The 54744-nt window shown below is 68.6% G+C and carries 62 protein-coding genes and 1 tRNA gene (1 of these 63 running past the window's edge); 39 read left to right on the top strand and 24 right to left on the bottom strand.

The annotated features are described in order from the left end of the window. The 4 genes from dhaL to ACZ54P_RS11385 all read left to right on the top strand — a co-directional run. Nucleotides 1–295: the 3' end of a dihydroxyacetone kinase subunit DhaL gene (dhaL, locus tag ACZ54P_RS11400; protein ID WP_465461396.1), read on the top strand. It extends 347 nt beyond the left edge of the window; 295 of the gene's 642 nt are visible here — the last part of the coding sequence; its start codon lies off the left edge, out of view; it ends in the stop codon at nt 293–295. Beyond that, nucleotides 292–966, top strand: a complete 675-nt coding sequence (gene dhaM / locus ACZ54P_RS11395; RefSeq protein WP_465461395.1) for a dihydroxyacetone kinase phosphoryl donor subunit DhaM — start codon at nt 292–294, stop codon at nt 964–966. Before dhaL ends, dhaM begins: the two co-directional genes overlap by 4 nt. A gap of 271 nt (nt 967–1237) precedes the next feature. Next, nucleotides 1238–3013, top strand: a complete 1776-nt coding sequence (locus ACZ54P_RS11390; RefSeq protein ID WP_465461394.1) for a 3-hydroxyacyl-CoA dehydrogenase family protein — start codon at nt 1238–1240, stop codon at nt 3011–3013. Nucleotides 3014–3089: 76 nt separating this feature from the next. Next, on the top strand, nt 3090–3923 hold the full coding sequence (locus ACZ54P_RS11385; RefSeq protein WP_465461393.1) for a YwqG family protein: 834 nt from the start codon (nt 3090–3092) through the stop codon (nt 3921–3923). A gap of 14 nt (nt 3924–3937) precedes the next feature. Here the strand turns inward: ACZ54P_RS11385 and ACZ54P_RS11380 are convergent, their stop codons facing one another. Beyond that, entirely contained in the window at nt 3938–4411 is a 474-nt protein-coding gene (locus ACZ54P_RS11380; RefSeq protein WP_061982398.1) for an Lrp/AsnC family transcriptional regulator, read from the bottom strand. A 59-nt stretch (nt 4412–4470) separates the two neighbouring features. Between ACZ54P_RS11380 and ACZ54P_RS11375 the strand changes: the two genes are divergently transcribed. Together ACZ54P_RS11375 and ACZ54P_RS11370 are read left to right on the top strand one after the other, a co-directional pair. Then, the gene (locus ACZ54P_RS11375) at nt 4471–5589 is read left to right on the top strand and encodes a trans-sulfuration enzyme family protein (RefSeq protein ID WP_465461392.1); all 1119 of its coding nucleotides are present in this window, start codon (nt 4471–4473) and stop codon (nt 5587–5589) included. A gap of 57 nt (nt 5590–5646) precedes the next feature. Then, nucleotides 5647–6030: a DUF6401 family natural product biosynthesis protein gene (locus ACZ54P_RS11370; RefSeq protein ID WP_465461391.1), complete on the top strand. Its 384-nt coding sequence runs from the start codon at nt 5647–5649 to the stop codon at nt 6028–6030. 36 nt (nt 6031–6066) lie between these two features. Here the strand turns inward: ACZ54P_RS11370 and ACZ54P_RS11365 are convergent, their stop codons facing one another. Together ACZ54P_RS11365 and ACZ54P_RS11360 are read right to left on the bottom strand one after the other, a co-directional pair. Further along, nucleotides 6067–7020, bottom strand: coding sequence for a mechanosensitive ion channel family protein (locus tag ACZ54P_RS11365; protein WP_465461390.1), 954 nt, complete (start codon nt 7018–7020; stop codon nt 6067–6069). Between the two features lie 97 nt (nt 7021–7117). Next, complete coding sequence (locus ACZ54P_RS11360) at nt 7118–7333, bottom strand: FmdB family zinc ribbon protein (protein ID WP_465461389.1); 216 nt, start codon at nt 7331–7333, stop codon at nt 7118–7120. A gap of 51 nt (nt 7334–7384) precedes the next feature. On the opposite strand from ACZ54P_RS11360, the gene ACZ54P_RS11355 reads away from it, so the two are divergent. Beyond that, the gene (locus tag ACZ54P_RS11355; protein WP_465461388.1) at nt 7385–8509 is read left to right on the top strand and encodes an alkaline phosphatase family protein; all 1125 of its coding nucleotides are present in this window, start codon (nt 7385–7387) and stop codon (nt 8507–8509) included. Nucleotides 8510–8577: 68 nt separating this feature from the next. On the opposite strand, the gene ACZ54P_RS11350 is transcribed toward ACZ54P_RS11355, so the two are convergent. Then, a complete protein-coding gene (locus tag ACZ54P_RS11350; protein WP_465461461.1) occupies nt 8578–9141 on the bottom strand; it encodes a class I SAM-dependent methyltransferase in 564 nt (187 codons plus the stop codon). 51 nt (nt 9142–9192) lie between these two features. Between ACZ54P_RS11350 and ACZ54P_RS11345 the strand changes: the two genes are divergently transcribed. Beyond that, on the top strand, nt 9193–9945 hold the full coding sequence (locus ACZ54P_RS11345) for an AraC family transcriptional regulator (protein WP_465461387.1): 753 nt from the start codon (nt 9193–9195) through the stop codon (nt 9943–9945). A gap of 26 nt (nt 9946–9971) precedes the next feature. Beyond that, nucleotides 9972–10259 carry a hypothetical protein gene (locus tag ACZ54P_RS11340; protein ID WP_465461386.1) on the top strand — a complete coding sequence of 96 codons (288 nt, stop codon included), beginning with the start codon at nt 9972–9974 and terminating at the stop codon, nt 10257–10259. Between the two features lie 77 nt (nt 10260–10336). Here the strand turns inward: ACZ54P_RS11340 and ACZ54P_RS11335 are convergent, their stop codons facing one another. After that, on the bottom strand, nt 10337–10837 hold the full coding sequence (locus ACZ54P_RS11335; RefSeq protein ID WP_465461385.1) for a GNAT family N-acetyltransferase: 501 nt from the start codon (nt 10835–10837) through the stop codon (nt 10337–10339). Between the two features lie 40 nt (nt 10838–10877). On the opposite strand from ACZ54P_RS11335, the gene ACZ54P_RS11330 reads away from it, so the two are divergent. Continuing rightward, the gene (locus tag ACZ54P_RS11330; protein WP_465461384.1) at nt 10878–11624 is read left to right on the top strand and encodes an alpha/beta fold hydrolase; all 747 of its coding nucleotides are present in this window, start codon (nt 10878–10880) and stop codon (nt 11622–11624) included. Between the two features lie 467 nt (nt 11625–12091). Here the strand turns inward: ACZ54P_RS11330 and ACZ54P_RS11325 are convergent, their stop codons facing one another. Further along, nucleotides 12092–12928 carry a phosphotransferase gene (locus tag ACZ54P_RS11325; protein WP_465461383.1) on the bottom strand — a complete coding sequence of 279 codons (837 nt, stop codon included), beginning with the start codon at nt 12926–12928 and terminating at the stop codon, nt 12092–12094. Nucleotides 12929–13064: 136 nt separating this feature from the next. Between ACZ54P_RS11325 and ctaD the strand changes: the two genes are divergently transcribed. The 5 genes from ctaD to ACZ54P_RS11300 all read left to right on the top strand — a co-directional run bounded on the left by ctaD (nt 13065) and on the right by ACZ54P_RS11300 (nt 19120). Beyond that, entirely contained in the window at nt 13065–14843 is a 1779-nt protein-coding gene (ctaD, locus tag ACZ54P_RS11320) for an aa3-type cytochrome oxidase subunit I (RefSeq protein ID WP_465461382.1), read from the top strand. An 87-nt stretch (nt 14844–14930) separates the two neighbouring features. Beyond that, nucleotides 14931–16160, top strand: a complete 1230-nt coding sequence (gene serB, locus ACZ54P_RS11315; protein ID WP_465461381.1) for a phosphoserine phosphatase SerB — start codon at nt 14931–14933, stop codon at nt 16158–16160. Next, nucleotides 16157–16915 (top strand): peptidyl-tRNA hydrolase, encoded by a 759-nt coding sequence (locus ACZ54P_RS11310; RefSeq protein ID WP_465461380.1) that lies wholly within the window; start codon nt 16157–16159, stop codon nt 16913–16915. The genes serB and ACZ54P_RS11310 overlap by 4 nt, the downstream gene beginning before the upstream one ends. Nucleotides 16916–16934: 19 nt before the next feature. Then, complete coding sequence (locus ACZ54P_RS11305) at nt 16935–18704, top strand: plasmid pRiA4b ORF-3 family protein (RefSeq protein WP_465461379.1); 1770 nt, start codon at nt 16935–16937, stop codon at nt 18702–18704. 11 nt (nt 18705–18715) lie between these two features. After that, on the top strand, nt 18716–19120 hold the full coding sequence (locus tag ACZ54P_RS11300; protein ID WP_465461378.1) for an OsmC family protein: 405 nt from the start codon (nt 18716–18718) through the stop codon (nt 19118–19120). A gap of 523 nt (nt 19121–19643) precedes the next feature. Here ACZ54P_RS11300 and ACZ54P_RS11295 read toward each other — a convergent pair. The 3 genes from ACZ54P_RS11295 to ACZ54P_RS11285 all read right to left on the bottom strand — a co-directional run bounded on the left by ACZ54P_RS11295 (nt 19644) and on the right by ACZ54P_RS11285 (nt 22828). After that, nucleotides 19644–19997 carry a hypothetical protein gene (locus tag ACZ54P_RS11295; RefSeq protein WP_465461377.1) on the bottom strand — a complete coding sequence of 118 codons (354 nt, stop codon included), beginning with the start codon at nt 19995–19997 and terminating at the stop codon, nt 19644–19646. 57 nt (nt 19998–20054) lie between these two features. Continuing rightward, on the bottom strand, nt 20055–22112 hold the full coding sequence (locus tag ACZ54P_RS11290) for an ATP-dependent DNA helicase (protein WP_465461376.1): 2058 nt from the start codon (nt 22110–22112) through the stop codon (nt 20055–20057). Nucleotides 22113–22237: 125 nt separating this feature from the next. Continuing rightward, complete coding sequence (locus tag ACZ54P_RS11285) at nt 22238–22828, bottom strand: biotin transporter BioY (RefSeq protein ID WP_465461375.1); 591 nt, start codon at nt 22826–22828, stop codon at nt 22238–22240. Between the two features lie 153 nt (nt 22829–22981). On the opposite strand from ACZ54P_RS11285, the gene ACZ54P_RS11280 reads away from it, so the two are divergent. Then, on the top strand, nt 22982–23653 hold the full coding sequence (locus ACZ54P_RS11280) for a hypothetical protein (RefSeq protein ID WP_465461374.1): 672 nt from the start codon (nt 22982–22984) through the stop codon (nt 23651–23653). Between the two features lie 18 nt (nt 23654–23671). Here ACZ54P_RS11280 and ACZ54P_RS11275 read toward each other — a convergent pair whose 3' ends face one another. From ACZ54P_RS11275 to ACZ54P_RS11265, 3 genes are read right to left on the bottom strand one after another with little or no spacing between them, the layout of a single operon-like run. Then, nucleotides 23672–24325, bottom strand: coding sequence for a bifunctional 4-hydroxy-2-oxoglutarate aldolase/2-dehydro-3-deoxy-phosphogluconate aldolase (locus tag ACZ54P_RS11275; protein ID WP_465461373.1), 654 nt, complete (start codon nt 24323–24325; stop codon nt 23672–23674). Then, a complete protein-coding gene (locus tag ACZ54P_RS11270; RefSeq protein ID WP_465461372.1) occupies nt 24322–24897 on the bottom strand; it encodes a nicotinamidase in 576 nt (191 codons plus the stop codon). Before ACZ54P_RS11270 ends, ACZ54P_RS11275 begins: the two co-directional genes overlap by 4 nt. A gap of 19 nt (nt 24898–24916) precedes the next feature. Continuing rightward, on the bottom strand, nt 24917–26221 hold the full coding sequence (locus ACZ54P_RS11265; protein ID WP_465461371.1) for a nicotinate phosphoribosyltransferase: 1305 nt from the start codon (nt 26219–26221) through the stop codon (nt 24917–24919). A gap of 74 nt (nt 26222–26295) precedes the next feature. Here ACZ54P_RS11265 and clpS point away from each other — a divergent pair, with 74 nt between their 5' ends. The 7 genes from clpS (at nt 26296) to ACZ54P_RS11230 (ending at nt 30806) form a co-directional block, all read left to right on the top strand. Next, on the top strand, nt 26296–26595 hold the full coding sequence (clpS, locus tag ACZ54P_RS11260; RefSeq protein WP_005165655.1) for an ATP-dependent Clp protease adapter ClpS: 300 nt from the start codon (nt 26296–26298) through the stop codon (nt 26593–26595). Then, complete coding sequence (locus ACZ54P_RS11255) at nt 26592–27149, top strand: DUF2017 domain-containing protein (RefSeq protein ID WP_007028265.1); 558 nt, start codon at nt 26592–26594, stop codon at nt 27147–27149. The genes clpS and ACZ54P_RS11255 overlap by 4 nt, the downstream gene beginning before the upstream one ends. Then, entirely contained in the window at nt 27146–28138 is a 993-nt protein-coding gene (locus ACZ54P_RS11250) for a P1 family peptidase (RefSeq protein ID WP_465461370.1), read from the top strand. The genes ACZ54P_RS11255 and ACZ54P_RS11250 overlap by 4 nt, the downstream gene beginning before the upstream one ends. A gap of 131 nt (nt 28139–28269) precedes the next feature. Beyond that, nucleotides 28270–28677, top strand: a complete 408-nt coding sequence (locus ACZ54P_RS11245; protein ID WP_465461369.1) for a M67 family metallopeptidase — start codon at nt 28270–28272, stop codon at nt 28675–28677. Between the two features lie 71 nt (nt 28678–28748). Beyond that, nucleotides 28749–29021 (top strand): MoaD/ThiS family protein, encoded by a 273-nt coding sequence (locus ACZ54P_RS11240; protein ID WP_465461368.1) that lies wholly within the window; start codon nt 28749–28751, stop codon nt 29019–29021. Between the two features lie 3 nt (nt 29022–29024). Beyond that, nucleotides 29025–29975, top strand: a complete 951-nt coding sequence (locus ACZ54P_RS11235) for a PLP-dependent cysteine synthase family protein (RefSeq protein WP_465461367.1) — start codon at nt 29025–29027, stop codon at nt 29973–29975. A 111-nt stretch (nt 29976–30086) separates the two neighbouring features. Further along, nucleotides 30087–30806, top strand: coding sequence for an aspartate/glutamate racemase family protein (locus ACZ54P_RS11230; protein WP_465461366.1), 720 nt, complete (start codon nt 30087–30089; stop codon nt 30804–30806). On the opposite strand, the gene ACZ54P_RS11225 is transcribed toward ACZ54P_RS11230, so the two are convergent. Beyond that, nucleotides 30761–31639: an arylamine N-acetyltransferase family protein gene (locus ACZ54P_RS11225; RefSeq protein WP_465461365.1), complete on the bottom strand. Its 879-nt coding sequence runs from the start codon at nt 31637–31639 to the stop codon at nt 30761–30763. The two genes, ACZ54P_RS11230 and ACZ54P_RS11225, sit on opposite strands and share 46 nt — an antisense overlap. A 91-nt stretch (nt 31640–31730) precedes the next feature. Here ACZ54P_RS11225 and ACZ54P_RS11220 point away from each other — a divergent pair, with 91 nt between their 5' ends. Genes ACZ54P_RS11220 through rdgB form a run of 5 tightly spaced genes read left to right on the top strand, consistent with a single transcriptional unit; the run spans nt 31731 to nt 35390 of the window. Beyond that, on the top strand, nt 31731–32387 hold the full coding sequence (locus tag ACZ54P_RS11220; RefSeq protein ID WP_465461460.1) for a rhomboid family intramembrane serine protease: 657 nt from the start codon (nt 31731–31733) through the stop codon (nt 32385–32387). Beyond that, entirely contained in the window at nt 32384–33190 is an 807-nt protein-coding gene (gene murI / locus ACZ54P_RS11215) for a glutamate racemase (protein ID WP_465461364.1), read from the top strand. Before ACZ54P_RS11220 ends, murI begins: the two co-directional genes overlap by 4 nt. Before the next feature lie 30 nt (nt 33191–33220). After that, nucleotides 33221–33988: an MBL fold metallo-hydrolase gene (locus ACZ54P_RS11210; RefSeq protein WP_465461363.1), complete on the top strand. Its 768-nt coding sequence runs from the start codon at nt 33221–33223 to the stop codon at nt 33986–33988. A gap of 23 nt (nt 33989–34011) precedes the next feature. Beyond that, nucleotides 34012–34788 (top strand): ribonuclease PH, encoded by a 777-nt coding sequence (gene rph / locus ACZ54P_RS11205; RefSeq protein WP_465461362.1) that lies wholly within the window; start codon nt 34012–34014, stop codon nt 34786–34788. After that, nucleotides 34785–35390, top strand: a complete 606-nt coding sequence (gene rdgB / locus ACZ54P_RS11200) for an RdgB/HAM1 family non-canonical purine NTP pyrophosphatase (protein ID WP_465461361.1) — start codon at nt 34785–34787, stop codon at nt 35388–35390. The genes rph and rdgB overlap by 4 nt, the downstream gene beginning before the upstream one ends. Nucleotides 35391–35457: 67 nt before the next feature. Here the strand turns inward: rdgB and bcp are convergent, their stop codons facing one another. The 3 genes from bcp to ACZ54P_RS11185 all read right to left on the bottom strand — a co-directional run bounded on the left by bcp (nt 35458) and on the right by ACZ54P_RS11185 (nt 36889). Continuing rightward, nucleotides 35458–35934, bottom strand: coding sequence for a thioredoxin-dependent thiol peroxidase (bcp, locus tag ACZ54P_RS11195; RefSeq protein WP_465461360.1), 477 nt, complete (start codon nt 35932–35934; stop codon nt 35458–35460). Between the two features lie 27 nt (nt 35935–35961). Further along, the gene (locus ACZ54P_RS11190) at nt 35962–36507 is read right to left on the bottom strand and encodes a hypothetical protein (protein ID WP_465461359.1); all 546 of its coding nucleotides are present in this window, start codon (nt 36505–36507) and stop codon (nt 35962–35964) included. Nucleotides 36508–36706: 199 nt separating this feature from the next. Continuing rightward, on the bottom strand, nt 36707–36889 hold the full coding sequence (locus tag ACZ54P_RS11185) for a hypothetical protein (protein WP_034308775.1): 183 nt from the start codon (nt 36887–36889) through the stop codon (nt 36707–36709). Nucleotides 36890–37019: 130 nt separating this feature from the next. Between ACZ54P_RS11185 and ACZ54P_RS11180 the strand changes: the two genes are divergently transcribed. Further along, entirely contained in the window at nt 37020–37982 is a 963-nt protein-coding gene (locus ACZ54P_RS11180; RefSeq protein WP_465461358.1) for a glycoside hydrolase family 25 protein, read from the top strand. 68 nt (nt 37983–38050) lie between these two features. Here the strand turns inward: ACZ54P_RS11180 and ACZ54P_RS11175 are convergent, their stop codons facing one another. The 4 genes from ACZ54P_RS11175 to ACZ54P_RS11160 form a co-directional block, all read right to left on the bottom strand. Then, entirely contained in the window at nt 38051–38515 is a 465-nt protein-coding gene (locus tag ACZ54P_RS11175) for a (2Fe-2S)-binding protein (protein ID WP_465461357.1), read from the bottom strand. Next, a complete protein-coding gene (locus ACZ54P_RS11170; protein ID WP_465461356.1) occupies nt 38512–39363 on the bottom strand; it encodes an FAD binding domain-containing protein in 852 nt (283 codons plus the stop codon). Before ACZ54P_RS11170 ends, ACZ54P_RS11175 begins: the two co-directional genes overlap by 4 nt. Further along, a complete protein-coding gene (locus tag ACZ54P_RS11165) occupies nt 39360–41696 on the bottom strand; it encodes a xanthine dehydrogenase family protein molybdopterin-binding subunit (RefSeq protein WP_465461355.1) in 2337 nt (778 codons plus the stop codon). The genes ACZ54P_RS11170 and ACZ54P_RS11165 overlap by 4 nt, the downstream gene beginning before the upstream one ends. 79 nt (nt 41697–41775) lie before the next feature. Further along, nucleotides 41776–42705, bottom strand: a complete 930-nt coding sequence (locus ACZ54P_RS11160; RefSeq protein WP_465461354.1) for a LysR family transcriptional regulator — start codon at nt 42703–42705, stop codon at nt 41776–41778. Nucleotides 42706–42826: 121 nt separating this feature from the next. Here ACZ54P_RS11160 and dnaE point away from each other — a divergent pair, with 121 nt between their 5' ends. Continuing rightward, on the top strand, nt 42827–46333 hold the full coding sequence (gene dnaE / locus ACZ54P_RS11155) for a DNA polymerase III subunit alpha (protein ID WP_465461353.1): 3507 nt from the start codon (nt 42827–42829) through the stop codon (nt 46331–46333). Here the strand turns inward: dnaE and ACZ54P_RS11150 are convergent. Next, nucleotides 46320–46841 carry a DinB family protein gene (locus ACZ54P_RS11150; protein ID WP_465461352.1) on the bottom strand — a complete coding sequence of 174 codons (522 nt, stop codon included), beginning with the start codon at nt 46839–46841 and terminating at the stop codon, nt 46320–46322. The genes dnaE and ACZ54P_RS11150 overlap by 14 nt on opposite strands. Before the next feature lie 56 nt (nt 46842–46897). On the opposite strand from ACZ54P_RS11150, the gene ACZ54P_RS11145 reads away from it, so the two are divergent. From ACZ54P_RS11145 to ACZ54P_RS11115, 7 genes are all read left to right on the top strand, one after another. After that, entirely contained in the window at nt 46898–47491 is a 594-nt protein-coding gene (locus ACZ54P_RS11145) for an SDR family oxidoreductase (RefSeq protein WP_465461351.1), read from the top strand. A 47-nt stretch (nt 47492–47538) separates the two neighbouring features. Further along, nucleotides 47539–48546, top strand: a complete 1008-nt coding sequence (locus tag ACZ54P_RS11140) for a methyltransferase (RefSeq protein WP_465461350.1) — start codon at nt 47539–47541, stop codon at nt 48544–48546. Nucleotides 48547–48579: 33 nt separating this feature from the next. Next, nucleotides 48580–49383, top strand: a complete 804-nt coding sequence (locus ACZ54P_RS11135) for a metalloregulator ArsR/SmtB family transcription factor (RefSeq protein WP_465461349.1) — start codon at nt 48580–48582, stop codon at nt 49381–49383. 5 nt (nt 49384–49388) lie between these two features. Further along, nucleotides 49389–49988, top strand: coding sequence for a dihydrofolate reductase family protein (locus tag ACZ54P_RS11130; protein WP_465461348.1), 600 nt, complete (start codon nt 49389–49391; stop codon nt 49986–49988). Nucleotides 49989–50309: 321 nt separating this feature from the next. Further along, nucleotides 50310–50933 (top strand): nucleotidyltransferase domain-containing protein, encoded by a 624-nt coding sequence (locus ACZ54P_RS11125; RefSeq protein WP_465461347.1) that lies wholly within the window; start codon nt 50310–50312, stop codon nt 50931–50933. A gap of 22 nt (nt 50934–50955) precedes the next feature. After that, a complete protein-coding gene (locus tag ACZ54P_RS11120; RefSeq protein WP_465461346.1) occupies nt 50956–51099 on the top strand; it encodes a hypothetical protein in 144 nt (47 codons plus the stop codon). Nucleotides 51100–51118: 19 nt separating this feature from the next. Beyond that, nucleotides 51119–51334, top strand: coding sequence for a hypothetical protein (locus ACZ54P_RS11115; protein WP_465461345.1), 216 nt, complete (start codon nt 51119–51121; stop codon nt 51332–51334). 56 nt (nt 51335–51390) lie between these two features. On the opposite strand, the gene ACZ54P_RS11110 is transcribed toward ACZ54P_RS11115, so the two are convergent. Then, a tRNA-Leu gene (locus ACZ54P_RS11110) sits at nt 51391–51464 on the bottom strand. A gap of 124 nt (nt 51465–51588) precedes the next feature. Between ACZ54P_RS11110 and ACZ54P_RS11105 the strand changes: the two genes are divergently transcribed. Then, complete coding sequence (locus ACZ54P_RS11105; protein WP_465461344.1) at nt 51589–51810, top strand: DUF3618 domain-containing protein; 222 nt, start codon at nt 51589–51591, stop codon at nt 51808–51810. A gap of 3 nt (nt 51811–51813) precedes the next feature. Here ACZ54P_RS11105 and ACZ54P_RS11100 read toward each other — a convergent pair whose 3' ends face one another. Then, nucleotides 51814–52215, bottom strand: a complete 402-nt coding sequence (locus ACZ54P_RS11100; RefSeq protein ID WP_465461343.1) for a hypothetical protein — start codon at nt 52213–52215, stop codon at nt 51814–51816. A gap of 235 nt (nt 52216–52450) precedes the next feature. Continuing rightward, nucleotides 52451–53008, bottom strand: coding sequence for a TetR/AcrR family transcriptional regulator (locus ACZ54P_RS11095; RefSeq protein ID WP_465461459.1), 558 nt, complete (start codon nt 53006–53008; stop codon nt 52451–52453). Nucleotides 53009–53130: 122 nt separating this feature from the next. Here ACZ54P_RS11095 and ACZ54P_RS11090 point away from each other — a divergent pair, with 122 nt between their 5' ends. After that, nucleotides 53131–54591, top strand: a complete 1461-nt coding sequence (locus ACZ54P_RS11090) for a flavin-containing monooxygenase (RefSeq protein WP_465461342.1) — start codon at nt 53131–53133, stop codon at nt 54589–54591. The last annotated feature ends 153 nt before the right edge of the window (nt 54592–54744 follow it).

The following is a 54744-nucleotide window of genomic DNA, read 5'->3' as shown; positions in this document are numbered from 1 at the left end:
ACGCGCGGCGCTCGAAGGGGTGCAGGCGCGTGGCAAGGCCGTCGGAGGAGACGCGACCATGGTCGACGCGCTGATCCCCGCCGTGTCCGCCGCCGAGGAGGCCGTCGATTCGGCTGTCGCGGACATCCTGACCGCGGCGGCCGACGCCGCCGACAAGGGCGCCGAGTCCACTGTGGACCTCGTGCCGCGCAAGGGGCGCGCGTCCTACCTCGGCGAGCGCGCGAAGGGGCACATGGATCCCGGCGCCCGTTCGACGGCGCTGCTGCTGCGCGCGTTCGCGGAGGCCGCCAAGTGAGCGTCGGAATCGTGTTGGTCTCCCACAGCGCCAAACTCGCCGAAGGGCTCGCCGAACTCGCCGCGCAGATGGCACCGGACGTCACCATCGCGGCGGCGGGCGGTTTGGCCGAAGGCGGGATCGGAACGGATTACGACGAGGTCGTCGCGGCGACGCAGCGTGCCGACGCCGGCGCGGGTGTCGTCCTGCTGTACGACCTCGGCAGTGCGCAGATGACCGCGGAACTGGCGGTCGAATCGCTCGCCGACCCCTCGGCCGCGGTCGTCGTGGACGCGCCGCTCGTCGAGGGCGCGATCGCCGCCGCTGTCGCCGCGCAGGGCGGTGCGGACCGCAAGGCCGTCGCCGAAGCCGCCGCGTTGGCGGGCGCCCCGCCGGATCTGGCGCTCGACAGTGGCGTGCAGGACGGTGAGAGCAGTGTCGAACTCACGCTGCGGAACGACGTCGGGCTGCACGCGCGGCCCGCCGCGGTCCTGGTCCGGAGCATCGCGGGGCTGGACGCCGAGGTCACCGTGCGGCTCGGCGAGGAGACCGCGGACGCCAACAGCGTGCTCGCGTTGATGGCCCTCGGCGCCCGTCAGGGCGACCGGATCGAGGTTCGCGCGCGGGGAGCGCAGGCCGAAGAAGCGCTCACCAAGGTCAAAGACCTCGTCGACCAGAACTTCGGCGAGTGAGCTGAGGGTCTCGTGCGGCGGGGGACTCCGCCTCACCGCCCGACGCCAGGAAAGGCTCTTTCCTTGCGAAATTTGCCAGGAAAGAGCCTTTCCTCGCACGGGCGGCCATGAAAGGCCCCTTCCTCCGCGTCGCATGCAGGTGGAAAAGTCCCCGCTGGTCCTCGTCCGCGAGTGACACTTACTCGATTAGGAGGGTGACAGCCGCTGCTTTCCACGCCCCGGCATGGCACGATCGGAGAAACTACCAGCGAGTAACCTCCGGAGGCCGGTTGTGGCGCGGGAAATCTCGAGTGTGGGAGTCATCGGTCTCGGCACCATGGGTGCCGGGATCGCCGAGGTGCTCGCGCGAAGCGGTGTGTCCGTGGTCGCGGTGGAGATCGACGACGACGGGGTGAACCGGGGCCGGGGCCATCTGGAGCATTCGACCGAACGGGCGGTGTCCGGCGGCAAGCTCGACGCCGAGGGCCGGAGCGCGCTGCTGGACCGGGTCCGGTACACGACGTCGCTGGCCGAACTGTCCGATGTGGACTTGGTGATCGAGGCGATCCCGGAGAACCTCGAAGCCAAAACCGACGTGTTCGCGGCGCTGGACAAGATCACCGGCCCGGACACGATCTTCGTGTCCAACACCTCCTCGCTGTCGATCACCGAGATCGGGGTGCACACCGCGCGGCCGGGCAAGGTCGTCGGGATGCACTTCTTCAACCCGGCGCCGATCCTCAAACTGGTCGAGATCGTCCGCACCGTGGTCACCGAGCCCGACGTCGTCACCGACGTCGTCGCGTTCGCCGAACGGCTCGGCAAAACGCCGGTGGTGATCGGCGACCGCGCCGGGTTCATCGCGAACGCCCTGCTCTTCGGGTATCTCAACCACGCCGTGCGGATGTGCGAACAGCGCTACGCCACGCGTGAGGATCTCGACGCCGCGATGCGGTTCGGTTGCGGATATCCCATGGGCCCCTTGGCCTTGCTCGATCTCATCGGGCTGGACACCGCGTACGAGATCCTGGACACGATGTACCACCAGTCGCGCAACCGGCTCCACGCGCCGGCGCCCCTGCTGAAGCAGATGATCACCGCCGGACTGCTCGGACGCAAGACCGGACAGGGTTTCTACACCTACGACGAACCCGATTCGCCGACGGTGACCGACGCGGTTCCGACGTCCACAAAGGACACTGTGGCGCCGCGAGAAGTGCGCAAGGTCGGCGTCGTCGGAACCGGGACGATGGCGACAGGCATCGTCGAGGTGTTCGCGAAACGCGGTTACGACGTCATCCTGCGGGCGCGAAGCGCGGAGAAGGCCGCGGCGTCGGTCGCGCGGGTGAAGAAGTCTCTGGACAAGGCCGTCGTCAAGGGCAAACTGTCCGAAAAGGACGCCGCCGCCGCGCTCGGCCGGATCTCGCCCGCGGTGGACTTCGACGAATTGGCCGACGTCGACCTCGTCGTCGAGGCGGTGGCCGAGGATCTGGCCGTCAAGCAGGCCGTCTTCGCCGCGCTCGACGACGTCGTGAAGCCGGGCGCGGTTTTGGCGACGACCACGTCGTCGTTGCCCGTGATCGAATGCGCAGCCGCCACCTCGCGGCCCTCGGACGTGGTCGGCGTGCACTTCTTCAACCCGGCCCCGGTGATGAAACTCGTCGAGGTCGTCTCGACGATCGCCACCGCGCCGGACGTCGTCGCGACCGTGGACGCCGTTTGCGCGGCGGTGGGCAAACACCCCGTGCACTGCGGCGACCGGGCCGGTTTCATCGTCAACGCGCTGCTGTTCCCGTACCTCAACGACGCGGTGAAGATGCTCGAGGCGCATTACGCCGTGGCCGACGACATCGACACCGCGATGAAGGTGGGCTGCGGGCTGCCGATGGGCCCGTTCGAGCTGCTCGACGTCGTCGGACTGGACGTTTCGCTGGCGATCCAGCGGACCCTGTTCAACGAGTTCCGGGAAGAGGGCTTCGCGCCCGCGCCGCTGCTGGAGCACCTCGTGACCGCGGGGCGGCTCGGCCGTAAGACGGGGAAGGGTTTCAAGGACTACTCGGCCAGGTAGATCCTCGTGAGTGGTGATGACGGTTAGAACCGTCATTACCACTCACGAGGAGTGCCGGACCTCTAAGCTCCCCGGGGTGCGTCAGCTGACTTACGACGGGATGCCCATCCCCGGCCTGAACGACCTGGTCCGGACCGCGATCCGCCTGCACCCCGCGCCGGGTGAGCCCGGTCCGGACGAGAGCCACCTCGGCGGCCCGTTGCTCTGGCCGTCGGACGAGCCGTGGCCGGAGTGCCCGGTGACCTGGCCGCCCGATCCGGACGCGTCCGACGACGCCTGGAAGGGCGGGCATCCGCTCGACGGCCCGGTCCCGGTGATGGTCAGCGCGGCGCAGCTCTTCCGCGACGACTTCCCGGAGCTGCACTTCCCGGAGGGTGCCGACGTCCTGCAGATCCTGTTCTGCCCGCTGGAACACGACAGTCCGTACCACCACGGGCCCGCGGTCCGGCTGGTCTGGCGCGATTCCGGCGAGGTGGGGGACATCGCGGATCCGCCACCGACCCCCGGAGGCGCCGAGGCCGAATTCCTGCCACAGCCCTGTGTGTTCGAGCCGTGCTCGATCGACGAGCTGCCCCGGCTCTGCGACTTCCCGGCGGAGACCCGTGCCGCGCTCGGCATCCCCGAAGGCGCGGGCGACGACCCGGACGGCTGGCCGGAGCTGGGGCAGTACTCGAAGATCGGCGGCTGGACGGCCTGGTCCGCGACCGATCGCGCCGACCTGGGCTGCCGCGAGTGCGGCGCGGACCTGCGGCAGACGATCGCGCTGGCCACGGAGGAACACGAGGTCGGCTGCGGCTGCGAGGTCGCCGAGGACGGACCGGCAGGCTGGTCGTTCGGCGCGCGGGGGGCGCTGAACGTCTTCACCTGCCCGGCCGACGTCACGCATCCGTTCAAGGTCCGCATCGACTGACCTCCGCGGTCCGCTCAGCCGGGCGGGAGCAAAGGTCCCCCGCTCCAGTGCTGGAAGACCAGGTTCGTGTGCACCCGGGCGACTTCGTCGCGGGCGGTCAGCTCGTCGAGCACCAGTCGCTGCAGTTCGGTCGCGGAAGCGGTGGCGACGTGCGCGAGGAAGTCGTCCGGTCCGGTCAGGTGGTAGACGGCGCGGACCTCGGGCAGGGCGAGCAGATGCTCGACGAACGAGTCCACCAGTGCCCGCCGGTGCGGGCGGACCTGGACGAACAGGAGCGCTTCGAGCGGCCGGCCGAGTTTGGCGGCGTCCACCTCGGCGCGCTGGCCGATGATCACCCCGGTCTCGCGAAGCCGGTTGACGCGGTCGAGACAGGTCGAGGGCGCGATGCCGACCGCGGCGGCCAGATCCTTGTTCGAGATCCGGGCGTCGTTCTGCAACAGCCGCAGAATCCGCAGGTCTACCGTGCTCAGTTCGACAGAATCCGACATCGGCGAATGATATCCGAAGATATTGCTTCTGATCCGGATAAAACCGCACCATCTGGAGTATGACCGCAACGCTGCGCACCCGAGCCGTCCACGCCGGCCGTGACGATCTCACGGACCTCGGCGTCCACGCCGCCCCGCTCGATCTGTCCACGACCTACCCGTCGCGCGACAGCGTCGAAGAGGCAGGCCGCATCGACGAGTTCGCCTCCACGGGCGCTCTGTCTGGCCCGCCGGTCTACGGGCGGCTCAGCAACCCGACCGTCGAACGGTTCGAGAAGGCCTTGGCCGAACTCGAAGGTTTCGACGACGCCGTCGCGTTCGCCACCGGCATGGCCGCGGTGTCGGCTTCGCTGCTCGCGGCCGTCGCGCGGGGGAAGCGGCACATCGTCGCCGTCCGCCCGGTCTACGGCTGTACCGATCACATGCTCACGTCCGGTCTGCTCGGCACCGAGGTGACCTGGGCAGATCCGGAAGATGTCGCTTCGGCGCTGCGTCCCGACACCGGTCTGGTGCTGCTCGAAACACCCGCGAACCCGACCCTGCGCGAGGTCGACGTCGCGGAGATCGTGCGTGCCGCGGGCGAGGTTCCAGTGCTGGTCGACAACACCTTCGCGACTCCCGTGCTCCAGCGCCCGGGGCGGCACGGCGCTCGGTTCGTCCTGCACAGCGCGACCAAGTTCCTCGGCGGCCACGGCGACGTCATGGGTGGCGTGATCGCGTGCGGCGCCGAAGACGCCGGGATGTTGCGGCAGATCCGCTTCGCCACCGGCGGCGTGTTGCACCCGCTGGCCGGGTACATGCTGCTTCGCGGCCTTTCGACCCTTCCGCTGCGGGTCAACGCCGCGTCCGCGACGGCCGCCGAACTCGTGGAGCGGCTGCGCGGGCACGCGAACGTCGGCGCGGTGCACTACCCGAGCCTTGGCGGTCCGCTGATCGCGTTCGAGGTCGACGGCGATCCGCACGCGCTCATCGGCGCTGTCCGGTTGATCACCCCGGCCGTCAGTCTCGGCAGCGTGGATTCGCTCATCCAGCATCCCGCGTCGATCAGCCACCGGATCGTCGCCGCGGACGACCGGCGCGGCGCGGGCGTCACCGATCGGCTCATCCGGATGTCGGTGGGGCTGGAGGACGTCGAGGACCTGTGGCACGACCTCGACCAGGCGCTGAAAGCCTGCTGAGCGAGATCGTCATCACGAGGATGTCGACAAATCGTCCCGCGTGGCTAACCTGGTCGGGTGAAAGATCTGGTTTCGTCCTGGGTGGAATCTTCGGCTCGTAGCACGCTTTCGCGGCTCCACGAGCAGATCGGCGTCGCCGGACTCGCCGCGGCGGCGGCCCTTCCCGGGCTGTCGGCCGTCTTCGATCAGCACTCCGCCGCGGTGCGGGACATCCTCGCGGCGGGGGTCGAAGGTTCGGCGGCTGTCGCCGGGGTGGTGCTTCTCGCGGGGTACACGCGAGGCCTGCTCGACGAGGCCAGGACCAAGGGCTGGACGTTTCGCGCCCCGGCCGATCTGACGGCCTGGCACACCAGCGACTGGCTGACCGCTCGGCTGGTCGGCGTGTGCTCGCTGGCCGCCACGATGGACGACCGGCGACCGCAGCCGACCGGGAACGGATAGGGCGGCCGGACACCCTATCCATTCCCGGTCTCTAGGTCAGCGGAACTCCGGCGGAGGGGGCATTGACCCACCGGAGGGCCGCTGGCCGGGATCCTGGTGCGGAGGCATCTGACCCTGGCTCGAGGGGAACTGCTGCTGCGGCGCGCCGCCGGTCTGCATACCGCCACCGGTCTGCTGCGTCCTGCTCGGAGCGGCGGCGTGGTGCCCGGCGGACACCGGCTGCTGGGCGGTCGTCTGCTCGGTCGGCACGTCGCCCGAACGGCGGGCGTCCTCCCGGCCCCGCTGGTAGGCCTCGGCCTGCGCCTTCGCGGCGGGGATCTCCGACTCGGCCCGGCCGAGCCAGTTCTCCCAGCGCTGCTGCATCGGCTTGATCAGGCCACCGCCGACACCGACGACGGCGATCCCGCCGATCGTGGCGAGCACGGTGATCAGCACCGGCAGCGTGACCGCGGTGGCCACCCCGATCTGGTTCAGCGCGGCGATCACACCGAGGCCCCAGATGAACACCGAGGCGATGGTCGCGAGCACCTTGCCGTAGGAAACGCCGCTCAGCGCGTTGCCGACCAGGTCCTTGACCGCCTTGGCGATCGCGCCGGCGATCACCACGATGATGATCGCGACGATGGCGCGCGGCAGCCAGGCGACGATCTCGTTGAGCAGTGAGCTCACCGGGTTCGGACCGAACACGCCGAACGCGAACTGCAGCGCGATCAGCAGGATCGCGTAGTAGACGATCTTGCTGATGATGTTCGACGCGTCGAACTGGCTCCGGGCCATCATCTGTTTGAAGCCGCCTCGGTCGATGAGGCGGTTGAAACCGACCTTTTCGAGCACCATGCTCACGGCTTTGGCGAGCGCCTTGGCGATCAGCCAGCCGATGAACAGGATGACCAGGAACGCGAGCAGTTTGGGGACGAAGGTGGCGACCGAATTCCAGGCGCTGGACACGCCTTGACCGAAATCGACGGCCGCCAGTGCTGATGTGGCCACTGGACTTGCTCCCTTCCACCACTGGAGGTTCCAGACTGGTGGAGGGGAAGTACCCGGTGATTACTTCGTCACACGTGTACCCACCCGTTCGGGTGGTTCAGCCGCAACAGCCTCCGCCACAGCAGCCGCCGCCACCACCTGCGGGAACAGGAGCCGGACCGGACGCCGATCCGGTCAGCGCGACGGTCGTCAGCAGTTTGACGGTGTCCTCGTGACCCTCCGGGCACGGCGCGGGCGCGCCGGACTCGCTCATCGGCCGCAGCAGTTCGAAGGTCCCGGCGCATTCGCGGCAGCGGTAGGCGTAAGTCGGCATACCCGGCATTATCCCATCTCCGTTCGTCCGCCGGGATGGCAAGCTGTCCGGGTGGAACTGCCTGTCGCGGCGCAAGTGCCGCACCTCGGCCAAGTCGTCCCGTCCGTCCTTTCCGCCCTCGGCGCCGCCGAGTTCGCCAACTCGCTGAGCCTCGCCGAGGCGTCCAGCGCGTGTGTCCTGCTCATCGATGGTCTCGGCTGGGAACTGCTCGCCGAGCACGCGGCCGACGCGCCCGTGCTCACGCAGCTGGCGAAGTCACCTCTGCGGGTCGGTTTCCCGTCGACGACCGCCGCCGGGCTCGGCGCGATCGGCACCGGGCTGGCTTCGGGGGAGCACGGGCTGATCGGCTACAGCTTCGAGGTCCCGGGCGCGGGCGTCCTGAACGCGTTGCGCTGGACCAGCCACGAGGACGGCGGTGACCTCCGGGGGAAGCTGCCACCGCGCGAGGTACAGCCCCTGCCGACGACGTTCGAGCGCGCGGCGGCCGCGGGCATCACCACCAGCGTGGTCTCCTCGGCGAAGTTCGCCGACACCGCGCTCACCCGCGCGACCCAGTCCGGAGCCCGGTACGTCGGCGTCCACGCGCTCGGCGACCTGGCCGCGTGCGTTCTGCGGTGTCTCCAGACGCGGCCGGCGTTCTGCTGGGGCTATCACAGCGAACTCGACATGCTCGGCCACGTCTACGGGCCGGGGTCTTCGCCGTGGCGGATGCAGCTGCGGCACGTCGACAGGCTGGTCGAGTCGATCGTGGACGGTTTGCCGTCCGGCGCGCTCCTCGCGGTCGTGGCCGATCACGGCATGGTGACCGTCGAGGACGCGCTCGACATCGACGACACTCCAGCGCTGCTCGGTGGCGTCCGGGCCATCGGGGGCGAGGTCCGGGCACGGCACGTCTACAGCGAACCGGGCGCCGAGGCCGACGTGCTCGCGGCCTGGCGCGAGGTGATCGGCGACCGGGCGTGGGTGCTCTCGCGCGACGAGGCCGTCGAGGCGGGCTGGTTCGGACCGGTCTCCGACCGCGTCCGGCCGCGGATCGGCGACGTCGTCGCCGCGTCGAAGGGGCGCTTCGGGCTCGTGCGGGAACTGGCCGAGGCCGTCGAGTCCTCTTTGGTCGGTCAGCACGGCTCGCTGACCCCGGCCGAACAGCTCGTCCCCCTGGTGCTCGCGCGCGGCTGAACCCCGCGTTTCGTCCTCTGAATGCGTTCCTTGCGCCTGCAACTACCGCGTTTAGAGGACGAAACGCGTCACGTCGGCTTCCGGGCGGAGAACTGCACGCTCCGTTTCGGGACGTGGTCGACCTCGATGTCGGTGAAGCCGGCGCCGGTGAGCCGGGGCCAGATCGAAACCGGGTCGAGCGCGTTCATGGTGTCGCCGAGGTGGAGTAGCCGGAACGGCGCGTTCGCGAGGCTGTCGATCGCACGCAGGACGCCGCCGGGGCGAAGGACACGGAACGCTTCGGCGAAGATCGCGTCCTGCGCCGCGGTCGTCGGCACGTGATGCAGCATCGTGAAGCACACGACGGCCGAGAACTCGCCGTCCTCGAAGGGCATCGCGGCGCCGTCGCCCTGGACGATCCGCACGCGGCCCTCGAACTCCCGTTTGAGCAGTTCCGCCGACGTCTCGTCGATTTCGATGGCGGTGAGCCGGGGGACGAGCCGGGCGAGCGCCCGGGTGGTCGCGCCGTAGCCGGGGCCGATTTCGAGTACCGAATCGCCGAGGTCGAAGCCGGCGATGTTGCCCGGCATCTCGGCGGCGACGGCTTTCGCCCACAACGCGGAACTGCAGAGTTTGCGGTGCACCAGGTTCATCGGCATGAATCCGAAGCTAGCCGTGACCGATAGGCGATAGGCTGCCAACCGATGTCGAGAATCGGACTTCTGCCACCGATGCCGACGGCGATGGTGCTGGGCGAGATGGACCTGCCCGCCGGCACCTGGTTCCCGTGGCACGAGCACGACGGCCATCAACTCGCCTGGGCGGCGCGGGGGATCCTGAGCGTGAACGTCGGCGAGCAGTACTGGGTCCTGCCGCCGACCAGGGCGTTGTGGATCCCGGCCGGAGTCCGTCACCGCACCGGCGCCACCGCTCGCACGGTGTTGCGCGGTGTCTACGCCGCGCCGGAGCGGTGCCCGGTGCGCTGGCCGTCGCCGACCCTCGTCGCCGTCCGGCCGCTGCTGCGCGAACTGCTGGAACACCTCGGTTCGGCCGACCTCGGCGACGACGCGCGCCGCCGGGCCGAAGCCGTCGCGTTCGACCTGCTCGAATCGGTGGACGTCGTGCCGATCAGCGTGCCGATGCCGTCCGACGAGCGTGCGCTGACCGTCGCGCGGGCGGTGATCGCCGATCCGGCCGACCGGCGCGGCCTGACGGAGCTCGCCCGCGACGCGGGCGCGAGTGAACGCACGCTCGCGCGGCTGTTCCTCACCGAGTGCCGGACGACGTTCGGCGCCTGGCGGGTACAGGCCAGGCTGCGCGCCTCACTGCCGCTGCTGGCCGAGGGCATGCCACTGACCGCGGTCTCCCGCCGGATCGGGTACTCCTCGCCGAGCGCGTTCGTCGTCGCCTTCCGACGGGCTGTCGGTGTGACGCCGGGCGCCTACTTCGGCGGCTGAACCGGAACTCCGGATACCGTTTCGGCGTGCCCCGACGTAACCGGCCCGATCGCGGTGGACGCCCAGACCTCGGCGCGTCGACCGGCTGGGCGCGCTCCGAGTCGGCCCAGGACGGCGAGTGGCTGGTCCGGACCGTGCCCGGCGCGCAAGCCACCAAGGACTACCGCTGCCCCGGCTGCGACCACGAGATCCGGCCGAGGACGCCGCATCTGGTCGTCTGGCCCGCCGACGACACCGGCGGGGTCGCCGACCGCCGCCATTGGCACAAGCCCTGCTGGGACGCGCGGGCCCGGCGCCGCCCTGGTCGCTGGTGATCCCGCCTGCCGACGGAGCTGAAGACGTACTCGGAAAGCACCAGACGTGTGACCCCCCCCGGCCGAAGGCCCCGCTATCAGCGCCGTAAGTGCAGTGACGGTGCTCCCTCGAATTCCTCCTCCGTGTGGACCTTGAAGCCGAGCCGCTCGGCGACCCGGATCGACGGCTGGTTGGACACCATGATGTTGGCGATCACCGGCACCTCCGGGATCTCGCGTTCCGCCCATTCGACGACGGCGGCCGCCATCTCCGTCGCGTAGCCCTTGCCCCAGGCGAACGGCCAGAAGCGGTACGCGAGGTTCAGTACGCGCTCGCCGTTCCATTCGTGATACCGGACGCCGCCGAAGCCGACGAGCACCTCCGGATCGTCCAAAGCGGACACCGCGAGATACCCGAACCCGTGCTCGTCCCATTGCCGCATCCAGGCGTCGTACAGTTCCCGCGCGCCCTCGACGGTATGCGGCACGACGTTGAACTTGTTCGTCTCCGGATCGGCCTGCAGCGCGACGATGTTCTCGCGGTCCGCCTCGCGCAGCCGCCGCAGCAGCAGCCTCTCCGTTTTGATCTCTGTCAGCACACCTCCGAAGGTAGCGCCGGGGTGCGACAGAATTATCGCCATGACGGATCTCCCACTGGTACTGCTGCACGCCTTCCCGGTCGACGCCCGCATGTGGGACGCGGTGCGCGCGCCGCTCTCGGAGCGCCTCCGACTGATCACCCCCGACCAGCGCGGCCTCGGCCGCAGTCCGTTGCCGGAGACCGATCGGGAACCCAGCCTGGACGACGCCGCCCGCGACGTCGTGGCGCTGCTCGATCGGCTCGGACTCGACAAGGTCGTGCTCGGCGGCTGCTCGATGGGCGGCTATCTGACGATGGCGGTGCTGCGTGCCGCGCCGGAACGTGTCGGCGGGCTCGTGTTCATCGACACGAAGGCGACCGCGGACACTCCCGAGGCCGCGCAGGCCCGGCACGACCTCGCGGCCCGGGTCGAGGCGGAAGGTGCTGCCTGGCTGCCCGAAACGGTCACGCCGGGACTGCTCGCCGAGAAGACCCGCGCGGACCGGCCGGAAGTCGCGGCGCGGCTTGGTGAACTGATCGCCGCGCAGCCGCCGTCGGGGATCGCGTGGGCGGCACGCGCGATGGCGGCGCGGCCCGATTCGGTCGAAGCACTGCGGTCGGCGGACGTGCCGGCGCTGGTCGTGGTCGGCGAAGAGGACGGCCTGACCCCGCTGGACGCGGCGAACACCCTGGTGGAGACGCTGCCGAACGCGACACTGGTCGTCTTGCCGGAGGCGGGACATCTGACGCCGCTGGAGGATCCGGCCGGAGTCGTCGAAGCGATTTTGGGCTGGTACCCCGCTTAAAAGAAAGCCCTCATTCCTTCGCCGGATGGGCGACGTGCGATGGCCGAGGCCATGGTGGTGAACCAGTTCGAGACCCTGCCGGAGGCGGCCGAGGGCTGTGGCGCCGTCGTCGCGGAATGGCTTTGAACATCGCCACCCATTCGGTGGCCGAATGGAAAGGGATTCACTGGGGCGGGGTGCTCAACGCGCGCCGGAAAAGATCGCAAAGGCGGTGATCGGCGCCGCGAGCGCGTCCGTGATCTCGGGATCGGGACTTCGATCACCGGGGAGCTGAGCGCGGAGTCGCTGAGCCTCGCGCTCTCCGAGGTACTGCGGCCGGAGGTGGCCGAGCGAGCGCGTCAGGTCGGTGGTGAGGTGCGGACGGACGGGGCCGACGTGGCGGCGAAGCTCCTGATGGAGGTCCTCTAACCCCGCGTTTAGTCCTCTAAGTGCGGTGGTTGGTCGTGCGAACTACCGCATTTAGAGGACTAATCGCGTAGGAAGTAGCGCTCTAGAGCTGCCTCTGCCTCACCCAGCCGCTCGGGGAAGCGCTGGGCGATCACGAACCGCCAGGGAACCTCGAACAACCGACGCAACGCGAGAAACGGCTCAAGCGACGAAGGTGCGACATCGGTCGGGTACGCGGAGAGAGCCGAAGCGCCAAGATCCGCGTAGAGGACGGCGAGGTCCCAGCCGAGCGGTCCGCGCCAGGTGTCCTCGAAGTCGAGCCAGCACGGTCCGGCCGCCGTCGCGATCACGTTCCCCCGATGGGCGTCGCCGTGCAGTGGCCGGGGTTCGTCCGTCGGAAGGGCCACCGCGACCCGTTCGAGTTCTTCGCGCAGCCGGGGTGCCGCACCGCCCATCGCGTGACCATGCCGGTCGAGCAGGACCCGGAGGTCGTGGACCGGCCCGAGTTCGGGCAGCGCACCGGAGTAGTCGGCGAGCGCGGTGTGCACCCGGGCGAGCGACATCGCCACCTCTCGTGGCGACAGGGTGTCTCCCGGCTCATGGGGCGTGTAATCCCAGAGAGTGACCGGAAGGCCGTTGGCGAAATGGGGTCCGGCCGGGGGATCCGTGGTCGGTGAGACGACGAGCACATCACGTTCCGTGAGGTGTTTCGACAGTGCGACGTCCCGCGCCAGCCACTCCGCCGGATCCGGCCGCGCGAAGCGGGTCGTGCCCGGCACCCTCGCCACCACCGGACCCAGTCTCACCAGCACGTTCGACTTGAAATGCAGGACGCCGGGATCGCCGGTCGGCAGGCCGAATCGGTCACCCACCGCGATCGCGGCGGCCACCCCCGCCCGCGTGTGTTCGTCGGCCACGGCGCGATCTTGCCAGCCGGTGCGCGCGACTGTCGGTAGTGAGGGCTACGATCCCCCTTAGCCGCCGGAATGGGTCGGAGAACCCGGCCGACGGCAGAACATTGACCACCACAAGGTTTGAGTGTTGGAGGCAGGAGTGACGGCCGTAGCCCCCAAGCCGATCGCCACGCGCCCGTATCCCGCGCGGGAGTCGGTTAAGGGTTCGTACCTGCTGCGGTTGTTCCGCACGACGGACCACAAGCAAATCGGCATCATGTACCTGGTCACGTCGTTCGCCTTCTTCATGGTGGGCGGCGCGATGGCGATGCTGATCCGCTCCGAGCTGGCACGTCCCGGGCAGCAGTTCCTTTCGCAGGAGCAGTACAACCAGCTGTTCACGATGCACGGCACGATCATGCTGTTGCTGTACGCGACGCCGATCCTGTTCGGCTTCGCGAACTTCATCCTGCCGCTGCAGATCGGTTCGCCCGACGTCGCCTTCCCGCGGCTGAACGCGTTCTCGTACTGGCTGTACCTCTTCGGCGGCCTGATCGTGATGTCCGGCTTCCTGACCCCGGGTGGCGCCGCCGACTTCGGCTGGTTCGCCTACACCCCGCTGTCGGACGCCATCCACTCGCCCGGCGTCGGCGCCGACCTGTGGATCTCCGGTCTGGTCGTGTCCGGTCTCGGCACCATCCTCGGTGGCGTCAACATGATCACCACGGTGGTCTGCCTGCGCGCCCCCGGTATGACGATGTACCGGATGCCGATCTTCACCTGGAACATCCTGGTCACCAGCATCCTGATCCTGCTGGCGTTCCCGATCCTGACCGCGGCCCTGATGGGCCTGCTGGCGGACCGGCATCTCGGGGCGCATGTGTTCGACCCCGCGAACGGCGGCGTGATCCTCTGGCAACACCTGTTCTGGTTCTTCGGCCATCCAGAGGTCTATATCGTCGCCCTACCGTTCTTCGGGATCGTGTCGGAGATCTTCCCGGTCTTCAGTCGCAAGCCGATCTTCGGTTACAAGGGCCTGGTCTGGGCGACGCTGGCGATCGCCGCGCTGTCGGTGGCGGTGTGGGCGCACCACATGTACGCGACCGGTGCCGTGCTGCTGCCGTTCTTCTCCTTCATGACCTTCCTGATCGCGGTCCCGACCGGCGTGAAGTTCTTCAACTGGATCGGCACGATGTGGAAGGGCCAACTGTCCTTCGAGACGCCGATGATCTTCTCGATGGGCTTCATCGTCACGTTCCTCTTCGGCGGTCTGACCGGCATCATGCTGGCCGCGCCGGCGATCGACTTCCACGTGTCCGACAGCTACTTCGTCGTCGCGCACTTCCACTACGTGCTCTACGGCACGATCGTGTTCGCCACCTTCGCCGGGATCTACTTCTGGTTCCCGAAGATCACCGGCCGCATGATGGACGAGAAGCTCGGCAAGTGGCACTTCTGGACCACGTTCATCGGCTTCCACGCCACGTTCCTGGTGCAGCACTGGCTGGGCGCCGAAGGCATGCCGCGGCGGTACGCGGACTACCTGCAGTCCGACGGCTTCACCACGCTGAACACGATCTCCACGATCGGCGCGTACATTCTCGGCGCCTCGACGCTGCCGTTCATCTGGAACGTCTTCAAGAGCTACCGGTACGGCGAGATCGTCACGGTGGACGACCCGTGGGGCTACGGCAACTCGCTCGAATGGGCGACGTCCTGCCCGCCGCCGCGGCACAACTTCACCGAGCTGCCGAGGATCCGTTCCGAGCGCCCGGCGTTCGAGCTGCACTACCCGCATATGGTGGAGCGCATGCACAAGGAGGGTGAGATCGGCTTCTTCGGACAGCAGAAGGTCAACACCCACCGCGCGCCGTCCCAGGTGCTCACCGAGGCTGCCATCCCGGGTGACCACTCCAAGGACAACGCCAGCGAGCGATGACCCGATAAGCGGAAACGGCGCGTGCCTTGCCTCACACAGGGGCAAGGCACGCGCCTTTTTCATACCCGGCTGAGAGAGACTGAGCCCGTGACGCAGACCCCAGTTCTCATCACCACGACCGGCCCCGACAAGCCGGGGGTGTCCTCGGTCCTGTTCGCCGTGCTGTCCCGGCACGACGTCGACATCCTCGACGTCGAGCAGGTGGTCATCCGCGGTCAGCTGGTGCTCGGCGTGCTCGCCGGGGTGTACCGCGACCCCGAAGGCCTGCAGGAATACGTCGAGCAGGCGATGGCGTCGGTCGGGATGCAGGTCGAGGTGAAGATCGGCTCGGCCATCGGCGCCGACCCGTTCGCCAGCGGTCAGAAGGACTCGACGCATGTCCTGCTGATGCTCGGCCGTCCGGTCACCGCGCGGGCGTTCTCCGACGTCGCGCGCCGTCTCGCCGCGCTGGACGTGAACATCGACTCGATCCGCAGCATCGCCGACTACCCGGTCACCGGGCTGGAGCTCTACGCTTCGCTCGCCCAGGACACGCCGGAAGCCGACGCGGCCTTGCGGACCGCGCTGGCCGACGCCGCCGTGGAGGCCGGGATCGACATCTCGGTCGAGCGGGCCGGGCTCGCCCGCCGGGCCAAGCGGCTGGTCGTCTTCGACGTCGATTCCACGCTCATCCAGGGCGAGGTCATCGAGATGCTCGGCGCGCACGCCGGCGTCGAGCCCCAGGTTCGCGAGATCACCGAAGCCGCGATGCGCGGCGAGCTGAACTTCGCGGAGTCGCTGGAGCGCCGGGTCGCGCTGCTGGCAGGTCTCCCGGAGACGGTGCTCGACGAGGTCGCCGCGTCGATCGAGCTCACCCCGGGCGCGCGCACGACCATCCGCACGCTGAAGCGGATGGGCTTCCGCTGCGGCGTCGTTTCCGGCGGGTTCACCAAGATCATCCAGTCCCTTGTGGACGATCTCGGCCTCGACTTCGCCGCCGCGAACGAACTCGAAGTGGTCGACGGCAAGCTCACCGGCCGGGTGGTCGGGGAGATCGTGGATCGCGCGGGCAAGGCGACGGCGCTGCGCCGGTTCGCCGAGGAGTACGAGATTTCGCTGCAGCAGTGTGTCGCCGTCGGTGACGGGGCGAACGACATCGACATGCTGTCGGTCGCCGGGATGGGTGTCGCCTTCAACGCGAAGCCCGCGCTGCGCGAGGTCGCCGACACCGCGCTTTCGCATCCGTACCTCGACGCCGTGCTGTTCCTGCTCGGGGTCACGAGGGCCGAGATCGAGGCGGCCGACGCGGCCGACGGTCTCGAGCTTTCCCGGCCGTGAGCGTCCTGGAGCCGCTGGCGGCGCGCTACGCGTACTGGCTCGGCCTCCCCGCGGAAAGCACGGTGGACACCTCCGACGAGGATCCCGCCGAAGTCCGCGCCATGCCGGTGATCCTGCGGATGGAACGCGCCGAACCGCCGTCCAGGACCGCTCTGCTGGAAGCCGCCGCGGCGGCCGCGATCGCGGTCTGTCTCGACGAGCGCGCCGAACCCGAAGGCGAATGGCACGAGCCGCTCAAGGCGTGGGTCGACGGCCGGATCCGCAAGGTCGCCCGCCGCGCGCGGGGCGCGCATTGGCAGGCGGTGCAAGAACTGCCGGGCAGCACGATCGAGGTCGACGGCGCCGAGGCGCGGGCGTTGCTGCCGGGCAGGGTCGTCGATGCGCCGAAAGAGGTCTCGCGGCTGCAGATCTCCGGCAGCGAACTCCCGGCCGACGAGCCGGGACCCGCGCCGGACGGGGTCCCGCGGTTGCTGCTGAACCCCGAGGTCTCGATGACCGTTGGCAAGGGCGCCGCCCAGGTCGGGCACGCGACGATGATCCTGGCCTCGCTGCTGGACGAAGCCGAACGGGCCGCTTGGGCCGAGACCGGCTTCCGGTGCTCGGTGCGGACGCCGCCGGTCGCGGTCTGGAAGGCGCTGTGCCCGATCGAGGACCCGGAAGGTTCGTGGCGGCGCGACGGTGTCGTCGCGGTCCGGGACGCGGGATTCACCGAGGTGGACCCGGGGACCGTCACCGTCATCGCCCAGCGTCGGTAGGCCCGCGTAGGGTGCCCGCATGTCTTTTCCTGTCGGCAGGGAACTTCCGGATCGGCTGACTCGAGAACTGGTAGCGGCCGCCCTTACCGCTCCTGCGCTCGTTTCGGCGCGCACACTGGCCGAATGGGTCGGGACCGGCCGTCCGCTCACCGCGAGGAATGTGCTGAAACCGGCCGCCGCGGTCGAAGTGTGCGGCCTGCTGGGCATCGAGCCGCCTTCACGTCGGCCACGCAGTGCCGTGGACATCGACGAGCTGATGGTGGTGTGGACGACGGCGTTGGCGGCCAGATTCCTCGAAATCACTCCTGGCCGGGTGAAAACGGCCAAGGCACTCGATTTGTGGTCGGCAGGGGAGACGGATCCCGTGCTGACCATCTGGGCCGCTTGTACCTCGGAGTGTCTGGGCCTGGCCGGTGAAACCGCGGTGGATCTGGAGCATGTCGCCGTCCTGGCGGAGCTTTACGAACGCGACGGCTCCGCGTCGCTCAGTGAGCTGGGTGAAGCCATCAGCGAGGCAGATGGGAGTGCTCCGGCTTGTGACTGCCCCGACTGCGCCATGGAGGAGGCGTGGCCACCCGAGGGCGTGGTGGAGACACTGGGTGAGTTCGGCATAGCCGTGCTCCGTGGCGACGGCGCCGAGCTGACCGGCCTCGGGCGCTGGTACACCGACTTCCTGTTCCGGGGCAGCGCTCCCGCCGCCGAGGTGGACGCGGCGACGCTGCTCGATGAGGTGGCGCACCTGCCACCGAAAATCGGCGTACTGATGTCCCGGCCTTGGCTGTCCGCCCGTACTCCCGTCAGCGCCGCCCGCGAACTGCTCGCCGCCGGGGAAGCCGCGTCCGGTCAACTGCGGGTCGTCGCCCTTGCCTTGGCCGGGCAGTGCGGTCCGGAAGCCGACGCCGCGTGGCGTGAGTGGGCGGCCAAGGACGGATTCGGCGCCTATGCCCGCGTCTGGCTGGCCGAGGAGGCCGGCACCGAGCCGGCCGAAGACGACAGCGCGTGGATCACCGTCGACACACTCGCCGCCACACTGGACGCGCTCCCGCCCGAGATACCGGCCGACGTGGTCACCGGCATCCTGGGGGCGCAGGCGGGCGGTGCGCTGGTCGAAGTACTCCCGTTGCTGGCGAACAGTGGCCATCCGGCCGCCCCTCGCTTGGTGTCGTTCCTCAGCGCCGGTCGACCGGTGGTTTCACCGCGTCGCTCAACGCCGCCCTCGGGTGCTCGGTACCGGATCAAAGTCCACCTACGCGGTGTGACGAAACCACCCGTGTGGCGGCGTCTCGAAGTGCCGTCCGATCTCGGCCTCGACCAGCTGCACGCGGCCCTCCAGGGCGCGATGGGCTGGGATGACGGTCATCTGCATGTCTTCGCCGACGGCTGGGCCGAGTACGGGCAACCGGACTTCGAGCTGGGCCATCGGGACGAACGGACGGTACGCCTGTCCCAGGTGCTCGCCGACGTCGGTGACAAGCTCGGCTACACCTACGACTTCGGTGACAATTGGGAACATGACATCACGCTGGAGGCGATCCTCCCCGCCGACCCTGGCACGACCGGCGTGGTCTGCACCGGCGGCAAAGGGGCGTGCCCGCCCGAAGATTGCGGCGGTGTGGGGGGATACCAGCAGTTGAAGGAGATCCTGGCCGATCCGGCCGCCGAAGAGCACGACGACATGCTCGAGTGGCTGGGCTTGGACTCGGGTGACGAATTCGACCCGCATCTGTTCTCCACCGAAGACGTCAATCAGATCCTCAGCGGTTACTTCGCCGGGCTTTCGCTGCACTGAAGGGAACACGGATGACTCTGGAAGTCCAGCGTGACGGCGAGCACCGCTTCGTCGGCCGCAACGAACGTGGTGCCGAAGTCCGGATCGGGCGCAAAGGTGCCGAGGGCGCCTTCTCCCCGGCCGAACTGCTGCAGATCGCGGCCGCGGGCTGCTCGGCCGTCACCGCCGAGAACCTCATCACGCGCCGGATCGGGGAGGACTCGAAGTTCCGGGTCGGCGTGACCGCGGACCAGCGCGAAGGCGCTTCGGAGCTCGACGGCGTCCATGTCGCTTTCGACGTCGACGTGTCCTCGCTCGCCGCTGAGGACCGGGAGGCGCTCGCGGCGGCGGTGGACCGTGCGATCGAGCGGTTGTGCACGGTGAGCCGGACACTGAAGAAGGGCATCCCGGTCACGGAAAGCTTCCCGGTCGAGTAGCCCCCTCGCGTGCAATGAGCCTTTTCCATCCCGAGGTTCAGAGGGTGTGGGGGGCGTGAGTGGTGATGACGGTTCTGGCGGACCGGTACTTGCTGGCCTGCTGGAACCTGACTTCCCCACTCGGCTGTGTCAGCCGCGGGGCCCGAGCGGCACGACGTCGATCAACGGAAGATCGGGGACACTCAACGTCCCCGATCTTCCGTTGATCAACATCGGGACCGGGGCAACCTCACGACGATGTGGGAATCGGGACACTCACTGTCCCAATCCCCACATCGCCACCCCGACCCGACCGAGTCAAACCCTCCAGCCGCCTTACGGAAGGGCAAAGGACACCCCGGCCAAGCCTTACCTCACAGTCGACTACCTGCGAGGTAAGACCTGCTCGTGAATGGCGAGAGACGTTAGAACGACACTCGCCACTCACTACCTCCCTCCCCAGAACCTCAGGACGAAAAAGGCGCAATGAAGGGGCCTTTCATAGCGGAATTCGCTATGAAAGGCCCCTTCATTGCCTTTGGAGTCAGTGTTTGGCGGCGTGGCCTTCCGCGCTCCAGACCACGTACGCCTCGTCGGCGTCGGTGGTCATGGCCTCGATGAACTTCTCGTTGTCGAAGCCGGGCAGCGTCTGCAGCCGCTCGATCAGCGCGTCGGCGGCCGGGTCGCCGCTGGGGATCGCGGTGCCCTTGCCGTCGGTGCCGGCGAGCATGAAGAAGACATCTTCTTTCCACGGGCCTTCAGGGATCACTCTGACCACCACCGCGGACAGCTCGGACCACGTGACGGCTTCTTCGCTGCCGTCCGCGAGCTGACGCCGCACTCCGGTGTCATCGACGCTGACGGTCCGGGATTGTGCGTTGGGCGACTCGTGGGACAACCGGTTCTCCCTGTCTTCGGCGTTCCGTTAACGGTACTCGGCCGTGTCCCAGACCACTCAGGCCGGGGCGGCGGCGTCGAGGCGGCGCAGCGCGTCGCGGGCGACCTTCGGATCCATGGTCGGCCAGAAGGGCGGCAGCGAGGCACGCAGGAATCCGCCGTAGCGGGCCGTGGCCAGCCGCGAGTCCAGGATCGCCACGACGCCGCGGTCGGTGACCGAGCGGTGCAGCCGCCCGGTGCCCTGCGCGAGCAGCAGCGCGGCGTGCGTGGCGGCGACGGTGAGGAAACCGTTGCCGCCTCTGGCTTCCACGGCTCGTTGCCGCGCGGACGAGACCGGGTCGTCCGGGCGCGGGAACGGGATCCGGTCGACCACGACGAGTTGCAGCGACGGGCCGGGCACGTCGACGCCCTGCCACAGCGACAGCGTGCCGAACAGGCAGGTGCGCGCGTCCTCGGAGAACTTCTGCACCAGCAGACCGGTGGAATCGTCGCCCTGGCAGAGGATCGGCAGGTCGAGCCGCTCCCGCATCTCCTCGGTGGCCTGCTTCGCCGCGCGCATCGAGGAGAACAGGCCGAGTGTGCGCCCGCCCGCGGCCTCGATCAACTCGGCCAGCTCGGCCATGGTGGAGGGCTGCAAGCCGTCCCTGCCGGGCGGCGGCAAGTGTTTGGCCAGGTAGAGGATGCCGTTGCGTTTGTGGTCGAACGGGGAGCCGACGTCGAGGCCGGTCCACTTCGGGCCGTCGAGGTCGTCGCTGTCGGCCGGGGCCGCCTTGTCGGTCGCCGCGCCCGCCGCCTTCTCGACCCTGGCCCCGCCGGGTGGGAGGCCCCATTGCCGGGCCATGGTGTCGAACGTGCCGCCCAGGGTCAGCGTCGCCGACGTCAGCACGGTCGTGTGCTGGTTGAACACGCGTTCACGCAGCAGGCCCGCCACACCGAGTGGCGCCACCTTCAGCGCGGGCGGACGCGGATTCGTGGAGAACCTGTCCCCGGTCAGCCAGACGACGTCGCGTTGCTGCGCCTTGTCGTCGTCGAAGGCTTCCAGCAGCCGGACCGCGGTGTCATGGACCTCTTCGAGCAGTGACCGCGCCAGTTTGCGGGCCGTGGCCTCGTCGACCTCTTCCTTCCTGTCCTTGCCGAGCGCGGTGAGGCAGCGCTGCGCGGCGTCGCGGACCGCGGGGATCGCGCCGGTGAGAGCCTGCGGCAGCGAATCCATCCGGCCCGACGGCAGGTCGTCGAGGATCAGGGCCAGCCCGTCGCTCGCCTCCAGCAACTGGTCGGCCACTTCATCGTCGACCAGTTTCCCGCAGCGCCGGGCGGCGGCGGACACCATGCCGCTGGTCAGTTCGCCGGTCGCCACGGAGGTCACGCGGTCGACCAGGTCGTGTGCCTCGTCGATGATCACCAGGTCGTGCTCGGGGAGCACCTGGTAGCCCTGCAGCGCGTCGATCGCCAGCAGCGCGTGGTTGGTGACGACGACATCGGCCTTGCCCGCCTCGGCGCGGGATCGTTCCGCGAAGCAGTCGGTGCCGATGGGACAGCGTGAGGCGCCGAGGCATTCCTTCGCCGTGACGGACACCTGGCGCCACGCCTGATCCGAGACACCGGGAACCAGTTCGTCGCGGTCGCCGGTCTCGGTGTCGGACGACCATTCCCGCAGCCGCGTGACCTCCTTGCCCAGCCGGGAGACCGCGAACGGGTCGAACAGCTGCTGATCCTCCGGCTCGTCCGGGGCGCCGGAATCGAGCCGGTGAAGGCAGAGATAGTTGCGACGGCCCTTGAGGATCGCGAAGGTGGGTTCGCGGCCGAGGGGCTTCTTCAGTGCCTTCGCCAACCTGGGGAGGTCGCGGTCGACCAGCTGGCGTTGCAGCGCGATGGTGGCCGTGGAGACCACGACCGTCGCCTCCTTCTCGACCGCGTGCCGGATCGCGGGAACGAGGTAGGCCAACGACTTCCCGGTACCGGTGCCCGCCTGGACGGCCAGGTGCTCGCCGGTGCGGATGGCGCGGCCCACGGCGTCCGCCATCCGGACTTGGCCCTCGCGCTCGGCACCGCCCACGGACTCGACCGCGTGGGTCAGGAGTTCGAGGACGCCGGGGAAATCAGCACGGTTGGGCACGGGACAAGACGATAGCCGGGACCACCGTCAAGATCGTCCGCACGGTGTTATGAACGGGATTTTCATGGCGAAATCTGCCATGAAAGTCCCGTTCATAACACGTGAGACAGCGGTGAAAGGGCCGGTCACGCGTCCTTGCGGAAGCGAGAGATGAGCGCCCAGGTGCCCGGAAGCAGAGCCGCCGCGACGGCGATCTTCAGCGCGTCGCCGATGAGGAACGGGACGACGCCGTGCCGCAGCGCGGTCGGCAGGCTGACGCCCAGCGAGGCCGCCAGCCACAGCACACCGAACGAGTAGATGACGAGGTTGCCGAGCACCATCGTGCCCGCCATGCGCAGCGGCGTCCGGTCACCGCCGCGGCCGGCGAGCGCGCCCACCAGGGCGCCGGCGAAGACGAACCCGACGATGTAGCCCGCGCTGGCGCCGAACAGGCCCGACGAGCCGCCCTGGAACCAGCCGACACCGGCGGCACCGACGGCGAGGTACAGCGCCATCGACAGTGCGCCGCGCTTCCAGCCGAGCGCCGCGCCGACCAGGAGGGCGGCGAACGTCTGGCCGGTCATCGGCACCGGAGAGCCCGGCACCGGGATGACGATCTGCGCGGCCGCGCCGGTGAGGGCGGCACCACCGGCGACCAGGATCGCGTCACGGACGAGGGCGCCGGGAACGAGGTCGGCGAGGACCGGACGGTGGCCGGCCACGGACAGCGAAGACACTCAGACCTCCTATGAGTACACGAATGTGAACCGAGGTTAACGTCAGAAGACGGGTCGCGGACCGAATGTCGGCCACCTCACGGTCCGGCTCGATCCACTCGTCCGGGTGGTGTGGCCCTGCGCCCGTCTGGCTCTTGTTGGAAGCTGCCTGTCATGAAGAAGACCAGGACGGCGGGAAGGCTGCTGTCGGTGACCATGCTGACCGGGGCGCTGGTGGCGGGAGGCACGGCGGCGTCGGCCGAACCGGCACCCGCGTCGGCGTCGGCGTCGGTCGGGTCGGTCGACGTGGAGATCGGCGACGAACACGTCGTCACCGGCGAGCTGGCGCCGTGCGAGGTCGACGGGCCCCTGACCGCGCACACCGCCGGCGGATCCATCGGAGACTTCGCCCGGTTCAACGGCGGCGACTCGCGGTGCGGCCGGACCGGCGCGGTGGCGGTCGGCGAGGCGTTCGGGCGGCGGTTCGAGACCACCCTGCTCAAACGCTACGGCGGACCGGTGATCAGGGTCCGCACGTTCCTGGCGAAATGCAGCACCACCAAGGACGGCAGCCTCGGCTACATCGAGTTCGGCGACGTCACCGGGTTCACGCTGCCGGAGACCATCCCGCAGAACTACCGGCAGACCATCACCGGCGGCAAGGGCGGGACGGCACTGGCTTCGGTCACGGTCAACGAGACCGTCACGCCGACACCGCCCGACGGGAGCCTGGTGACGCACATGCTGCACATCAAGCTGTTCCCGCAGGGCGGCGGACCGGCGAAGGGCGACATCTACCTCGGCACCGCGCGCTGCGACCCGTACGGCAAGAAGAAGCCCGCCTGAGTCCTGCGGCACCGGGGGTCAGGCGCGCGAGACGTACTTGGCGGCCGCGGCGACGAACTCGCTCGCCCGGGTCGCGAGGTCCGTCAGCGATCCGCTGGCTGTGAGCGCGTCGCCCAGCAGTGGTGTCGCGGCCGCGACGGCGATCGAACCCGCCTCGAGGTACTTCCCGACGTCGGCGAGGTGGACGCCGCCGGTCGGCACCAGCGGGATGTCCGGCATCGGCGCCCGGAGCGCCCGCAGGTAGGCGATCCCGCCGACGGCGGCGACCGGGAACACCTTCACCGCGGCCGCGCCGAGGCGCCACGCCTGGTCGATCTCGGTCGGGGTCAGCGCGCCGCAGATCACCGGCAGCCCGCGTTCGTGCGCGCGTTCCAGCACCAGCGGATTCACCGTCGGCGTGACCAGGAACGTCGCGCCCGCGTCCGCCGCCGTGTCCACATCGGACACTTCGCGGACACTCCCGGCGCCGACGTGCGCGTCGTCGCCGAGTTTCTTGCGGATGGTCGCGATGGCGTCCGCGGCTCCCGGCGTGGTCAACGCCGCTTCCAGTACCCGGACGCCCGCCGCCCGCAGCACCGTGGCGGCATCGGCGAAGCGGCTCGCGTCGGCGGCTCGCAGGATCGCGATGAGCCGGTTTTCGATCAAGGTGTCCTGGAGGTCGTGCTGGATCATGCGGAGGGAACCGGCGCCTTTCCGGTGTAGGTCACGCCGGCCTCGTCGAAGTCCTTGAGCGCGGCGTCGACCGTCGGCTGTGAACCGCCGACGGTGAGGTCCAGCAGCACCCGGACGGTGAAGCCCGCCTTCGCCGCGTCGAGCGCTGTGGCGCGTACGCAGAAGTCGGTCGCGATGCCGACGACGTCGACCTCGGTGACGTCATGCTCCTTCAGCCACGCTTCGAGCGTCTTGCCGTCGCGCGCGTTGCCTTCGAAGCCCGAGTACGCGGCGGTGTACTCGCCCTTCGAGAAGACCTCGGTGATCGGGACCACGTCGAGCGCGGGGTGGAACGACGCGCCGGAAGTGCCCGCGACGCAGTGCCGCGGCCAGCTGTCCTTGAAGTCCGGCGTCTCGCTGAAGTGGTCGCCCGGATCGATGTGGTAGTCACGGGTGGCGACGACGTGCGCGTAGCCGCCCTCGGCGGCCAGCTTCGAAATGCCTTCGGCGGCCGCGGCGCCGCCGGGCAGGCCGAGCGACCCGCCTTCGCAGAAGTCGTTCTGCACATCGACCACGATCAGGGCAGTCCCCATGTGTTGCTCCTGAACTCTCTTAGACGAATACGGTCGGGATGGCCGGCTCGCCGTGCGAAAGCTTGAGGCCCTCCCACGGCAGGCTCACCAGCGCACGCCGAAGCCGCTGGCGCGCGTCGTCCAGCGTGGGCAGATCATCCACCGTCCGGCCGTCCCGGACCAGCGGAATCTGCAATTCGTGGTCGTTCGGTTCCCGTTCCGGTACCGCCGAGGCGGCGGTCCAGATCACCTCTTCGACGGCGGTGCCGGTGTCGCGGTGCCGTCGCAGCACGGATTTCCGCCCGCCGCGGGACTCCTTGTGCGCGCTGCGCTTGGCCACCGGTTTGCCGTCGACCTCGACGAGCTTGTAGACCATGCCCGCGGTCGGCGCGCCGGAACCGGTGACGACCGAGGTGCCGACGCCGTACGCGTCGACCGGTTCCGCCCGCAGTGCCGCGATGGCGTGTTCGTCGAGGTCACCGGACACCACGATGCGGGTGTCCTTGGCGCCGAGGGAGTCCAGCTGCTCCCGGGCCTTGCGGGCCAGCGGGCCGACGTCACCGGAGTCGATGCGGATCGCGCCGAGCTCCGTCCCGGCCACCCGGACGGCCGTTTCGATGCCCTTGGTGATGTCGTAGGTGTCCACCAGGAGTGTGGTGTCGGTGCCCATCTTGTCCACCTGCGCGCGGAACGCGGCCTCTTCGCTGTCGTGCAGCAGCATGAACGCGTGCGCGACGGTGCCCCGCGTCGGGATTCCGTAGCGCCGGCCGGCCTCCAGATTGGAGGTCGTGGCGAAACCGGCGAGGTACGCGGCCCGCGCGGCGGCGACGGCGGCGTACTCGTGGGTCCGGCGGCCGCCCATCTCGATGATCGGCCTGCCATGCGCGGCGCCGGACATCCGCGCCGCCGCGGACGCGATCGCGCTGTCGTGGTTGAGGATCGAGAGGATCAGTGTCTCCAGGACGACGGCCTCGCCGAACGAACCGGTCACGGTCAGGATCGGGGAGCCGGGGAAGTAGAGCTCACCCTCGGCGTAGCCGTCGATGTTCCCGGAGAAGGAGTAGTCCGCGAGCCACGAAAGGGTGGCATCGTCGACGACGGCCGTCGCCTCCAGCTGGCTCAGCTCGGCGTCGGTGAACCGGAAGTCCGCGATCGAGTCGAGGACCCGGCCGGTGCCCGCGACGACGCCGTAGCGGCGGCCGTCGGGCAGACGACGTGCGAAGACCTCGAAGACGCACGGCCGGTCCGCGGTCCCGTCGGAGAGCGCGCTGGCCAGCATGGTCAGCTCGTAGTGGTCGGTGAGCAGCGCGGTGCTGGCGCCAGTGGCCGCCTCGGGGAAACCCATGGCGCCAGCCTATTCACCCACACGGCCGGACCTGCCAACCCATACCGGGTCGGGCCCGTGACACCATGGAGTGCATGTCCACGCCTGTCGCATCCGAGCAGACGCAGGTTGATCCACAGGGAGTAGAAGTCGTCTCTGAGGACAAGCCCTGGCGGACGGTCGTCTGGAACGATCCGGTGAACCTCATGTCGTACGTGACGTACGTGTTTCAGAAGCTGTTCGGTTACAGCCGGGACCACGCCACGAAGCTGATGCTCGACGTACACCAGAAGGGCAAGGCGATCGTGTCCTCCGGTTCCAAGGAGAAGGTGGAGACCGACGTCGCGAAGCTGCACGCGGCCGGCCTCTGGGCGACGATGGAACAGCCGTCGTGAACGGATGGCGCCGTAAGGGCGAGACCATCGTCGCCGGGTTCGAGCAGCAGGAGGCCGCGGTACTGCGCGGCCTGGTCAGCCAGCTGGAGGACATGCTCACCGCGCGCGCCGAGGAGGCGCCGCAGGACGAGCTGGCCGAGCTGACCGGGATCCGCACGGGCCCGACCGAGTCGCCGGACGACCCCGTGCTCTCGCGGCTGTTGCCGGACTTCCACAAGCTGGACCCGGACAACCCGACCCGCGAGGACATCGACTCGGCCGCCGCGATGCGCTCGATCCACGAGCCGGAGCTGCTGGACAAGAAGGTCGGCGTCGCCAAGATCGTGCTGGACACCTTGCCGAGGGACGGCGGGAACGTGCGGCTCACCTTCGAGCAGGCCGACGCGTGGCTGGGCGCGCTCAACGACGTCCGGCTCGCGCTGGGCACCGCGCTCGACGTCACCGAGGACATGCCCGACGAGCTGCCCGAGGACGACCCTCGCGCGCCGCATCTGGGCGTCTACCACTGGCTGACCTGGGTCCAGGAAACCCTCATCCAGTCGCTGACCTCATGATCACCGACGTTCCGGGGGTGCTGGTCGGGCACCACGAGCGGGTCGGTGACGGCTGGGCGACCGGGACGACGGTCGTGCTGGTCCCCGGCGGTGCCGTCGGTGCCGTCGACCAGCGCGGCGGCGCGCCCGGCACGCGCGAGACCAACCTGCTGGAGCCGGAGAACCTGGTCCAGCACGTCAACGCGATCTGCCTGTCCGGTGGGAGCGCGTACGGCCTGGCCGCGGCGGACGGCGTCATGCGCTGGCTCGCCGAGCGGAACCTGGGGATCCCCGTCGGGACGCAGCCGCACGAGGTGGTGCCGATCGTGCCCGCCGCGGTGTTGTTCGACCTGCCGCGCGGTGAGTGGGGCAACCGCCCGGACGCGTCGTTCGGCTACGCGGCCTGCGAAGCCGCCACGGCCGGTCCTGTCGCGTTGGGCACGGTCGGCGCCGGTGCGGGTGCGAAAGCGGGATCACTCAAAGGTGGGATCGGGACGGCTTCGGAGCGGGTCGGGGAGTTCACGGTCGGCGTCGTGGCCGCGGTGAACGCCGCCGGTGAGGCCGTCGACCTTTCGACCGGCCGCCCGTTCGCGGCGGATCACGAGGTCGACGGCGAGTTCGGCGTCCGCTGGCCGGACCGGCCCGGCGACGTCGAGGCGAAGGTACCCGGGCTCAACACGGTCATCGGCGTGGTCGCGGTCGACGCGGCGCTGTCCAAGGCGGAGGCTCGGCGGCTCGCGGTGGCCGCGCAGGACGGTCTCGCCAGGGCCGTGCGGCCGGCGCACACGATGTTCGACGGCGACACGGTCTTCGCGCTGGCGACCGGGGAGCAAGAACTGCCCGGAGGCGCGGGACCGATCGCGGCGACGGCGCGCGCGGCGGTGCTGGACACGCTGTGCTCGGCGGCCGCGCGGGTCTTCGGGCGGGCGATGGTGCACGGCGTGCTGAACGCCACTTCCGCCGGTGGAATGCGCGCCTACCGCGACGTCTGGCCCGAAGCGTTCGCCTGACCTCCGCGTTTCGTCCTCTCACTGCGGTAGTTGCGCGTGCAAGGACCGCGTTTAGAGGACGAAATGCGGGGATCGAGTGGCGGCAATCTCAGAGTGTGGACCGGTCCCGTCCAGCACCTAAGATGTGCGGTGTGCTCCGGATCCGCCGTGAACTCGTCGACGAGATCGTCGCCCATGCCCGCCGTGACCATCCCGACGAGGCGTGCGGGGTGATCGCCGGTCCGGAAGGATCGGACAGCCCCGAACGGTTCATCCCGATGGTCAACGCCGCCCGGTCGCCGACGTTCTACCAATTCGACTCGATGGACCAGCTCAGGCTGCATCGCGAGCTGGAGGCGAACGGCGAGGTCCAGGTGGTCATCTACCACTCGCACACCGCCACGGACGCCTACCCGTCGCGCACCGATGTCTCGATCGCCGCGGAACCCGACGCGCACTACGTGCTCGTCTCCACCAAAGACCCCGATTCGCACCAGTTCCGGTCTTACCGGATCGTGGACGGGGAGATCACCGAGGAGCCCGTCGAGATCATCGGCTGAATCCCGGCCCGGAATAACCGGGGCCGGATCGAACGTCTGCGTAGTAGAGAACCCACCGGAGGTAGAACACCATGGCCGTGACCGTGTCCATCCCGACCATCCTGCGTACGCACACCGGCGGCGAGAAGTCCGTCGAGGCGGCCGGCAAGACCGTGCTCGAGGTGATCGACGACATCGAGTCCCGCCACGGCGGCCTCAAGGCCCGCCTGGTCAAGGAAGAGAAGCTGCACCGCTTCGTCAACGTCTACGTGAACGACGAGGACGTCCGCTTCTCCGGTGGCCTCGAGGCCGAGGTCAAGGACGGCGACACCCTGACCATCCTGCCCGCCGTGGCCGGAGGCTGATCCATGGCTCGCTTCGAGTCGCTGCTCGACACGCTCGGCGGCACCCCCCTGGTCGGCCTGCCCCGGCTTTCACCCACCCACGACGTGCGGTTGTGGGCGAAGCTGGAGGATCGCAACCCGACCGGTTCGATCAAGGATCGCCCCGCGCTGGCGATGATCGAGGCCGCCGAGCGTGAAGGCACCCTCCGGCGTGGCTCCACGATCCTGGAGCCGACGTCGGGCAACACCGGGATCGCGCTCGCCATGGCCGCGAAGCTCAAGGGCTACGGCCTGGTGTGCGTCATGCCGGAGAACACCTCCACCGAACGCAAGCAGCTGCTGCAGGCGTACGGCGCGCGGATCGTCTACTCCCCGGCCGCGGGTGGCTCCAACGAGGCCGTGCGCCGGGCGAAGGAACTGGCCGTGGCCAACCCGGACTGGGTCATGCTCTACCAGTACGGCAACCCGGCGAACGCCGACGCGCACTATCGCGGCACCGGGCCCGAACTGCTGAAGGACCTGCCGACGCTGACGCATTTCGTCGGCGGCCTCGGCACCACCGGCACCCTGGTCGGCGTCGGGCGCTACCTGCACGAGACGAAACCGGACGTGCAGATCATCGCGGCCGAGCCGCGCTACGGCGAGCTGGTGTACGGCCTGCGGAACCTCGACGAGGGCTTCGTCCCGGAGCTTTACGACGCGAGCGTGCTCAACGGCCGCTTCTCCGTCGGCGCTTACGACGCGCTTCGACGGACACGTGAGCTGCTGGAGCACGAAGGCATCTTCGCGGGGATTTCGACCGGTGCCGTGCTGCACGCGGCGCTCGCCGTCGCCGAGAAGGCCGCGGCTTCGGGAAAACCCGCCGACGTCGCCTTCGTGGTCGCGGACGCCGGGTGGAAGTACCTCTCGACGGGCGCTTATTCCGGCTCGCTCGACGAAGCGGCCGAAAGGCTCGACGGGCAGCTCTGGGCCTGATTCTCCGCTTCTCGCGTGCTATGAAAGGTCCTTTCCTTGCAAAATTTGCAAGGAAAGGACCTTTCATAGCATTGGCGGCAGGGCACGCGCGGCGCTGGCACGATGGCGAGCATGAAGGTCATCGGGTTGCTGGGCGGGATGAGCTGGGAATCGTCGGCCGAGTACTACCGGCTGGTCAACGAGCGCGTCCGTGAGCTTCGCGGCGGTTATCACTCCGCGCGCACCGTGCTCTACTCCGTGGACTTCGCCGAAATCGAGGCGATGCAGGCCGAAGGCCGCTGGGACGACGCCGGGCGCGAACTGAACCGCGCCGCGCGCGGCCTCGAAGCCGCCGGAGCGGACTTCGTCGTCTTGTGCACCAACACGATGCACAAGGTCGCCGAGCAGCTCACCGACGGTCTCGGCGTCCCGCTGCTGCACCTCGCCGACACCACGGCCGCCGCGATCACTGCCGGGAACCTCAAGCGAGTCGGCCTCCTGGGCACCGGGTTCACCATGGCCCAGCCGTTCTACCGCGAACGCCTCGCCGCGCACGGGCTCGACGTGCTCGTCCCGGAGGAGGACGACCGCGAGACGGTGCACCGGATCATCTACGACGAACTCGTCCACGGCGTCGTCACCGAGGACTCCCGCGAGCGGTACCGCGAGGTCATCGCGCGGATCGTCCAGAAGGGCGCCGACGGCGTGATCTACGGCTGCACCGAGATCGAACTGCTCGTCGGCCCGGAAGACAGTCCGGTGCCCACCTTCCCCACCACCAGGTTGCACGCCGAAGCGGCCGTGGACTACGCGCTCGGCAAGACCGCGCTCCCTTCCGCTCCGGCGAGATGACGCTCGTGCTGGGAGACGGCCTGCCGCCACAGCCTGTCGCGCTCCTCCTCGGTGAACAGGCCACGCCGCACCCCGAAGACGTCCTCGATCGCCGTCCACCACTCGGCCGGTGATTCCAGCACCGTCTTGCCGCCCGGCAGCCGGGTGAGCGTCAGCGCGCGCAGCGAATCGAGGCTTTCGGCGTCCCGGCGCTGCAGCACGAGCGTGCGGACGAATCCGGAGTTCTCGGACGTGGAAAGCTCGACGTGTTTCTCGGCGAAGTCCTGCATCACCGCCGTCTCGGGCGCGAAATCCATGCCGACGAAACTTCCCTGCGGATCGTGGTCGAACCGCCAGCCGCCGGGCGTGATCTCCGACGTCCGCATGCGGAACACCAGCGGCCCTTGCTTGTACTCGCCTTCACGCAGCGGGAGCGGTTCATGGATGCCGTCGCCGAGCCCCACGTCGACCAGCCAGCCGACTTCGGGCGTCTCCGGCAGCCCGGTCACCGTCAGCGCCAGGTGGTTGAGATGGATCCCGGCGGTCTCCTGAGCGGTGTGCGCCCCGCCGGGATGGCGCATGACCTGGTAGCCGAGTGCCTTCAGCAAGGCCGAGAACGCGCCGTTGAGGTGATAGCAGTAGCCGCCGCGACCGGCGACGATCCGGCTGAACGACACCGCCGGATCCAGCGACGTGACCCGGCCCAGCTGGACTTCCAGATCTTCGTACGGCACCCGCTCGACATGGGCCGCGTGCAGCCGGAAGAGCGCGTCGAGGCTCGGCGGCTCGTGCTCGAGGCCGAGTCGGGCGAGATAAGCGGGCACGTCGACGTGCTCGGAAGAAGGTGACCCCATGCCGACGACCGTAACGGCACCCACCGACAAATCAGGGTTCTCACCGAGGCGACCTCGCCCGTTCCGGCCGTAGCCTGTGGAGGTGACCACTTTGCCTTCCCAGCCGGTCCCGGCGAGCGAGTCGTCCGGTACGGATCCGGCCAAACGCGTCCTGCCGCCGAACCCGAAGGCCGCCGCGATCGCGGCGCTGGCCTTCACCGTGCTGCTCTACCTGGTCGAACTGGTCGACGTCGTCCTGCCCGCCGACCTCGATCAGGGTGGCATCCTCGCGCGCGACGTCTCCGGGCTCGACGGCGTGCTGTGGGCGCCGGTGCTGCACGCGGGCTGGGGGCATCTGTTCTCCAACACCGTCCCGGTCCTGGTGTTCGCCTTCCTCGCGATGGCTTCGGGGGTCGGCAGGTGGGTGCTGGTCACCGCGATCATCTGGGTGCTCTCCGGCCTGGGTGTCTGGCTGATCGCGCCGGACAACACGGTGACCGTGGGCGCCTCCGGCATCGCTTTCGGCTGGCTGGCGTTCTTGCTGGTCAGGGGCATCTTCAACCGGGCTGTCGGCCAGATCCTGGTGGCCGTGCTGCTGCTGGGAATCTGGAGCGGAATGCTCTGGGGACTGCTTCCGGGTGATCCGGGCGTCTCGTGGCAAGGTCACCTGTTCGGCGCGCTGTCAGGGGTCTTCGCGGCCTGGGTGGTGGCGAGGATGGACAGGTCCCATGCCAGGAAAGCGTCCGGTCCCGGTAGCCTCGCCGGGTGACCAAGCCGAGCGCCGACGCCCCGATCGGCGTCTTCGATTCCGGAGTGGGCGGGCTCACCGTCGCCCGGTCGATCCTGGAACAGCTGCCCGGTGAGCAGCTGCGCTACGTCGGCGACACCGCCCGCAATCCGTACGGTCCCCTTCCCATCGCGACGGCACGCCAGTACGCGCTGGAAGCGCTGGACGACATCGTCGACGGCGGGGTGAAGGCGCTGGTCATCGCCTGCAACACCGCCTCCGCGGCCTGCCTTCGCGACGCGAGGGAGCGCTACGACGTCCCCGTGATCGAGGTCGTCCTCCCGGCCGCGCGAAGGGCGGTCTCCGCCACCCGCTCCGGCCGGATCGGCGTGATCGGCACCGAGGGCACCGTCCGGTCCCGTGCCTACGACGATGCCTTCACCGCCGCTCAGGACGTCCAGATCACCAGCGTCGCCTGCCCTCGGTTCGTCGACTTCGTCGAACGCGGGATCACCACCGGCCGTCAGGTGCTCGGACTCGCACAGGGCTATCTCGAACCACTGCTGGACGCCCAGGTCGACACGCTGGTCATGGGCTGCACGCACTACCCGCTGCTGTCCGGGGTGCTGCAGATCGTCATGGGCCAGGACGTCACGCTGGTGTCGAGCGCCGAAGAGACCGCGCGGGACCTCGTGCGCGTCCTCACCGAGAACGACCTCCTCGCCGAGCGCGACACCCCGCCGCGGCACGAGTTCGTCGCCACCGGATCCGCCGAGCCGTTCACGAGACTCGCTCAGCGGTTCATGGGTTTCGCTCCGGGTGTGCTGGCTCCCACCAGCGCGTAAAAAAGCCGATTCCGCGCTTAAGGTGTCACAGTGCGTCTCACGATCCTCGGCTGCTGCGGCAGCATCCCCGGGCCCAACGCCGCCGCGTCCGGCTATCTGATCGAGGCGGACGGGTTCGTCCTGGGGCTCGAACTCGGCAACGGGACACTCGCGCGGCTGCAGGCCCTGCGCGACCCGTTCGATCTCGACGCGCTGATCCTTTCGCATCTGCACCCCGACCACTGCGCCGACGTCAGCGCGCTGACCGTCATGCGGCGCTACCACCCGGCCCTGCCGTACCCCGAACGGCCGCGCCGTCTGCCGGTCTACGGACCGTCAGACGTGCACGAGCGGCTCTCGTACGCCTACGCGGCGAACGAGGAGGAGCGGGCGACCACCGATCTCTCCGACGTTTACGCCTTCAACGCCCTGCGAACCGAGCCCATGGAGATCGGGCCGTTCGAAGTCACCGCCGTTCCGGTCGACCACCCGACGCCGGCGTTCGGCCTGCGTGTCACCCATGGCGGCCGGACACTCGCCTACACCGGCGACACGGGCATCTGCGACGCCCTGACCGAACTCGCCGACGGCGTCGACGTGCTGCTTTCCGAGGCGTCCTGGACCGACTCGCCCACCCGGCCCCCCGGCGTCCACCTGTCCGGTAAGGAAGCGGGGGAACTCGGGCGCAAGGCGGGGGTGGGGCGGCTGCTGCTCACCCACGTCGCGCCCTGGACCGACCGCGCCGCCGTCCTCGCCGAGGCGGCCATCGCGTTCCCCGCGGCCGAGCTGGTCGAGCAGGGCGCCGTCTACGACGTCTGACGCGGGGTTCTAGAGTGACGGCCGTGGCGAGAAAAGACGGCAGGAACGACGACCAGCTTCGCGACATCAAGATCACCCGGGGCTTCCAGCGGTGGCCCGCGGGCTCGGTGTTGATCGAGTTCGGCGACACCCGGGTGCTGTGCGCGGCGAGCGTCACGGAAGGCGTCCCCCGCTGGCGGGCCGGTTCCGGCCTCGGCTGGGTCACCGCCGAGTACGCGATGCTGCCGTCGGCGACCAACACCCGCAGCGACCGCGAGTCCATCAAGGGCCGCGTCGGCGGCCGCACCCACGAGATCTCCCGGCTGATCGGCCGGTCCCTGCGTGCCTGCATCGACCTGGCGGCGCTGGGGGAGAACACGATCGTCATCGACTGCGACGTCATCCAGGCCGACGGCGGCACCCGCACGGCCGCGGTGACCGGCGGTTACGTCGCGCTCGCCGACGCCGTCACCTGGCTCGGCGCGGCCGGCCGCCTCGCCGACCCGCAGCCGCTTTCGTCCTCGGTCGCGGCGGTCAGCGTGGGCGTCGTCGACGGCCGCGTACGCCTCGACCTGCCGTATGAGGAGGACTCGCGCGCGGAGGTCGACATGAACGTCGTCGCCACCGACGCGGGCACCATGATCGAGGTGCAGGGCACCGGTGAGGGCGCCACCTTCGCGCGGTCCACTTTGGACACGATGCTGGACATGGCGCTCGCGGGCTGTGAAGAGCTGACCCGCCTGCAGACCGAGGCGCTCGCGCTGCCGTACCCCGGCGAACTGCCCGAGCCGCGTACGGACAAGAAGAAGGGCGCGAAGTGACCAAGCTGCTCCTTGCCACCCGCAACGCGAAGAAGCTCGGCGAACTGCGGCGCATCCTGGTGGCGGAGGGGATCGAAGGTATCGAGGTCGTCGGTCTTGCCGACGTCCCCGAGTTCCCCGAAGCCCCCGAGACCGCGCCCGACTTCGAGGGCAACGCGCTCGCGAAAGCGCGGGACGCGGCCGCCGCGACCGGTCTCCCGGCCATCGCCGACGACTCGGGGATCGCCGTCGACGCGCTCAACGGCATGCCCGGCGTGTTGTCCGCCCGCTGGTCCGGCAAGCACGGCGACGACGAGGCGAACCTGGATCTCGTGCTGGCGCAGCTGTCCGACACTCCCGACGAGCGGATGGGCGCTGCGTTCGTCTGCGCGGCGGCGCTGGTCGTCCCCGGTGGCGACGAGACCGTGGTGCGCGGGGAATGGCGGGGCTCGCTGATCAGGGAACGCCGTGGTGCCAACGGATTCGGTTACGACCCGATCTTCGTGCCGGAGGGGGAGACCCGGACTTCCGCCGAGCTGGAGCCGTCCGAAAAGGACGCGGCTTCGCACCGGGGGAAGGCGTTGCGGGCGTTGGTGGGAGAACTGCGGAAGCTGGCCGGCTGAGTTGGTCGTGAGTGGCGATTCGGGTTAGAACCCGAATCGCCACTCACGACCCGCTGTACCGAACGGCTCAGGAGGCCAGGGAGAGGTCCCGCAGCAGCTTCGCGACGTGGCCGGTCGCCCGGACGTTGTACTGCGCCACGGCGATCTTGCCGTCCGCGTCGACGACGAAGGTCGAGCGGATGACGCCCTCGTAGACCTTGCCGTAGTTCTTCTTCTCGCCGAAGGCGCTGTACGCCTTGAGGACGGTCTTCTCCGTATCGGAGAGCAGCGGGAAGGTCAGCTTTTCCGCCTCGACGAACTTCGCGAGCTTCGCGGGCTTGTCCGGGGAGATGCCGAGTACCTGATAGCCGGCGTCGTTGAGCTGCGCGAGGCTGTCCCGGAAGTCGCAGGCCTGCTTCGTGCAGCCCGGCGTGCCCGCGTTCGGGTAGAAGTACACGACGACCGACTTGCCGCGGAAGTCGCTGAGCGAGACGTCGTCGCCCTCGTGATCGGGGAGGGTGAAATCGGGCGCGGTGTCGCCGGGGGAGAGTCGCTGCTCGGTCATGACGCACACGGTAGCGAACCGGAGGCGTCAGACCTTCCCACAGTAGGTCGCGGCGACCGGCTCCGCGGGGTTCGGCCGGATCTGCAGGCGCAGCCTCACCGGCTTGTCCGGAACGGCGAACGCCAGGTTCAGATGTACCGACCGGCCGGGTGCCACGTCCTTGCCCGCGTCCGCGACGCCGTTGTAGCCCTGCACCGCGTCGACGACCTGTTTGACCGAAGAGCTTTCGCCGTCGACCTCACCTGTCACGGACAGACCGGAGAGCCGGTAGACCCCGTCGCCGGCGTTCGTCACGTCGATGCCGAAGGCCACCGCGCGCGGGCTCTGCGGGTACGCCGACGTGCTGGGGCGGAACGACTTCGGCGCGGACACGGAGATCGTGACCCCGGTCGCGAACCGGTGCGGGGCGCCGAAGGCGAGGTCACCTTCCGCGTGCGTCGCGGCCAGCCCCTGCGCCGGGGCGTCCGCGCCGAGCGCGGCGGCCCCTTTTTCCGGTGCCGGAACCCCGCACGCGGTCGCCAGCAGCAACGAGCAGGCGGCGATCAAGAGCTTCGGGGTGCGCGGGGGCGCCATGTGCGGTTACTCCAGTCGGCGGGTCGGATGGGCCGTTCGAGGTAGGTATTAGTGCCGAAGAGTCCAGAGTGACGGTCTTCGGCAGCTGAGAGGAGCCGCTCGGCCGGGTTGAGGCGCACCTGGTGTACACCCGTGGCCGTTCCGTGACCGGAAAGGTACGGCTAGTGACAGTCGTCACCTCGATGGCACATCGCCACGCTCAAACGGCGAAGGCGAAGAACAGGATGAAGATCGCCAGACCGGAGACCCAGGCCACGATCAGCCAGCCGAAATCGCGCATCGGGTCGACAGCGCGGCTCTCCTCGCCGGGGACGTAGACACCGCGCTCTTCGAACCAGTCCGCCCACCGGGTCAGCCAGCGAATGGGGCTTCGTGACGCCATGGCTGTCACAGTACGGGCACGGGTGAGCCGGGTCAGCCGGGGAGGCGCCGCCCAAAAGGACGAATCGGACGTACCAGTTATCGCCCGCTAGGCCCTTTTGTCCATCGGGTTCGCCCGTCAGGCTGTAACAATGGCGCTGGGAATAGATGTCTACAGCCGCTTTCAGACTGTTACTGACTGGCAAGCCGTCAAAAGGCACGGCGTGACATTCGTCTTCGTCAAGCTCACGGACGGTGGTGGTCTCCCGAATGGGGGGCGTAATACCGGCGACGCCTTGGTGGCCGGAGCGAGGGCCGCGGGTATTCCCGTAGGTGGTTACCATTTCGCTCAGGCGAGTCCCTCGCCCGAGGCACAGGCCGACGTTTTCATCGCGGAGGTCCGACGGCTAGGGGCGACCGGCTGCGTCCCGATGCTCGACCTCGAAGACAATCCGCCGGGTTCGAGCGCACCGAACATCCCGGACGGGCGCAAGCGGGACTTCTCGATCAGATTCTGCAACCGCGTGGCAGGGCACGGTTTCCGGCCGGGCATCTACTTGAACAACTCACTCGCGAAAATGCTGCGGCCGGATCGTTTCGGCGTGCTGGACCTGGTGATCTGGATCGCGCGCTACGGCGCCAAACCCGACGCCGCCGCGGGCCGCTACGACGTGCATCAGTACTCGGACGCCGGCCAGATCCCCGGTATCCGGGCGAGCAGTGTCGACCTCAACGAGTCCTACACGAACGCCCACTTGACCGGCGGCGGCGGCGCCGCCCCGAAACGGAAGGCGACGACAGAACTCATGGAACGAAGGACCATTCCGGCAAGTCCGAGCGTCACGTCCGTGCGGTTGCTGCTCTCCGGCAGCGAGACGGCCGCGATCATCGTCCGTCCGCGCGTCGACGGCGACGGCGTCACCGACGCGCCCGTTTGGCAGGGCAATATCTACGCCTGGGGCAGCGACAAGGTCGGTGTCGGCGGGAATCCGTTGAAGACGCCCGGATTCGATCCGAAAACTGTTTCGCACCGCCGGTACCACCTGCCGGGCGCGGTGTGGGCCGACTTCGAATACAGCTCGAACGCGGACTTCGAGATCGACATTGTCGGCTGAGCGGCTCAAAAGTCCGTGAAGGCCTCCTTCCCTACTTTGAGGGTAGGAAAGGAGGCCTTCACGGACTTTCAGTCGTGGCCCGGAGCCGCGTCCCGGATGGCGTCCACGATGAACTGGTAACCCGTGCACCGGCACAGGTTCCCCGAGATCCCCTGCCGGATCTCGGCGTCCGTCGGGGCGGGGTTCTCCTTCAGCAGCTCCGCCGCCGTCGCCAGCATCCCCGGCGTGCAGAATCCGCATTGCAGGCCGTGGTGCTTCCGGAACGACTCCTGCAGCGGACTCAGTTCGCCGTCCGACGCGAGTCCTTCGATCGTGACGATCTCCGCCCCGTCCACCTGGACGGCCAGCAGGCAGCACGAACGCGCGCTCGCGCCGTCGAGGGTGATCGTGCACGAGCCGCAGACGCCGTGTTCGCAGCCGACGTGCACCCCGGTGAACCCCAGGTCGTGGCGCAGGAAGTCGGCCAGTGTCCGCCGCGGTTCGCAGTCCGCGCGGTAGGTCCGTCCGTTCACCGTCAGGGTGACCGTGATCATGCGCGCTCCTTCGCTCGCGCGATCGCCCGCCGGGTGAGGACCGCGGTCATCTCGCGCCGGTAGTCGGCCGGGGCGTGGAGGTCGGCAGGCGGATCCGTCGCGGCGGCGGCGAGTTCGGCCGCGGCGGCGATCGCGTCGGCCGTCAGTGCGCTGCCGGCGAGCGACTCCTCGGCGGCGGTGGCCCGGATCGGCGTGGGGCCCGCGCCCGCGACGGCGATCCGCGCGGTTTCGCAGACGTCACCGGACATCGTCACGGTGGCGAAGACGGCGACAAGCGCCAGGTCGCGGCTTCGGCGGCTCAGTTCCTCGACCGCGTGGCCGCCTCGATGCGTCGGTACCGAAATCCGGGTCAGCAGTTCACCGGCGCCCAGCGCCGTCCGGTGCGGGCCGAGGAAGAAGTCGCGTGCGGCGACCAGCCTCTCACCGTCAGGGCCGTGGACGCCGAATTCGGCGTCGAGCGCGACCATCACCGCGGGCAGTTCCGCGGCGGGATCGGCATGCGCGAGGCTGCCGCCGATCGTGCCCCGGTTCCGGATCGCCGCGTGCCCCACGTAACCGATCGCTTCGGCGAGCAGAGGGACGTCGGAGCGTACGGCTTCGGACATCTCGACGACGCGGTGCCGGGTGAGCCCGCCGATCTCCAGCCGTCCGTTTTCCCTGCACAGAAAGGAAAGCACCTCGACGCGGTTGATGTCGACGACCAGCGGGGGCCGGATCTGACGCAGATTCAGCAGCGGTACCAGGCTCTGCCCGCCCGCCAGCACCCGCGCGTCCGGCGTGCCCGCCAGCGCTTCGACGGCCTCTTCGAGTGACGAGGCCCGGAGATAATCGAACGGCGCGGCCTTCACCGGCGTGCTCCCAGCTTCATCGCGGCCAGCAGCCGGGGCGGGGTGATGGGCAGCGAAGTGATGTCGACGTCGTACTCACGCAGAGCGTCTTCGACCGCGTGCGCGATCGCCGCGCCACCGCCGATCACGCCCGCTTCCCCCATGCCCTTGAACCCGCCGGGAACATGGTCGGCGGGCGTCGCCATATGGGACACGGAGAACGGCGGGATCTCGGTCGCGGTCGGCAGCAGATACCCGGTGAACGACGTGGTCTCCATCCGCCCGTCGGCGCCGTAGACCAGTTCCTCGTACAGCGCGCCACCGACCGCCTGCGCCGCGCCGCCGTGCAACTGCCCGTCCACGATCATCGGGTTGATCACGGTGCCGCAGTCGTGTGCGATCAGGTAGTCCAGCAGCGTCACCACGCCGGTCTCCCGGTCGACTTCGGCCAGCACGGCGGTGCAGCCGAACGAGGTCGTGACGTTGACCGGGTCGTAGACCTCCCGCTCTTCCAGTGTCGGCGTCTCGTCAACTGGCCAGACGCCGTTCAGCCGCCGGTATGCCGCGTCGCCGATCGCGGCGAGCGTGACCTCTTTGCCGGGTACTCCGTTGACCGAGACCACTCCGTCCTCTATGGACAGATCGTCGGGTGACACCTCCAGCAGGTGACCCGCCACTCGCAGGATCTTCGCCCGCAACCGGGTCGACGCGTTCAGCACCGCCGCGCCGCCGACGGCCGCCCCGCGGCTCGCCGCCGTTCCGTAGCCGGTGTACGGGCAGCTGTCGGTGTCCCCGGAAAGCACGGTGACGTGATCGAGCGGGACGCCGAGTGTCTGCGCGGCCACCTGTGCCAGTGTCGTGTGGATACCCTGGCCGATCGCGGACATTCCAGTGTGGACGGTCACGTGCCCGGTCGAGTCGACCCGCACGACCTCCTCGTCGAAGCCGGAATGCCCCAGCCCGGCGAGGTTGACGATCCGGCTAGGCCCGAACCCGGTCAGTTCGTTGTGGAATGAATACCCGATGCCGGCACCGTTTCCGCGGCGCTCCGCCCAGCCCGCGTCTTCGACCGCCTTCAGGCAAAGGTCCAGGCAGTCTTCGTAACGGCCGTTGTCGTAGACGAACATCGGACTCTGATAAGGAAACGCCTCCGGGGCGATGAAGTTCTTGCGCCGCACCGCGTGCGCGTCCACGCCGAGGCGTTTCGCCAGCTGTTCCACCAGATGTTCGTGCACGAAGTTCGCCTTCGGCAGCCCGTAACCGCGGAACGACCCGTACGGCGACCGGTTGGTCATCACGGCGACGAGGCTCAGCTCCACGTTCGGGATGGCGTACGGCCCGGTCAGCAGCGCGGTCGTCGTCCAGCACGGGCTGACGCCGGCGGAACCGAGCACGCCGCCGAGGACGCCGTATACCGTGGCACGCAGCCCGGTGATCGTGCCGTCGTCCTTGGCGGCCAGTTCGACGTCGATCTTCTGCTCGCGCGAGTGCGCGTTGGCGACGAAGCTCTCCGCGCGGTCCTCGATGAGCTTGACCGGCTTCCCGGTGCGCCGCGAGAGGATCGCCGCGACGACCTCTTCGGCGTAGAAGTCGAACTTGTTCCCGAAGCCACCCCCGACGTCGGGGGTGCGCACGCGGATCCGGTCCATCGAGAGCCCGAAGATCTCGCCGAACAACTCACGCGCGAGGTTGGGCGCCTGCGTCGAAAGCCAGACGTCGAGCCGGTCGGTGAACGGGTCCCAGGTCGCCACCACGCCGCGCGTTTCGATCGGTGCGCCCATCTGACGGGCGAAACGGAACGATTCGGTGAGCACGACGTCGGCCTCGGCGAACGCGGCGCCCACGTCACCCATCGGGATCGTGCCGGTACCGGCGATGTTGTCCGGCCAGTCTTCGTAGAGCTTCGGCGCGCCGTCCGCCAGCGCCTGTTCGAGGGTGCTGACGGCCGGGAGTTCCTCGTACTCGACCTTGATCAGTTCCAGCGCGTCTTCGGCGGTCGCCCGGTCCTTCGCCGCGACAGCCGCGACCCCCTGGCCGGGATACCGCACCTTGCCGACGGCGAGGGCGTGGTGCTCGGACGTTCGCATGTCCGGCAGGCTCGACCAGATCACCGGTTGCGGCGCTTTCGTACTGGAAAGCACGTCTTCGCCGGTGATCACCGCGAACACGCCGGGATGGGCGTTCGCGGCGGCCACGTCGACGCGCACGATCCGCGCGTGCGGCAGGGGGCTGCGGAGGACAGCGGCCTCCAGCATCCCCGGCACCCCGACGTCGTCGATGTACTGAGCCCGGCCGGTCAGCAGCCGGACGTCCTCTTGCCGGGTCACCCTCGCGCCGATCAGCCCCTCGCCCATACCTCACTTTCGCGCACCGACGGCCTCTCGCGCATCGTGCACATGGGTCACCCCGCGAGTTAAGCAGGCATTTAGTCCTCTAGATGCTCATGGCGGCCCGGTCCGCCTCCGGAAGCCATTGCCGCTCCGGGTCGAAAGGCCGGTAGTGGGAGCGGACGTGCTCGATCAGCAGCGTCAGCGTCGGGTGCCGGTTCTCGCGCCGCCACAGCAGCGAGAACGGGTACACCGGCGTCGGATCGACGAGCGGGATCTGGACGACGTCCGGATGCCAGGGCACGTGCATCTTCGCGCCGACGAAACTGAGGCGGTCCTTCGACTCGCTGAGCACCTCGATGTGGTGTTCGAGCCCGAAGTTCGGGCCATCGGTGTCGACGAGGACGCCGAACGCGGGGCACAGCTCCAGCCAGAACTCCGCCCATTCGCTGGTGCGCGCGTTGTACGGCATCCAGGCCGTCAGACCGGCCAGGTCCGCCATGGCGACCCGGCGTCGCCGCGCGAGTGGGTGCCGTCGGCCGACCAGTAGATTCGCGGGCTCCAGGCAGGCGGGTGTGCGGTCGATCGCGGGGTCCGGCACGGTGTTGACGCGGGCGAAGGCGGCATCGACCGAGTCGGGCAACGGCGACCGTCGCTCCGCGCCGAGGCCGGGCGTGACGAGTTCCAGTTCGTCGTCGTGGTCGGCGTGGAACGCCCGGATCACCTCCATGGTCGCCAGCCGCGTGCCGAGGACGTCGACGCGCAGCGGACGGCGCCTGCCCTGAAGCCGCTCGACAGCCTGATCCGCGAGGCTGATCAGCGCGCGAGCGTGCTTGAGGAACTCCTCGCCGTCCTCGGTCGGTTCGGCCCCACCGCGTGTCCGCGACAGCAGCCGCACGCCGAGGTCCGACTCCAGCTTCGCGACCCGCTTGGAGATCGCCTGCTGGCTCACCTCCAGCCGGATCGCCGCCTCGCCGAAGTACCGGTCTTCGGCCACCGCGACGAACGCGCGGACCGCGCCGAGATCGAGCTCCATCTGTCCTCCCCTTACCACCTGTGGTTGTCGAGAGCCGCGTGTCTCTTGTTGGACAACGCCCGTGCCCCTTCGGTCCAATCGCCGCTTCGGACCGGGATCGTACAACCGTGGGGAGTGACTGGTGGATTCCTTCGTGCACCTGCACGTTCATACCGAGTACTCGATGCTCGACGGTGCCGCCAAGATCGCGCCGCTGTTCGCGGAGGCTCAGCGGCTCGGCATGCCCGCGGTGGGCATGACCGACCACGGGAACATGTACGGCGCCGACGAGTTCTACCGCCAGTCGGTCCAAGCCGGGCTCAAACCGGTGATCGGGATCGAGGCCTATCTCGCGCCCGAGTCACGCTTTCACAAGAAGCCGGTGTTCTGGGGGCAGCGCGGCGAGGGCGGCGACGTCTCCGGTGGCGGGGCTTACACGCATATGACCATGCTCGCGGAGAACGCGACCGGATTGCGGAACCTGTTCCGATTGTCCTCTTTGGCCAGTCTGGAGGGCTACTACCGCAAACCCCGGATGGACCGGGAACTCCTCGCCCGTCATCACGAAGGCATCATCGCCACCACCGGCTGCCCGTCCGGCGAGGTGCAGACCAGGCTCCGGCTCGGCCAGCCGGAGGAGGCGATCCAGGCGGCTTCGGACTACCGCGACATCTTCGGCGCGGACGACTTCTTCCTGGAGTTGATGGACCACGGCCTCCCGATCGAGCGGTCGGTACGGAACGGGCTGCTGGAGATCGGCCGTCGTCTCCGGCTGAAACCGTTGGCCACCAACGACTCGCACTACGTCAGCCAGGATCAAGCGGCCGCGCATTCCGCGTTGTTGTGCGTCCAGTCCGGCAAGACCCTCGACGATCCCGGGCGGTTCAAATTCGACGGCGACGGCTACTACCTCAAGTCCGCGGAGGAGATGCGCCGGTATTGGGACGCCGAAGTCCCGGGCGCGGCGGATTCCACGTTGCTCATCGCCGAACGTGTCGAGTCCTATGACGAGGTCTACCGGCATGTCGACCGCATGCCCGTCTTCGAGGTTCCAGAAGGGCACGACGAGGAGTCCTGGCTGCGCAAGGAGGTCGCGGACGGCCTTCGCTGGCGACTGCCGGATGGCGTCCTGGACGCCTACGTCGCACGTGCCGACTTCGAGATCGGCGTGATCGCCGAGAAGGGCTTTCCGGCGTACTTCCTGATCACGGCGGACCTGATGAAGTACGCCCGCCGCGTCGGCATCCGGGTCGGCCCCGGTCGCGGCTCGGCGGCGGGCTCGCTCGTCGCCTACGCGCTCGGTATCACCAATCTGGACCCGATCGACCTCGGCCTGCTCTTCGAGCGGTTCCTCAACCCCGAGCGGGTCTCCATGCCGGACATCGACATGGACTTCGACGACCGCCGCCGCGGGGAGATGATCCGGTACGCCACCGAGAAGTACGGCGCCGAGCACGTCGCGCAGGTGATCACCTTCGGCACCATCAAGACCAAGGCGGCCATCAAGGACTCCGCCCGCGTCCACTATGGACAAAGCGGATACGCGATCGCGGACCGGATCTCCAAGGCGCTGCCGCCACCGGTCGCGGCGAAGGACGTCCCGCTCGCCGGGATCGTCGAACCGGCGCACGAGCGCTACCCCGAAGCGGCGGAGGTCCGCGCGCTGCTGGAAAGCGACGGCGAGGCGGCCAAGATCTTCGAAACCGCCCGCGGGCTCGAAGGGCTGGTCCGCAACGCCGGTGTCCACGCCTGCGCGGTCATCATGTCGAGCGAGCCCCTGCTCGACGCGATCCCGTTGTGGCGGAGGGACGACGGTTCGGTCGTCACCGGCTGGGACTATCCCTCGTGCGAAGCCATCGGCCTGCTGAAGATGGACTTCCTCGGCCTGCGCAACCTCACCGTCATCGGCGACGCGCTGGACAACATCAAGGCCAACCGCGGCGAGGACATCGACCTCGACACGCTCGGCGTCGACGACCAGGCCACCTACGAACTGCTCGCCCGCGGTGACAGCCTCGGCGTCTTCCAGCTCGACGGCGGCGCGATGCGGGACCTGCTGCGCCGGATGCGGCCGACCGGATTCGACGACATCATCGCGGTGAACGCGTTGTACCGGCCCGGTCCCATCGCGATGAACACGCACAACAACTACGCGGACCGCAAGAACCACCGGCAGCCGATCGAATCGATCCATCCCGAACTGGCCGAACCGCTGCGCGAGATCCTGGCCGAGACCCACGGTCTGATCGTCTACCAGGAACAGATCATGCAGATCGCCCGCGACGTCGCCGGCTATTCCATGGGTCGCGCCGACGTACTGCGCAAGGCGATGGGCAAAAAGAAGAAAGAGGTGCTGGAAAAGGAGTTCGAGGGCTTCCGGGACGGCATGGTCGCCAACGGCTTCTCGCGCGAAGCCGTGCAGGCGCTCTGGGACGCGATCCTCCCGTTCGCCGGCTACGCGTTCAACAAGTCACACGCCGCCGGCTACGGCCTGGTCGGCTATTGGACCGCGTACCTGAAGGCGAACTACCCGGCTGAGTACATGGCGGGCCTGCTGACTTCGGTGGGGGACAACAAGGACAAGTCGGCGGTGTACCTCTCGGAATGCCGTCGGCTGGGGATCAAGGTGCTGCCGCCGGACGTCAACGAATCGGAACTCCGGTTCTCGGCGGTGGGCGACGCGATCCGGTTCGGGCTGGGCGCGGTGCGCAACGTCGGGGCGAACGTCGTCGACTCGATCATCAGAACGCGGTGGGAGAAGGGAAAGTACGCGTCGTTCACCGACTTCCTCGACAAGTCGGAGCTGGTGGCCTGCAACAAACGCGTGATCGAGTCACTGGCCAAGGCCGGAGCCTTCGACTCGCTCGGGCACACGCGGCTTTCCATCCTGCAGGTGCACGAGGACGCGGTGGAGGCCGTGGTGCCGCTGAAGCGGAAGCAGGCGATGGGCCAGTTCGACCTTTTCGGCGCGGGTGAGGAGAGCGGAGACGACACGTCGCCGCTCGCGCACCTGAAGTTCGGTGTCCAGGAATGGCCGCGCAAGGAACTGCTCGCCTACGAACGGGAAATGCTCGGGCTGTACGTCTCCGCGCACCCGCTCGACGGCGCGGAACGGATCCTGCGCAACCACGCGCCCCGCCCGATCGCGGCGATCCTCGACAACCCGCCCAAGGAAGGCGACCTGGTCGTCGCCGGGCTCATCACGGCGCTGGAGCGGCGGGTGAACAAGAAAGGCGAGCCGTGGGCCATCTGCACGATCGAGGATCTGGACGCCGCGCTCGAAGTGCTGTTCTTTCCCAAGGCCTACGCGCTGTTCGCGGCGGAGCTGATCGAGGACAACGCCGTCCGCGTCAGCGGCCGGGTGAACTGGCGGGAGGACAAGATGTCCGTATTCGGCGGCGCTCTGGTGCCGCTCGACCTTTCCTTGGCCGGCGACGACGAGCCACCGCTGACGCTGCACGCGATCGCGGAGAAGCTGACCGAGGACACGGTGCTCGACCTGAAGCGGACCTTGGTGGCGCACAAGGGCGAAACCCCGGTCCGGGTGAAGCTCGCCGGGTCGCTGTACGCGCTCGACGACTATCCGGTCACCGTCAGCTCGATGCTGCTGGGCGAGCTGAAATCCCTCCCCGGCATCACACCGCGCTGACCCGTGTCAACCGGAGCTGCCCGATCTCGGCCACGTTCTTCATCAGCTCGGAGTTCACCCAGGCGACGGTGTGCGCGAAGGTGAGGCCCGCTTCTTCGTCCCACGGGTAAGCGGAGGGAACGTCCAGCTCGGCGTCGGTCAAGCGATCCAGGACGGCCAGCCATTCTTCGCGGAGTCCCCGAAGCCACCCGATGACGGAGTCCTCGCCGGGCCAAGTGATGTCCTCGCGCCCGCGCGGCGTCCGCCGGTGCGCGTGATCGAGTGCGACACTCCACCACCAGCCGATATGCCAGGTGAGCCAAGCGATCGTGGGGACGGGAACGGGGTCCGGTTCGGAGTCGGCCCAGTCGGGACGCCAGGCGCCGTCGTCGTCCTGGCGCACGGTCCAGCAGAGGCCGGCGGGCTCCCAGAGGAAATCACCTGGCTTCAGCTCGGCCAAGTGGTATTCGAACAGCGACCAGGTCAGATCGAACTGCCAACGCGACAATGCGGAACGGGAGGTGGGCACCCGCCGGATCTTCCCCGCGCGGCCGTCAGTGCCGCAACCGGATTACCGTGGCGGGCATGAAGTCGAAGATTCTCTTGGTCGGCGCCACCGGGACGATCGGGGCCGCGGTCTCCGAAGCCCTCACCGCACACGGGCACGAAGTGCTGCCCGCGTCCCGCTCCGGTGAGATACGGGTCGACATCGAGCAGCCCGCCACCCTCGACGCGGTTTTCGACACCGAACCGGGGATCGAGCACGTCGTGTGCTGCGCGGGGAGCGGCTCACTCGTGCCGGTCGACGGCGGTACCGACGAGGAGTTCGTCCAAGGACTGCACGGAAAACTGCTCGGCCAGGTGTTCCTGCTGCGGCACGCGATCCCGCGGCTGCCGGACGGTGGTTCGGTCACGGTGACCGCGGGCCGGATCCCGGAGACGTTGCGCGGCAGCGCGTTTGGTGTCTTGACGAACGTCGGCCTCGAAGCGTTCGTCGCCGCGGCGGCCCGCGAACTGCCTCGCGGCCTCCGAGTCAACGCCGTGAGTCCGGGCTGGGTGAGCGAAACACTGGCCGCGCTCGGTGAACCGGACGGCGGCACCCCGGCGGCGGACGTCGCGCGGTGCTATGTCGAGGCCGTTGAGACAGCGAACCTCACCGGGCAGACCCTTACGCCTTGAGTGACCGGCCGCATTCTCGTTTGACCGCGCTGCCACAGTGAATCTCCGTGGCGAACCATGACGACGACAGAAAAGAACTCCTCCGACTGGCCGGGCTGGCGACGCCGATGGCGTTGCGGGTCGCGGTCACCCTCCGGCTGCCGGACCGCTTGGCCGGTGACGGCGCGAACGCCGACGAGCTCGCGGCGGAACTCGGCCAGTCCCCGCTCGCGCTCGGTCTGCTGCTCGGCCATCTCACGACCTTGGGCGTCCTCGAACGGACGGCGAGCGGCTACCGGACCACCGACTACGGCGCGAACCTCCGCGCCGACGCCGGAAACGGCCTCGCCGGACTCCTGGACATGGAAGCCGCCGGCGGGCGAGGGGAACTGGCGTTCGTCGAACTCGCGCACAGCGTCGCCACCGGTCAGGCGGGCTACATCCGCCGCTATGGCCAGGATTTCTGGGCCGATCTCGCCGAGAACCCCCAGTTACGGGAGACGTTCGACCGGCAAATGACCCAGCGGTTCCTCACGCAGGTGCCGAGATTCGTCGCGGGATTCGACTGGTCCCGGTTCGGCACGATCGTCGACGTCGGCGGAGGGCACGGCAGCCTGCTCGCCGCGATTCTGACGGCCAATCCCTCGATGCGCGGCCACCTCCTCGATCTCGCGCCCACCGCGGCCGCCGCCGAAAAGGAACTGCGTGCGCAAGGGCTCGGAGAACGGATCGAGGTGACGGCGGGCAGCTTTTTCGACCCGCTTCCGGCCGGGGCGGACGCGTATCTGCTGTCCGACATCCTTCACGACTGGGACGACGAGCACGCCCATCGCATCCTGGCCCGCTGCGCCGAGGCGGCGCGTCCGGGAGGCCGCGTCCTCGTCATCGAGGCGGTCGGCGGACTCGGGGCCCAAACCGAGTGGGACCTGGTCATGCTCGTGCTCTACGGCGGCCGCGAGCGGCGTCTCGACGAGCTTCGTGAACTCGCCGCCGCCCACGGCTTGGCCTTCGACTCCATCACCTCGCTGACCGAGCAGCGCAGTCTGCTGGAGTTCCACGCCCAAGATATTCCTTGACAAGAATATTCCTTGAGATGAATACTTCTCGGCATGGAGCAGATCGCAGCAGCACTGGGAGACGGAGCGAGGTGGCGCATCGTCGAGCTTCTCGCCGAGCGGCCCCGATCCGTCGGTGAGCTCGCCGAGCTGACCGGCCTGCGGCAGCCGCAGACCACCAAACACCTCCAGACCCTCGCCCGCGTCGGCCTCGTGACGGTCTTCCCGCTCGGGCAGCGTCGCGTCTACGCGGTCGAGGCGGCCCCGCTGAAGGAATTCGAAAATCGGATGGGGGAGCTGATCGCGACCATTCAGGCGAACGAGGGCGAACGAGATGTCCTCACGCGCTATCAGGCCGCGATCGGCGCGGATTCCGCCGCCGCGGATCGGGATCGGTGGGCGGACGGACGCGCGTTCTCGTTCGACCGCTCGCTCGCCGCGCCGCGCGATGTCGTCTGGCGGCATTGGACCGAGTCCGCCCTGCTCGCGTCCTGGTGGGCGCCGCCGTCGATGACCGTCACCGACTGCGTCATCGAACCGAGGACGGGCGGACGTGTCGTCCTCGACTATCGCGACGCCGAGGGGCGGTATCGATCCGAAGGAAAGGTCCAGGCCGCGAAGGAACTCGAACGCCTCGAGTTCGATCTCTCGGTGTTGGACGGCAAGGGAGAAACGTCCTTCACCGGGCACTACGACCTGAAGTTCACCGAAGCCCCCAACGGGACCCGGCTCCGGCTGGACCTGCGCATCACCGAAACCACCGTCGAGGCCGTCCCCTTCATCGCCGGGATCGAAACCGGCTGGGGCCAGGTGCTCGACAACCTCGCGACCCGACTCGCCACTCACGGAAAGGAATGAACGACATGACGAACTCGACCGGCCGTCGCGTCACCGCGAACATCAGCATCAGCCTCGACGGTCACTACAGCGGCCCCGGCGGCCCCGGTGACATGGGCGCGATCGTCTCGTACGCGACCACCGACGTCGCCCGCGGTCACCTCGCCCGCATCCACGAGAACGCGACGACGGCGCTGCTCGGCAGAAAGAACGCCGAGGGTTTCCTCGGCTTCTGGCCGACCGTCGCCGCCGACCAGAACGCCGACCCGCGGGACCGCGCCTACGCGAAGTGGCTGGTGGACGCGGAAAAGGTGGTCCTCTCCACGACGCTGACCGAGTCCCCCTGGGACCGCGCCCGCGTAGTGAACGCTCCTGCCTCGGAGGTCGTCGCCGAACTCAAGGCGAGCGGCGAGGGCGACATCCTGGTCAACAGCAGCGCGAGCGTGATCAAGGCACTGCTCGCGGACGACCTGATGGACCGGCTGTACCTGATGATCTGCCCCGAGATCACCGGCGGCGGGCAGCGGCTGTTCATCGACGGCTTGCCCGCTTCGAAGTGGAAGCTGACCCATCAGGAGGTCGGGGAGCTGGGGGAGATGGCGCTCGTTTACGACCGCGTTCGCTGATCTTCGGGTGGCGCATTCCCGGTACATGAAGGCCCCCTTGCTTGCGCCCGGCGCAAGCAAGGGGGCCTCGTATTTGCGTACCCACGTTTGACCAGTCCGTGAACGATGATCCGGCGGGTCGTGGAGCGTGTCTGTGAAGGAATTGGGACATCGAGTGTCCCGATTCCTTCACAGACACAAGAGGATCGGGACCTCATGGACTTCACGCGCGCAAGGGTGCCGGGGCGTCATCAGGCAACTATAAGCCGGTTGCCCGTACTATAGTTGTTATACCGGTACTATTGTTGATCCTTGTCAGGATGGCATCGAGGAGGTCGGACGATGGACTTGCATCGGCCGTTGATGACGGTCACCCCCACGCTGGACGGCGATGTCCTCACCGTGCTCGCCAACCACGACGGCATCTTCACCACTGGGCAGCTGCATCGGCTGCTGGCGCGGCATTCGGAGGAGGGCATCCGTAAGGTGCTCCGTCGCCTGACGAAGCAGGGTGTCGTGCTGTCCGACAGGGTCGGGAACGCCTTCGCGTACCGGCTCAATCGTGATCACCTCGCGGCGGAGCACATCGTCGGGCTCGCTCAGATGCGCAAGACACTTGTGGAGCGCATCGAGGACCGTCTGGATTCGTGGGAGATCCCGCCGGTGTACGCCGCTGTATTCGGCTCGGTGGCACGCGGCGAGATGACGGAGGACAGCGACGTGGACCTTCTGCTGATCCGGCCGGATGACGCCGACGACGATCTGTGGGAAACGCAGGTTCACGAACTGGCGGTCGAGGTGACCCGCTGGGTTGGCAACGACACTCATCCCCTGGAGTTCACGGAAGCCGAACTCGCCGACCGTGCATACGACGAGATCGTCCTGCGCGATGTGGTGCGGGACGGGCTCACCGTGGCCGGGAGCAGGGCTTGGCTGGCCAGTCACTTGAGAAAGAGAAAAGGCTGACGTGCGAACTCGACGGTGCGACGTGAGCGTCCAGCGTGGGCGCCTGGGCAAGGCAAACCAGTTCCTCGAGGCGGCGGACATGGTTCGTGAACTCGCCGACGAGACCGAGGACGTGACCGACGCGTACGTGACCTTGTGTGTGCACGCGGGGCATCGCGGCGTCTGACGTCCTCTGCCGCGCCAGGTTGGGTGAGCACGCGCTGGGTGAAAGCCATGACGAAGCGATCGGCTTGGTGGCCAAAGTGGACAAGGACGTCGCGAAACACTTGAGGACCTTGCTCAAGCTGACGACCAAAGCGGGTTACAGCCATACCCCTGTCACCGCGGACGAGTTCAAGCGTGCGGGGCGGGCGGCCGAGTCGCTGGTCGAAACGGCTCGTCGGGCAACGAACGTCTGTTGAGAACTCGACGGGTCCGCCACGTGTGGAGTGCGCCGCCGTAGGTCAGGAGTCTGGGGTGGGCCCGGAGAGACTCGAACTCTCACTGGCACGGACCTAAACCGTGTGCCTCTGCCAATTGGGCTACGGGCCCCAGTACCGCCTTGAAATCGTAGCGTGCGACACGATCGGCGTTTCTCGGCGTGGCCGGTGCCGCCGGAGGGGGTGACGTCCTCTAACGTGGGGCCCCTGCAGGTACGTTGCGGCGAGGAGGACACGTGGCTCGCGATCCGGAGACCATCGAGCGTGAGATCGAACAGGCCAGGAACGCGCTGGTCGCCACGCTCGACCAGCTGGGCACGAAGGCGAACCCCGCGAAGCTGGTGGATTCCGCGAAGACCGGTCTGCGCGCGAAGCTGGACGAGCCCAAGGTGAAGTACCCGCTCATCGGCGGTGCGGTGCTGATCGGCCTGCTGCTGATCCGCAAGCTCCTGAAGTAGGCCTCAGGAGGTCTGGGCCGCCTTGGCCGGTGTCTTGGCGGGCTCGTCCTTCTTGGTCTTCGCCTCGTCGACGGCCTTGGGGAGTTCCTTGCCCTGGGGCACCGGCGGCTTGCCGGAGGCCTTGGCCTTGGCGTTCGCCGGGGGCGGAACCTCGAGGGGCTCGATCTCCGGGAGCGTGAGTCTCGCCGTCATGTAGGCGGCGGTGAACTCGAGCGCACTGCCGTTGAGCAGGTGCACCACGGTCGACCGCTCCGGCGGGGACAGTTTCTCGACCAGCTGGTCGGCCCGGTCCCTTGCCGCGATGATGCCCGGCGCGCGACCGGTCAGTTCCTTACCGGAGCCGCTGACCGTGACTTTCCAGTCGTCGTCCTCCTGGACGTACGACGCGGTGATCGGTTCGGTCATCCGCCTCACCCCTCTCCCTCGCGAGCATGCGTCACTACTGTGGACTTCGCCACTCCGCCACCATGACGCCGCTTTCGGGAAGCGGAGCCCCCTCCTGGTGACGGTCGTGACTGTCCATCAGAGTTTCTACAGTGTCATCGATACAGTAGGACAACTCTGTGTCACAAGACACTGGTGGCGATGCGCTCTGAGTGACGACCGAATGGCCTAATGCACGCGCATCTTCACAGTCGCTTCAACGGGTCCTCGCCGATAGTCCCGACCAGAGGATGTCCATCGCGTATCCGGTGGCCATCTCGGGGCTGACGTCCTCGTGCCGCTCGCACCAGATCGCGAGTCGTTCACACGCGCCGACGACGAACTCCGCGGACGCTTCGGCGCGGAAGTCGTCGTCCGCTTCGATGTAGTCGCCCATCAGTGCGGCGATCAGGTCGGTCTGCTGGCGCCGGGTCTGCTCGATCTCGTCGGCGGCCGGGGTGCCGATGAGGGCCATCTCGTGCCGGAGGAGCGACCAGGCCTGCCGTCGTTCCCGGATGAAGACGAAGAAGGCGAGCAGGCCTCGCCGCAGCGCTTCCTCGGCGGTGGTGGCGCCCACGGTCGCGCGTTCGGTGACCTCGCGCAGCGCCGCCCGTGACTGCTGGATGCAGGCCAGCAGCAGTCCCTCTTTCGAGTTGAAGTACTCGTAGAGCATGGGCTTGGAGACGCCGACGCGCTCGGCGATCTCGTCCATCGAGGCCGCGGTGTAGCCGCGTTCGGAGAAGACCTCTTCGGCGATCTCGATCATCTGTCGCATCCGCTCTGCCCGTGGCATGCGTTTGCGCTTCGCCGTCGTCACCACAACACTCTACCGAAGGTAACCTACTTCGAGTAAGGTGTACTCCCGGTAACAGGTAAACGCGAACGAGAGGTCGGGCCATGGGCAACCGCACCGAGACCGGGGTCGTCATCGTCGGGACCGGCTTCTCCGGTCTGGGCATGGCCATCCAGCTGCGGAAAGAGGGCCGCGAGGACTTCGTCATCCTGGAGAAGGCCGACGACGTGGGCGGCACATGGCGGGACAACACCTACCCCGGCTGCGCCTGCGACATCCCCTCGCACATGTACTCCTTCTCGTTCGAGCAGAACCCGGGCTGGTCACGCGCGTACTCGCCGCAGCCGGAGATCTGGCAGTACATGCGCGACGTCGCCGACAAGTACGAGCTTCGCCGCTTCATTCGCTTCGGCCTAGAAATGACCGGCGCCCGCTGGGACGCCGAGGAGAACCGCTGGCACGTCGCGTCGAAGTCGGGCGACGAGTTCGTCGCGCCAGCGCTCGTCGCCGGAGTCGGCGCGCTGCACCTGCCGCAGATCCCGAAGCTGCCGGGCATCGAGAACTTCAAGGGCCGCGCGTTCCACTCCGCGCGGTGGGAGCACGACTACGACCTGACCGGCAAGCGGGTCGCCGTGGTCGGCACCGGCGCGAGCGCGATCCAGTTCGTCCCGCAGATCGCGAAGGACGTAAAGGAGCTGACGCTCTTCCAGCGGACGCCGCCGTGGATCATGCCGAAACCGGACCGTGAGATGCCACCGGCCCTGCGGAAGGCGTTCCGCTCGGTGCCGCTGCTGCAGCGCGCCTTCCGCGACGTCCTCTACTGGGGGCTCGAAGCCCGCGCGATCGGCTTCAACGGGCATCCGTGGGTGATGAAGCTCGGCCAGCGCATCGCGAAGCGCAACATCCACAAGAGCGTCAAGGACCCGGAGCTGCGCCGGAAGCTGACGCCGGACTACACCATGGGCTGCAAGCGGGTCCTGGTCTCCAACGACTACTACCCGGCGCTCGCGCGGGACAACGTCGACGTCGTCACCGACGGCGTCACGGAGGTGCGCGAACACAGCATCGTCGACGGCGCCGGCGTCGAGCACGAGGTCGACGCGATCATCTACGGCACCGGATTCCACGTCACCGACGCCTTCGACGATCTGGAGATCATCGGCCGGGACGGGCGCAACCTCGGCAAGGAGTGGGCGACCGAAGGGATGCGGACGTACCAGGGCATCACCGTGTCCGGGTTCCCGAACCTGTTCTTCCTGCTCGGCCCGAACACCGGACTGGGGCACAACTCCGTGGTGTTCATGATCGAAGCGCAGATCTCCTACGTCGCGCAGGCACTGCGGCTCGCCCGCGGCAAGGCCCTCGACCCGCGGCCGGAGGCGCAGGAGCGGTTCAACGGCGACATCCAGCGCAAACTCGCCAAGGGCATCTGGACCCAGGGGGGCTGCAAGAGCTGGTACCTGGACGCGAAGGGCGTCAACCGGACGATCTGGCCCGGCTTCACCTGGCGGTACTGGCTGGACACCCGCAAGGTGCGGCGCGAGGACTACGAACTCCTCGGCTGACGGACCGATTGGGGCCTGTATGCGGTTCCGGTCGGGGTGGTCGTGGGGGGGGAGGTGGGGGCTCAAACCAAACGGCACCCCCCACCACCCGCACAGGGGGGAGGGTGGGTTTGGTGGAGGGGAGCCATACCCCCTTGTTTTGGGGCCGAGCCT

This window comes from Amycolatopsis sp. NPDC034160, assembly GCF_055575355.1.
The sequence above is the reverse complement of the archived record's forward strand: the minus strand, read 5'-3'. Positions and strand labels throughout refer to the sequence as shown.

Bases quoted from the DNA above. Each gene is read 5' to 3' on its own strand.
- ACZ54P_RS11380 (WP_061982398.1), bottom strand. From the start codon at position 4,411: ATGTCGGATTCTGTCGAACTGAGCACGGTAGACCTGCGGATTCTGCGG.
- ACZ54P_RS11375 (WP_465461392.1), top strand. From the start codon at position 4,471: ATGACCGCAACGCTGCGCACCCGAGCCGTCCACGCCGGCCGTGACGAT.
- ACZ54P_RS11360 (WP_465461389.1), bottom strand. From the start codon at position 7,333: ATGCCGACTTACGCCTACCGCTGCCGCGAATGCGCCGGGACCTTCGAA.
- ACZ54P_RS11350 (WP_465461461.1), bottom strand. From the start codon at position 9,141: ATGAACCTGGTGCACCGCAAACTCTGCAGTTCCGCGTTGTGGGCGAAA.
- ACZ54P_RS11345 (WP_465461387.1), top strand. From the start codon at position 9,193: ATGTCGAGAATCGGACTTCTGCCACCGATGCCGACGGCGATGGTGCTG.
- ACZ54P_RS11330 (WP_465461384.1), top strand. From the start codon at position 10,878: ATGACGGATCTCCCACTGGTACTGCTGCACGCCTTCCCGGTCGACGCC.
- ACZ54P_RS11305 (WP_465461379.1), top strand. From the start codon at position 16,935: ATGTCTTTTCCTGTCGGCAGGGAACTTCCGGATCGGCTGACTCGAGAA.
- ACZ54P_RS11300 (WP_465461378.1), top strand. From the start codon at position 18,716: ATGACTCTGGAAGTCCAGCGTGACGGCGAGCACCGCTTCGTCGGCCGC.
- ACZ54P_RS11280 (WP_465461374.1), top strand. From the start codon at position 22,982: ATGAAGAAGACCAGGACGGCGGGAAGGCTGCTGTCGGTGACCATGCTG.
- ACZ54P_RS11275 (WP_465461373.1), bottom strand. From the start codon at position 24,325: ATGATCCAGCACGACCTCCAGGACACCTTGATCGAAAACCGGCTCATC.
- ACZ54P_RS11270 (WP_465461372.1), bottom strand. From the start codon at position 24,897: ATGGGGACTGCCCTGATCGTGGTCGATGTGCAGAACGACTTCTGCGAA.
- ACZ54P_RS11265 (WP_465461371.1), bottom strand. From the start codon at position 26,221: ATGGGTTTCCCCGAGGCGGCCACTGGCGCCAGCACCGCGCTGCTCACC.
- clpS (WP_005165655.1), top strand. From the start codon at position 26,296: ATGTCCACGCCTGTCGCATCCGAGCAGACGCAGGTTGATCCACAGGGA.
- ACZ54P_RS11250 (WP_465461370.1), top strand. From the start codon at position 27,146: ATGATCACCGACGTTCCGGGGGTGCTGGTCGGGCACCACGAGCGGGTC.
- ACZ54P_RS11240 (WP_465461368.1), top strand. From the start codon at position 28,749: ATGGCCGTGACCGTGTCCATCCCGACCATCCTGCGTACGCACACCGGC.
- ACZ54P_RS11235 (WP_465461367.1), top strand. From the start codon at position 29,025: ATGGCTCGCTTCGAGTCGCTGCTCGACACGCTCGGCGGCACCCCCCTG.
- ACZ54P_RS11230 (WP_465461366.1), top strand. From the start codon at position 30,087: ATGAAGGTCATCGGGTTGCTGGGCGGGATGAGCTGGGAATCGTCGGCC.
- ACZ54P_RS11225 (WP_465461365.1), bottom strand. From the start codon at position 31,639: ATGGGGTCACCTTCTTCCGAGCACGTCGACGTGCCCGCTTATCTCGCC.
- bcp (WP_465461360.1), bottom strand. From the start codon at position 35,934: ATGACCGAGCAGCGACTCTCCCCCGGCGACACCGCGCCCGATTTCACC.
- ACZ54P_RS11190 (WP_465461359.1), bottom strand. From the start codon at position 36,507: ATGGCGCCCCCGCGCACCCCGAAGCTCTTGATCGCCGCCTGCTCGTTG.
- ACZ54P_RS11185 (WP_034308775.1), bottom strand. From the start codon at position 36,889: ATGGCGTCACGAAGCCCCATTCGCTGGCTGACCCGGTGGGCGGACTGG.
- ACZ54P_RS11180 (WP_465461358.1), top strand. From the start codon at position 37,020: ATGGCGCTGGGAATAGATGTCTACAGCCGCTTTCAGACTGTTACTGAC.
- ACZ54P_RS11175 (WP_465461357.1), bottom strand. From the start codon at position 38,515: ATGATCACGGTCACCCTGACGGTGAACGGACGGACCTACCGCGCGGAC.
- ACZ54P_RS11165 (WP_465461355.1), bottom strand. From the start codon at position 41,696: ATGGGCGAGGGGCTGATCGGCGCGAGGGTGACCCGGCAAGAGGACGTC.
- ACZ54P_RS11160 (WP_465461354.1), bottom strand. From the start codon at position 42,705: ATGGAGCTCGATCTCGGCGCGGTCCGCGCGTTCGTCGCGGTGGCCGAA.
- ACZ54P_RS11145 (WP_465461351.1), top strand. From the start codon at position 46,898: ATGAAGTCGAAGATTCTCTTGGTCGGCGCCACCGGGACGATCGGGGCC.
- ACZ54P_RS11135 (WP_465461349.1), top strand. From the start codon at position 48,580: ATGGAGCAGATCGCAGCAGCACTGGGAGACGGAGCGAGGTGGCGCATC.
- ACZ54P_RS11130 (WP_465461348.1), top strand. From the start codon at position 49,389: ATGACGAACTCGACCGGCCGTCGCGTCACCGCGAACATCAGCATCAGC.
- ACZ54P_RS11125 (WP_465461347.1), top strand. From the start codon at position 50,310: ATGGACTTGCATCGGCCGTTGATGACGGTCACCCCCACGCTGGACGGC.
- ACZ54P_RS11100 (WP_465461343.1), bottom strand. From the start codon at position 52,215: ATGACCGAACCGATCACCGCGTCGTACGTCCAGGAGGACGACGACTGG.
- ACZ54P_RS11095 (WP_465461459.1), bottom strand. From the start codon at position 53,008: ATGCGACAGATGATCGAGATCGCCGAAGAGGTCTTCTCCGAACGCGGC.
- ACZ54P_RS11090 (WP_465461342.1), top strand. From the start codon at position 53,131: ATGGGCAACCGCACCGAGACCGGGGTCGTCATCGTCGGGACCGGCTTC.